Source organism: Ferribacterium limneticum (assembly GCF_020510625.1).
In the GTDB taxonomy this organism is placed as follows: domain Bacteria; phylum Pseudomonadota; class Gammaproteobacteria; order Burkholderiales; family Rhodocyclaceae; genus Azonexus; species Azonexus limneticus_A.
The window spans coordinates 2,204,933-2,254,210 of sequence record NZ_CP075191.1; the positions used below are offsets into that span (position 1 = coordinate 2,204,933).

Genomic DNA, 49,278 nt, shown 5'->3' on the forward strand with positions numbered 1-49,278 from the left:
CTTTGATTTGTTGGACATTCGCAGCAGCCTCTGGAATCACACCCTTCCAAGACAGTTTCGGCGGGTGAAAGCCGAAGTCTAGCTCAAGGAACTCGCCATAGGCTGTAGCAAACCGCTCGAACGGAGCAGCAAGTGTGCTCAGCGTAGTGAGCTCCTTCAGCTCAGCTTCAGCACTGACAGCCGCAGCCCAGAAACCAGTAGCTTGCACATTCATGGCGGCAACCGGCGCTACGAGCTGTGCCACTTCCGCCTCCAGGGCAAGGTTCTGCGCCTCGATCGCAGCTTTGTTCGCGAGCACCTGATGGCACGTCGGGCATTCAAGTGTCGTGATCACCCTGGAGCGCAGGACTCGAACCTGAGCCTGAATCTCAGCGACATGCTTCTCGATGGTCCGTGCCTCAGTCTCGTTCGCCTTGATGGTAGCGGCTAGGCGGGCAACCTCAGCATCGAGGCCAGCCTTCTCCCCTTCCCAGAACGCTGCCGGGTAGGTAGCGTTCAGCTTGGCCAGTGCAGCGTAGGCTGCCAGGCGTTGCTCCCGGGTACCGGCCTCGCGCAGTTCGCGCTTCAAGCCCTCGATCTCGTCCGGGTTCGGCTTATCTGCAGCCTTCTTCTCGGCGGCGGAAAGCTGGGCTTCATGCAGGGCCAAGGTCTCCTCGTGCTTTCGCAGGTTCGTCGAAAGCGTGGTGTGCATGCGGGCCGCGTTCTCGGCGTTCTCCCAAGCGGAGTAGGCAACCTTGGCCTCCCGTTCGGCCTCTGTTGCTGCCTCGGCTCGGCTGTTGGCACGCAGCTGAGCGACGTCTGCCTCTCCCTGCAGGATGGCAAGGTCAGGCTTCACCGGCTCCACCCAGCAGGCCAGCCGGTCATCGGCCTCGCGCAGCCGGGCCTCGAGCACGGAGGGCGAACCGATCGTCAGCTTCTCCTGCATGCGCTCGATGATCTGGTCAAAGACATCGAACGAGCAGAGGACTTCGATCTGGGTAGCCACCGCTTTCGGCCCCTCCTCCAAGGCACCGCGCAGGTTGCCCTGGTTGGCGAACATCAGGCGCTGGATGGATTTGCCATCGGCGCCCAGCAGGTTGGTCGCGAAGGCGCTGACTTCCGTCTGGCCAGTGACTAGCACCTTGCCATCGGACACAACCTCAGCGCCCGAGGTCGAACGCTTGAAGGTGTAGAGCCGATCTGCAATGATATCGAGTTCCACCTTGAGGGCGTTTGCCTTGTGGCCCCACGTGACGGTGTCGTCGAGGGACTCGCGCAGCAACTTGGAGCCGAACAAGGCGTAGAGGATGGCCTCATTCATCGTTGATTTGCCGGCCTCGTTGGCACCGCGCACCACGTTGAGGCCATTCGTAAAGTCAATGACCCGATCGACGTGCTTGCGGAAGCAGGTCAGGCGTAGTTGGTTAAGCATCGTGTTTCTCCTCAATCGGCATGCCAATGGTTGCTTCAACAAAGTAGGCAAGGGTGTCGAAATGTTCCTGAGCGTGCTCGTTGTAACAGCTACCCTTAACAAAACGAACAGCAGCTACAACCCTGTCATCCAAGATGGTCAGCGGCGGGTTCAGCTTTTTATCCACCGTCGCAATGATGTCATCGATCTCGAACTCACTACTGCTGCTGCAGCCGGCGAGATTGACGATACGGCGGAAGCCCTGCTCCCACCGATCCTTGCGGACGATGGCGCCGTCAGCACGGAACTCGTAGTCGTCCGGGTTCGCCTCCATGAACTCTGGCCGGCGAAAATCTTTTTCAGTTACTGGGCGCATCTTTAGCCTCCTCAGCTTCAATGAAGGCCACGACCTTCTCGGCCAGTTCAGGTGAGGCATGCAGCAGGCGCCACGCAGCAAGCGTGTGGCGCTCATCAGCTTTTTCAGCACTGAACTCACCTCTGTAACCCCGGGATGTCTTAATGCTGCATACGACCTGCACTTTGCCAGGAGCAGGGCTGCCCTTCGGCATCGTTACTTTCCACGAACTCATATCAGTTACCTCCGTTTGCCCAGAGCTTCAACGCCTTGCGGCGCTGAACTTCCCCGAACTTTCTTGCATGTTTGCTCCATCCGGCCTCGATCATTACCTTGGCTGCCTGCTGGCGGCAGGCCTCCCAGCGGCGAGGGTCCGAATCCCAGGGTGTTGAGTGGCCACAGCAGGGCATCAGTTACCTCCGTTTGCCCAAGGAAGCCACAACAGGAAGCGCTTCTTGCCGAGCTTGGTTTCGTTGGGCTGGCGCTGTTCAAAGAACGTGCCCATCTCGCCACAGTTGCCATCGACGTCAATTCGCTCGAGGTGTGCAGGCTTGCTGTACGGCTCCCCTGTAACAAGGTCACGGGGTCCAGGTCTCCGACACTTGTCAAAGATCACGTGCTGACCCGTCTTACGAAAGTGCCGACAGTCCACGCAGAACTTTTCAGTCATGCTTCGACTCCTTCAAGGAACTTAGCAACAGCCGGCGAAGGTGCCGGCCCGTCGTTCATCACCAGTTCAATGACCATCCGCTCTTCCGGGTTGAGTTCGCCGAGCAGGGCTTCGAGAACGTCAAACGATTTGAGGCCCTCGAAGGTGGCAGCCGCCGCATCTTCAACACCCTCCTGGCCTTCAACACGAACCGCGTTGGAGACCACGAAAGCGTCGGACTGGTTTCGGAAACGGGCGATTGCATCCACAGCTCGGCTGGATTCTTCAGCCAGCGCCGAGCCTTCGATCCGAACAAACTTGACGGTATCGACGATGGGTTGGTCCAACTCACGCCAATCAATGCGAGAGAACTCGTTGATCGCGTCCCACACTGGGTGTTTAACCACACCTTGATCGTTGATTTCATGGGCGTACTTAATGCCGTCGCTCTGCGCTGCGCCTTTCGCCATACAGTCGGCGACACTTGTCGGAATCTGGTTGCCGAGGCAATAAATACCTCGACCGATGTTGTGAAACTGATGTTGGTGTTCATGGGCATTCAGGATCGTGAAGTGCTTCGTGAGTTGAACAGCCCGATCCATGTCAATGTTCAGGCTGTGATCGCGCTGGCCGTGGCAGGCGGGCGGCAGGACGTTGCAGTGAGTCAGGAGGTAGAGGGGAACGCCAGCCTGCACCGAACTAGCCAGCTCAATCGCTTTGTCTAGCTCCATGTCGAACAGGTCTTGGTTCGGCATGTGAGGGATGATGAAGACCTGCTTGCTGATAAGCGTCATGCCCTCTCGGATAATGCTGACCTGCTCGTAGTACATGCGCTGCAGGCAGGAGGCCAGTAGATCAAAGGAGGAGAGTCGATCGGCCTTCGGAGACCAGTCGTGGTTACCTCGAACCAGTATCAGGCGACTTCCTGATGTGCTGAGCCAGCTGGCGAAGATGTCTAGGGTTTCCCACAGGTCGGCCAATTCGACGGTGAACTCGTCGAAGAGGTCGCCAAGGATCAGGACGTCCTTGGCTTCGTCGGCGCAGAAGGCGGCGTCCAGCAGTTCGCGCAGGCGGGTCAGGATAGATTGACGAAGGGCCACTTGGGTGGCCGGGGTCGTGCCGGCGCTACGCTTCACGCCGATGTGCAGATCATTCAAGATTAGGAGGGGTTTCATCTCAGTCCTTTAACTTGGGTTTGGCATTGTAACTCCGTTTCAGCCTCCACTCCGCATGCCTGTCGTAAATAAGGCAGCAGGCAAGGAAGAGGAGCACGGGGCCGGCAAGGAGGTACAGCAGCAGGGTGAGTAACCTGTCTTCAATCCACTTCTTCATAGTTGCTCCAAAGACCCGGCCCCGAAGGGCCGGGCGGTTCGCTTAGAGGCCGAAGCTACTCAGCGCTTTCTCGATCTTCTTGCGTGCCCAGAGCGCGGCCATGCCGCCGAGAGCTGCACAGACCAGACCCCAGAGGACGAGGTCGCCGATGTGAAGGAGCATCATGATTACTTGAACTTTTCGAGAGCGTTGATCTCGGTGTTGCAACGGCCATCTTCAGCGGCGTAATCCTTGCTCTTGAAGATGCCCGTGGGCAGGCAACCGTAGATACCCTTGCCGTTACCGTTGGTCTGGCACTTGATCTGATCAATCAACTGGCCAGTCTTGGCGTTGTAGATTTCACCGCTGGCCCAGCCGTCACCAAAGCGGCAATCCTTCTTGACGGAGGAGTCCGACTGCACAGCCACGCGGGTGTCCAGGTTCGGATAGACGTCAGCCGCAAAGCGCCGTGCATTGACCGTGGCGTTGTCGCGACTGATCGCCTGGTTCTGGTCGATGACATTGACGTCAGCGTAGGCCTTGGTTGCAGGCTGTTCAGAGTTGCCACAGGCTGCCAGAGAGACGGCGAGGACGGCGGCGAGAATCAAAGAGATGGTCTTCATTGTTATTTTTCCTTAGTAGAAGAGTGCCCGGGTTGGAGCACTGAGGTTGGGCAGGCCTCAGTGCTTTGCTGCAGTTAAACGAGCTTGCCTATTTCGTCATGATCCAGCGTGACTTCGTAGGCACCGCCCTCGGCGGCGGTGTTGATTCGGTTGAGGAGACCTTTAAGCTCTCTGAGTTCTGCCTTCGCATAGAGCAGGGTCCATTGGTCTTCACTCATGACCCTCCAGTCATCGCACGAAGGGTCAGTGGCGAACCAGCGCCGCCACCAGGGCAATGCCGCATAGGCTTCAGCGTCGTCATTGATGAGTTGCTGAACGTTGTCCCGAACCCCTTCCGCGGTGTCGATGACAAGGAGTAGGCGACGGCGCAGCTCGGCCAGTTCGTAGTTCCGCCACGTGGCCTTCATGACATGTCTTCCTTGGCACGGAAACCAAGCCAGACAGGGAAGCGCGGCTTGTCCTTGACGCCGATCTTGAAGGACTTGTACTTGCCGAAGCAGCCGATGAGCCGGCCTGACTCGTGCAGGCGCCAGATGACTTCACGCTCTGCAGCGGAGAAGCCGGTGCCAATGTTGAACTCGACGCCGCTCTTCACGTCCCGAACCTGCAATGCGCCCATGGTGCCCATGGGAACCAGGCCTTCGGCATCCGTCGCCCGCTTGGTGCGGCCCAGCTCATCCTTGGTGGCTGTGTTCTGGTTGCTCATCAGCTCTTCGACGCCGATGACCTCGCAATCGTCGTCACTGAAGCGCTTCAGCTTCAACAGGAAGCCTTCGCGATCCGTAGAACGCCCGAACTTGTAGGGCGACGTGACGCTGCGCACCATCAAGCCCTCGTAGCCCTGATCGAGCCACTCCTGCTCGCGGCGCAGCAGCTCAGCTTCCGAATAGACAATGTGCTGCTCGACAATCACCACACCATCAGGAAGACGGGCCGGCAACTTGCCAAGGCGGTCACCGAAGGCCTCACCCCAGAACTGGAAGTGATCGAAGACGTAGAACTTGACGTCGGGCGTGCCGTCCTTCTTCATAACGCCACGGAACGTCGTGTTGTAACAGTCCTTGTCCCAGGGGTCGCCGACGATCAACTCGCCGTCGTAGTACTTGAACTCGGGGCGTCCGAACATCGCCTGCACATGTAGGTTCGGGATCGGAAGGAGCTTGCGGGAGAGAAGCACGTCGCCGTTCGGGCTGACAGCGCGGATGCCATCCAGCTTCGGCGAGACGATGACTGGATAGAGCAGCTTGGCAGTGTCTTTGACCTTGCCAGCAAGCATGGGTGCGAAATTGATACCCATGTCAGTACCCTCTATCAGTCACAATGTCTGTGAAAAGCTCAGGTGCATCGTAGAGGATAGCTTTAAGGTCCTGAGTATTTACCTCTTCGAGGGCTCGACCTAGTGACTCTCCTACGTTGAGCATCACTATGTTGTGACAGACCTTTATGTCTCGCAAGGTGTCTGCTGAAGGGTATAGGTCACTCCTCAGTACGTCGATCCCTTCATCTTGATGTAGCACACTCATGTTGTGCTCACACAAGAGTGCGTGGATTGCACGAGCAAGCGTAGTTTTACCTGAGCCTGCTCTACCTGTGATGGTGATATAAACTTTGTCCATATTATTAACTCCTTATTGTTGGACGTTGGTACTACTGGGAATTGCTTAGGTATTGCATAAAGTCATAGCAGCAGGCTCTTTCAGCCTCTCTTACAAAATCACTCCAGCCGACGCTAGTTAGGTCCGCAGTACCCTCCTTAGCTCTAGTAAAGTGAAAACTATCTACTTCCAGCCATAAAGTTGGGCTGCCAACTTCAGATGGGACATGCCCACGTGATGACCCACACCTCCAACCCCTATCTAAGCACTCGAACCACCCCTGAGATTGGTACGGGCTACCTTCTACTAGAAGAAGACTAGCTGGCACGTAGGGGCAAAGCAGCCCATACCTCTGAGCAAATCTTGCCTTTCCTGCTGAGGCGATAAACCCTTCCGGTTTGACCTCTACAAACCACCAGCCACTAGGTAACTTGAGCAGAAAATCAGGAGTTATCCCCCCGCCATGTATAGGGTATGTCGCTGGTTCATACTGCCAATCTATGCCCAGCAGCTCAAAGAAGACTGCCCACTGCGCCTCAAGCTTTGAGCGAAAGCGATTCCCTTTAAATACAGTGGGCTTAGGTGCAATGTCATAGCTCATCCGAACCACCCTGTCGCCCTGAGCGCCTCCTCGGCAGTCGCATAGGTCGGAAACTCAGAGCAGTCCCACGAGGGCTGCACCGGGCCGGCGAAGTGCGAGGCGGGCACATAGCGCCACAGCTTCGTCTCCGTGTGAAGGATGATCACGCCGAAGTCGATGCCGGCCAGCTTGAACTTCTTGAGCAAAGGCAGCTGAGCAATCTTGTCCTTGGGCAGCCGGAAGTCGTGGGCCATCTCCTTGACTTCAAGGTGGTAGGCCTTCGGTGCCGAGGCGACAAGGTAGTCAGCAGGCTGCGCCTTCAGGGAGCCGCGGGCCGAACGTGCATCTGGGTAGCGGTGGTAGGCCACGCCGAGATACATCTCGTTGAAGCGCTTGAGCACCTCATCAACCTTCTTCTCGGCAAGCTTGCCACGTTGTCCGATGGTGCTCATGCTTCCACTTCCTTCGTCGGCCAGAGGATCGGGTTGATCTCACCCTTGGCCCAGCTGACCATGATGTCGAGGCAGGAGACGCCCTTCTCAAAGTAGGCGTAGTGCCAGCCGAGAACTTGGAAGGGGATGTCCTCGATCGGGCCAGCCGGCTCGACCTTGACTCGAACCTCTGTCCGGTCTGCGAGGAGGATGAAACGGAGCTCGCTGAATTGAATATGTGCGTTTGCCATTTCTTATTTTTCCTTATGAAGCAAAGCGTTGAAGAACCTTCTTAATGTATAACTTCTGATTATCGAGACCACTGTGAACCAGAGGACGATCTCGACGTTGCTACTGAGTGGCAACTTGACGTCATAGGCGTGGAAGATCACGAGCTGGCTGATCAGGCTGACCACCAACCCGATGGCGATATTGGCCAAGGTCTCAACCATGGACATGGCACGGCTCTGGGTCATGGCAGGACCTCCATGGCGGCGGCGATGAATCCTTCAGCAACCTCGCTCACGATGCCGTTCCCGTAACCACGTAGTCGGATGACGCGATTGCGTCGAGCCAGTGCTCCCAGAGAGGTCTTGCCTCGTCCCAGATGGGGGGCAGAGACATCAACCAGCGGGAATGTCCCGGATTCAACTGGCCGCGCTTTCCCGTCTCGGCAGGGGAGCCAGTCGGCGTCGGACCAGAAGCCGTTAGTTGGGCCTGGCGCGGGAGCTGATCCACCCTGCTCCGCTCGCTGCCGTCCGGGTTCGTCGCCGTCGATGCCATCCCCGCTGTGTCCTTCCAGTCCCTCGCTGAGGGTGTCACCCATGAGGAGAGCGCTGTCTTCGCCATCACCTGCAGGTCCGTGATGGCTGTCCGATTGGCACCAGTTCCGTCCCGAACGCCCATCCGTTGCTTCATGGCAAGGTGGGCTTCCGGCGACTTGTTGTCCGGTTGCGCTGTCGGCGTCGGCCAAGGGGCCAGCGCTGCAGCATGGTTCAACGTCATGTTCGGCGTCGGCGCGAAGTCCGGAGCCGGGAACCTGATCGCGTCGTTTTTGGTCGTCGTAGGCCACGAAGTACAGTCGCTGTCGGATGTGCGGCGCCCCGAAGCCGCAAGCCGGGAGACCTGCCGCCCCGAGGGCGTAACCGATGCCCTCCACGTCATTTTGAACAAGGTCGAGCCAAGAGTGGCGCAGCGCTGCTTCAACTTGCTCACCAAAGAAGACTGCAGGGCGGCACTGCTCGATAAGCCAGTAGGCTGCAGGCCAAAGGTGCCGCTCGTCAGAAGCCCCTTCTCCTTTGCCTGCCGTGGAGAAAGGTTGACAGGGACACGAGAGTGTCCACACTGGCCGGGAGTCACTCCAACCTGCTTGACGCAAGGAGTGGGACCAGCCTCCAACTCCAGCAAACAGGTGCACTTGGGTATAGCCTGCGAGATCGCTAGGCATGACATCTTCGATAGATCGTTCATCGACATCTCCGGGGGCTATAACCCCTCTTTGAATTAGGTTCCGCAGCCATTGGGCAGCGTCCGGGTCGAACTCGTTGTAATAAGCTTTGGGCATTTATTGCCTCTTGTTATGGTTGAGTTGGAGGGCCGAAGCCCTCCGGGTTTGCTACGCTTCCGGTTCCTTTACCAACTCCTTGATGAGGAAGTGATGAGAGAACTCCTTACCCCTCCCATTACGTTGTCCAAACTTGACGTGAGCCTGCCCTTTCCACATCCCGATAGCGTCAGGCCCGACAAGCGTCACTGTGCCAACTCTGTCCTTCAGCTTTTTCGCGAGCCATGACACGTACTGATCAGTATTGAGAACCCGAACCTTGTCTCCAACCTTGAGTGTCATGCTGGTACAGCCTCCTCGTAGGTTTCAACTTCCTTGGAGATTGCCTTTGCCGGCATCGGCGTGGTGAACAAGAGTTCGAGGGCACGCTTGATCTTCGCGGCATTGAACTCCTCGCCCACCTCGACCTGATCGGCAAAGTTCTTGCCAAGGGAGATCGAACCACCGAAAGGAACTGGGAACGTCGGCGTGTAGGGAAGGGACATGGCTTCGTGGATCACCTTGATCACCTCAACAGCGTGATCGCGGTGGCACGAGACCACGAGTTCGTCATGCACAATGGCGATGAACCGAACGTCGCAGCGGAACATCACACCAGAGTCCCACAGGACCGTCATCGCCCGCTTCAACATCTCCGCACCGGCAGACTGAATCACGAAGTTGGACGCCTGGCGGGAAGCTGCTTCGATTTCCCACTTGTTGTCCGAACGAATGACTTCCTGCAGGTGGCGGCGCCCGCCCATGGCCGTGCTGACGTAGCCATCGCGCTTCACCTGATCACCCACCTCGATCTTCCACTCCTCGTAGCGAGCGAACTTCGCGTACTTGGCTTCAAGGAAGGCCGTGGCCGTCGCCAAGTCACAGATCAGGAGTTCCTGAATCTTCGGCGCCGTACAACCGTAGGACGAACCGAAATTCACCGGCTTCGAATCACGTCGCAGGTCCTTGGCAAGCTGCTGGACAGCTTCGTCCTTGGCGTGCAGGAGTTCGCGGAAGGTGGCGTAGTCGTCAGGTGGCAGCCCGCCTTCGAAGTACGCCATGCACTTCTCGTACTCCTCCTGCGACCAGACCAGCTTCATAGCGCCGGATGCCGTGATCGAGTGGAAATCTTTCTTGTCTTCGCCAAGGTAGCAGGCGAGCAGGTTCGGGTCCAAGGAGTAGCCCGCCTGCAGGCGAATTTCCTGAGCCGGCGCATCGACGGAGATGATCACCGCGTCCTTGTGGTGAGGAACGAAACACGAACGGAATTGAACGCTCTCGCCTTCCTTCGGGAGCTGCTGCAGGTTCGGCTTCTTGTAGCTGTACCGACGAGTTACCGCGGCGCACTGGTTGGCCTGAGCGTGGATCAGCCCAGTCTTCCAGTGGCGCACGTGGCGATACGGACGGTAGAAGAGGCCACGCTTGGTGGTGACCTTCTTCATGTCCTGAATGCCCTCAAGTACTGGGCGCTGCTCCTCGGTGCAGTCCAGCAGGGCGAAGTCAATGGTGACATCGTCCGTGCGGGCCTTGGCCTTCAGCAGTTCGCACTGCTCAGGGGTCAGGGTCACGCTGCTGGAGCCGCTCACCAGCTTGCGGTGAAGGCCGACAGCCTCGTACAACGCCGGCTTCTTCTCACGCTCGGTAGGCGTGCAGGAATTCACCAGACGCAGCGGAAGCCCCATCTGGGTGAAGAGGAGCTCGCGCATTTTCTTCGGCGAATTGACGTCCAGCACAGGCTCACCGGAGAAGCGCGATTTGATCCAGTCGTTGATCTGACCAAGGTTGCCTTCGGTCATGAAGCGAGCCAGCAAAGGCGCGTCGTCGTGCTCCGCGACTTCGATCAGCTTGATGATCTTGGACGCGGTTCGCACCTGAGTGGCAAGTTCTTCGCCCGTGATCAGGTAGTAGGCCTGCTTCACCTGCTTGTAGTCGGACAGGTCGGTGAGCTTCGGGCAGATGGTGCCCTCGTAGCCGATCTTGACCAAGTACTCACGAACATTGGCCCAAGCTGCGTCGAACTTCTGATCGTCAGCGTCAGACAACTCCCGCATGCGCTGCATGGAGAACTTGGTCCCTTGCACGAACGCGAGTGCCGTCAGGTAAGCCGGCTTGATCTCGATGGCGTTGTAGAGGTCCCAGACGCCTTCGATTTCCATGATGGTGCGGAAGTGGTAGTAGGCGACGGACGTGCAGATCGTGTCGTCAGCGCCATAGGCAAGGACTTCACGGGCCGTCAGTTCGTTCATCTTGTACTGCCGGCGCTCCATCTTCTTGAGCACGATCGGCATGCCGTCCGGACCCTTGACATTGACTTCAACCTCGATCAGCTCACCAGTCTCCTCGCTGGGGATCGTAGTGGTCCGGGTCTGGTAGATGTTCCACTCTCGAACCACCCTGCCACCCTCGGGCAGGGTGCCGACTTCACCTTCCTTCGAGGTGACCTGCTCGTAGGTGACCTGCTCGTAGCCAGTGAGCCGCTTGGAAATCTGCTTCAGGCCCTGCGACTGGTTCTCGTCCACGTAGTTGGACATGATCCGGGTATCGACGATGTTCGGCAGGAAGCCGTGCCAGCCGTTGTCCGCCCACGCCTCGCCCCACTCCTGGAAGAGCACGGTGAGTTCGAAGCTGGAGTTATGGACCGGGCGCTGGATTTTCTTCGGGATCAGATCGACCATCTGACGCGCCTGCTCGACCGTGATGTTGTTCGTGTCACGGTGATCGACGCTGACGTAGATCGTATGCTGGTTGTTGGCGCCGAACGTGAGCGAGAAGCCGGTGAGCCGGCTGCCGAGCACATCCACACCCAGATCCTTTTTGCCATCCACATCCTCAGCCGCGGCGGCGAGCCACTCATCGGACTCAGGCGGCGTCGACGTTTCGATGTCCAGTGTCACGAAGGGAGACGCGGCAAATTGCTGAGGCAATCGGGCCATCATCGCCGGGTAGTTGTCCGCCGTCACCAGCGTCACCGTGCCGGCGTGCGGACGCAGACGCTCGTCGAAATGACCAACCTTGATCATGCCAACCTGCCACTGCAGAGGCATGCGCAGGGTGTTGATCTTCTCCGGATAGAGCTTCGCCACCATCCAGCACCGAACCACGGTGTCGATATTGTCCAGCACCTTCTGCAGGGGCTTGAACTCGGCAACGTCCTCAGCCAGTGTGCCAAGGTGCTTGCCGTTGATCTTCCCTTGGTTCCAGTAATATCGCTCCTCTAGGTTGAGAAGGTCAATGAAGGCGTCCAGACCCTCATCACCGAACTGAATGGCCATATTCAGGAAGGCCTTGTCGCCGAAGCCTTTGGCGCCCGGGTACGTGTCCGAGTCGTCGCCGACGAGTGCCTTGTAGAGGCGGGTGTATTTCGCCTCGAAGGGGCCAAACGGGTTCGAGTCCAGCAGCTTGCCACCCTTCCACTGCTTCACTCGCTCGCTGCACAGTACGGACATGTCGCCGTCGTTCGACAGGATCACGCCGGGCAGGAACTGGGTGAGGTAGGCAATGACGTCGTCCGCTTCCATGTTCGGGTGCGTGACAACACAGGCGCCGACGTCCATCAGAGCCTGCTTGATCATGGGCTTCAGCAGGTTGAACTGGGCGTAGGCTTCATCGGGCTTGTCGCCAGAGGTGTCCTTGTAGCAAGGGAGAATTCGCTGGCGAAAGCCTTTCGAGTTGCCAGTTTCTTCGATGATGATGAAGCGGCTCGGCGTGATGCCGTTCATGTTGGCGCCGCCCATGATCATGTTGATCGCGTTCTCGTAGCCGTGCTGGGCGGAATTCACCAGCACCTGCTTGCCCTTGTGCTCAACCTTGATGCCAAATTCTTCGTCCTTGCCGGCGAAGAGTGAAGTCCAGCAAACGCTGGACAAGTCAATGAACATTCTTTCCATTACCAGTTCTCCTTCACGAGTAACTGCACGAACCACCAAGCGTTCGCAAAAAGTTGTAGAAAAGCCCAACAGAGCTTCGTGAAAAGTCCTGCCCAACCTAGGAGCAGGATCAGTACAGGACCAATCACAAGGAGAGGTAGCACAACCAGCATGCGCAGCCATCTCCATTTAATTGGCAGACGGGAATTACTTTCTCGCATACCCTTTACCCACCTTCTCAGCGGTTGTTGCACAATCGATGCACGTGTTGTAGCCAAGCTCCAACCGGCCTGCGCCGATCGGTTCCCCGCACTCGACGCACTCTTCAGTCGGCCAAACCATGATCGGTTGGCCTTCAGGTGTGAATTGAGGGTCTCCGTTGTAGTCAATGAGTTGGACCTTCACTTGATCCGGCGCCGCCTTCCTCCGCTGGGCCGCGAGCAGTGAAGCCCGCTCACGCTCAGCAAGGGCACTACCTTGGTCGATTGGATCAGGCAGCTGTTCGTTGTCTTCGAGGATCACTTGGCACGCCCCTGCAGAATGGCAACAGCCCGGTCAGCCTGGCGAGCAAGGTCGTGGAGTGTTCCATTGTTCCAGATCACCACGTCGCCCGCCTGCTTGGTGACGCCCTGCTCCGTCTTGTGCGCAGCCTCTTTGCCCGATAGGCCAGCGCCATCGCGCTCAAGGTGCACAATCAAGCCTCCAAGGTCTCGGATGGTCTCTGCCTCGACATCCTTGCGGACATCAGAGACCACAACGTCGTCCGTGTTCGAGAATCCCGCGTAGTCAATCAGCCAGCGCCGAATCCAGAAGCCAGCGCCGTAGCGCTCACACATGAGCTCGCCAAAATCCTGCAGCAGGACCCGGTTCGTTTCCTTCCAGACTTCGTGGTACTGCTTCTTTCCTTCCTGCGAGTGGAAGTGCGCCAGATCAATGCCGTAAGCTGCCGCTGCCGCCTGCTTCAGCGGCACCGCGAACGCCATGGGGAGAAAGTTGTAGTTACGAAACAGGATTTCGGCAAATGTGTCTTTGCCGCTGAGGGCCTTGCCCGTGATACCGATCAACATTGGCATGTTATTTTTCCTTATGTGCCAGTTGTGAAGAGGGAGTCCATCGCCCACGTGTCGGGCGTGTTCCAGTAGCAGGCCTGCAGGATGTGCATAGCCTCCTTGTTGCCTTGCTTCCTCGCCTCCTTGAAGGCCCGAACCAGATTCCCGTTCCGGCAGGTGGAACCCCACCGAACGTTCCCCTGCAGGTAGTGCAGGTAGTTAAACAACGGGCCAATCTCCCCGGGGGCTGGGCTGTAAGCTCGTACTCCCCATGAGCTGCCGTCCTTCTCGACGACAAAACTATCCTTGGTCAGGATCTGGACCTGAGCGCCGGCTCGCACCGCTCCGTAGAGGCAGAAGGCAAGCAGGATGCTTGCGCCCTGTGCCGTCACAGCTTGGGGTAGCGGCAACAACCAGGCGCGTTGCTTGCGGTTGAGCTGTGCTCGACCTGCGATATCCGTCGTAATGGCACGGATATCGGTGGAAGAGGCGTAGAGGTAGTCCGCACAGATTTCGTTAAACCACTCTCGCCACGATTCCAGTGGCGTTTCAGCAAGGTTGGGAGGAGCGACGATGTCGTTCATCTCCAAGCCGGCGTAGCTTTCTTGCGAAAGCAGAGGGGGCCGTGGAACCTTGAATGCCTCGCCGCGGAGCCGAGCCGGCCCGGGTTTGAACACTTCAGGGTTGAGGACCTGCAAGGCCCTCACCGCCTTTAGCAGCGTCCGCATGACTACCCCGTGACGGAGTTCAGCGCGGCCTGCTCGGCAACCTTGTCCCGGTTCAGCGCGTTGTGGGCGCTGAACTTCTTGTCTGGGTAGCGAGCCGAGAGCTTGGCGACGTTGGCACTGAAGACTTCGCCCCAAGTTACGCCGAGGGAGCGGATGATCAGGTTGTAGTACCACATCGCATCGCCGATTTCTTCAATCAGGTGTGCGTGATCAAGGGGCTTGCCGTAGGCCCACGCCTTCTTGATGATATCGACCACTTCACCACCCTCGCCGGCCACGCCGAGGGCGCCGTGCAGCAGGTCCTCGATCTGGCTACCCTTGGGGTCGATGAAGGCGGCAGCGCGTTCGCTGTAGCCGTCAGCGGTCATCGCCTTGGCGAAGAAGGTAGAGAGCGTTGCCTTGACTTCCTCGTGGCTAAACGGGAATTTCAGGTCGGCAAGTTTCGAGGTCACACCCTTGCCTACTACGCAGCCCTCAAGTGGTTGGTGGATGGGTGAGAAAGCAACCTTGCCCACTGTGAGTGGAGTACTGCTTTGGTTCAGGTTCGTGTCCATATTATTAACTCCTTATAGTTGGACGATAGAAAACGTGAGACGGAAAAGATTGTCGTGCCCAAGCTTGATACTCTTGGGCACCTCCAGCTCAACGTAGGAAAGATCAGGCGTGGCACAGTCGCCGTTGCGCATCAAGCGAACGAAGCCGCCACACGCGCCGACGTAGAGGCCATCGCTGTAGCGATAAACCTTGGCCTGCTTATAGACGCCCTTCTTCGAGCGCGTGATGCAGAACGCATCCGGGATCACATGGAACATTTAGATGTCCTCTTGTTCTAGTTGGAAAAAGACCCCGCTCAAAGCGGGGCTGAAGCGGGGTGGAGTAATTCTTTAGAGGTTCTCCAAGGAGTAACGCAGGTCCTCGTCGAGGTCGGTACCAAGGAGCCAAACTCTGTAGCCGCGGGGGATGTCCTTCAGCAGCGAACCCTTGTGCTTGCCGTAGTACATGCGCGTCACGAGTAGCGGCTGCCGCGTGTAAAAGCACAATTCGTTCAGGCTGATGCCGTAGGACTGGCACATGAAGCGCAGCAGAGCCAAACCCGTCTCGCAGTCCTCCATCGCGCCGTGGGCGCCTTCGCCACCCACAAGCTTGTGCAGATAGCGAAGCGTTTGCAGCTTGTGATCAGGCGCATCCGGCCAGAAGTAACGAGCCAGGCGCAAGGTGCAGACCTCTTCCTTGATCGGCATGAAGCCATCAAGCTTGAGGAAACGCTGGTCGAACTGGGCATTGTGGGCAACGAGCACGATCTCGTCGTCCTTGGCGAAGTGGTTCGGGATCACCTGCTCGAACAGTTCCTGCCACGTCGGTGCATCAGCCACCATCTCGTTCGTGATGTGGTGCACGCCCATGGCCGAGGGGCCGATCGGCATCTGCGGGTCAATCAGGGAATAGACCCGGTTGAGTTCATTGAGCTGAGCATCAACTTCAATCCACGCCACCTCAACGGTGCGGTCGGATTCCTCAACGCCAGTAGTCTCGACGTCTCCTACGAGATATCTGATCATGTTCGCCTCTTCTTTGTTTTATTGGCTTTCAGAGAGGGTCAGTAACCCTCCGTGAAAGCCACCTCTTTCGAGGTGGCCTTGCTTTACAGCACCGCGTCGACGAACTCTCCACCGCCAGGCAGGGCGAAAATCAGGCTCTGGCCGCGCCGAAGCGGAGCTTGGATAACTGACTTCGGGGCGCCGTCCTTTGGAACGGAGAGCTTGATCGGCATAGGGAAACCGAACCAGGGATGCACCTTGTGCGGGATCAAGCCTTCCGTCGTCATGGTGCCATCACCCCGAGTCACAAGTGGCTCGGGCGCAGCCATTACAGCGTCGGCTCTTCGTACTGAACCGGGACAACTTCAGCAGCAGCCGGCGTATTGAAGCCGATCCAGGCAGCGATGGCTTTCTTGACGATGCCGCGGGAAGCGCCGCCCTTGACGCCGGGAGCCGGCTTCGGGTAATGGGCGTCGAGGAAAGCTTCGATCTGGGCAGCGTTGCGCAGGCCGGCGTCGTAGGAGCTCTGTTCAGCAAGGGTGTCGAACTCGGTACCGTCGATGTCAGATGCGAATTTGATAACTTGTGCCATGGTTTTTATCCTTGTTGTAGGCGGTTAAATGGGGCCGGAATGACCCGGCCCCGGGTTGGTGCGACTTACTTCAGGCCGAAGGTGCAGTAGCCGTAGCGGTTACCCTTGTGCTCGCCGCGTTGCGCCTTGATGACGACGACCGGCTGCGAGTCCTTGAGCATGCCACGGGCCTGCTTGAAGCCCAGTTCCGTCTGGAAAGCCTTGAACTTCTTCACGGATTCCGGAGACAGTTGGATTTGAACCAGCGGGCGGTCCTCTTCCTCGATCAGCTCACCCTTCTTGGAAACAAGGGAGGCCCACAGATCGACGTAGCACTTCATGTCAGCCTTTTCGTAGCCTTCTTCCTTGAAGGCGGCGATGGCTTGCTCACAGGTTTCTTCACCACCGATGACAGTCACGCCATCGTAGGAAACCTTGACCTTCTTCTTGGCTTCTTCATCGTTCGAGCCGGTGGTGACCATGTAGCGGAAGTTCCACGAGAGGAGCTCCGCCTTGATCTCGCCACCGATCTCTTCCTTGTCCAGCATGAAGCCGCCGAGATCGACGGTCACACGTGGGAAGGCACCGACGCCCATTGCCTCGACATCATCAAGGGCGATCACGTTCTGCAGGTCGGTGAAGGCACCGACGAGCTTGCGAGCGGCCACCACAGCAGTGCTCTTCGCCTTGGCGATTGCATTCTGGGCGACGGCTGCGGAAGCCTCGGTCAGTTCTTCCACTTGCACTTCAGGACGTTCGGTGACGGTAGCACCACCCTCTGCCGACGTGTAGTCCTGGACAAACTGCTCCGGGGCTTCGAAGGCGGGTTGGGCGGCGGGTTGAGCAGCTTCTGGCTGGGCAGCCGTGGTGGTAGCACACTGCTCGAATTGTTCAGTTGCGGCAACAGCGGCAGTAGCAGCGGCAGCTTGAGCTTCAGTAGGGTCAGCTTTACGAAGGGCCATTGTATTTCTCCTTGGCATTGGCGGTTTTGATCAGCATTAGCATTGGCGTTGTGGCGTAAGCCACGGACTGAATGTTAGTCCTCTAGCTTCGGGTTGTCTATTACTTTTTCATGTTTTCTCCAATCTTTCATGTCCGGTTTCCTTTGTTCATCAACTATTTAACAGGTTGCATAGAACACTGTGCTGCAAATTGTTTCCGCTGTCGCCTGTTCCAGCTTATTGGGCATTTCATGGATTAGGCGACAGTTTTGTCGTCTACTTCTAGTTGAACTAAACCGCTAACGCGGTGGCAGCGCGTTCGACGAGAGCGCTGTTTTCCAGAGGCGCGCCGACTCAAGCATTGGGCAATTCAACCCGATCCTTTTCCTTGGGAATGTTCCCAAGTCAGAAGAGGAGAAGGACATGAGCACACTTCGGCAGCGGATGACGGACGCGATGGTCTTGCGGGGCTTCGCCGAGCGGACCCAGGAAACCTACTTGGCCTGCGTCAGGCACTTGGCGAAACACACCGGGCGATCTCCGGACACCCTCGATACCGCAGCCATCCAGGCTTACCTGCTACACCTGATCACCGAGCGGAAACTCGCTTACGCCAGTGTCAACCAGGCGGCCTGCGCCATCCGCTTTCTCTTTTCAGTGGTCCTTGGCCAACGGGAAATCGCCTTCGACATCCCGATGGCCAAGGTCCCCAAACGCCTGCCGCAAATCCTCACTCGCGAGGAAGTCAGCCGTCTGCTCGCCCATGCCCGGGACATCCGTGCCAGGGCCTTGCTGACCACCACCTACGCGGCCGGTCTGCGTCTTTCCGAAGTCTGCCATCTGCAACTGAGCGATATCGAATCCTCACCCGAGCGCATGTGCCTCAAGGTTCGCCAGGGCAAAGGCGGCAAGGATCGCTACACCTTGCTATCACCGCGTCTTCTGGAAACGCTGCGCCTGTACTGGCGAGTCACTCGTCCCCGGCATTGGCTGTTCCCCAATGGTACCGGCAATGGCCCGTTCTACGACAAGACCGCCCAGCGCATTTACCATGCCGCGCGCCAAGCCGCAGGCATTCCCCTTGGTGGCGGCATTCATTCCTTGCGCCACGCCTTTGCCACCCACCTGCTGGAAGCCGGTGTCGATATTCACACTATCCAGCGTTTGCTTGGCCACGGTAATGTCAGTACGACCATGCGCTATTTCCATCTGGCCCAGTCACGTCTGACCGGCACGACTTCGCCGCTTGAGTTGCTGACGCCCACCTAAGCGCCTCGTGAGTCAGGCCGGTCTGGCCGAGGTGTTGGCCACCTTCGGTCCGGCCTATCTTGCCAGCCATGCCTTGCCGCGAGGTGCGGCCAGGGTCTGGCGGGCCATTCTCGCCTGCCGCACGGCGGCGCTCGGCGGGCATGTCGAATCCTGCGCCGATTGCGGGACGAGTCGGCACGTCTATCATTCCTGCCGCAACCGGCATTGCCCGCGCTGCCAGACACGGACCAAGGAGGCGTGGCTGGCCGCAAGGCGGCGCGAGGTGCTGCCGGTGCCGTATTTCCATCTGGTGTTCACGCTGCCACATGCGCTCAACGCGCTGATCGGCGCCGCGCCACGTCGGCTTTACGAGCATCTGTTTGCCGCCACCTCGGCAACGCTCACCGAGTTTGCCGTCAGCCCACGCCATCTGGGTGGAATGCCGGCTTTCTCGCTGGTGCTGCATACCTGGAAGCAGGATCTCGGGCGGCATGTCCATGTTCATGCCCTGGTGGCCGGTGGGGCGCTCTCCGATCGCGGGGAATGGATCTGTCCGAAGAAGGGGTTCCTGTTTCCGGTACGGGCACTCTCGAAAGTCTTTCGTGGCAAGTTCATCGCCGGTCTCGATGACTTGCGCCGGCAGGGGCATCTGCCCGACTTTCTCGAACCCTTAGTCTGGCAACATCTCAAGCAAGGCCTCTACGCTCACGACTGGGTGGTCTATGCCAAGCAACCGCTAGGCGGACCGCAAGCTGTGCTCGACTATCTCGGCCGTTACACGCATCGGGTGGCGATTTCCAACGAGCGCATCATCGGCATCGCCCATGACCACGTGGCTTTCCGGGTACGGGCCGATGCCGAGGGCAAGAAGCGCGTGCTGCGCCTGGCGGGAAGCGAGTTCATCGCCCGCTTTCTGCTACACGTCCTGCCCAGGGGTTTCAAGCGGATCCGGCACTATGGCTTGCTCTCGCCGGCAAGAAAGAAAGTCGGGCTGGCTGCCGCCCGCTCGGCGCTGGCCGTGCCGCCGCCGGAAGTAACGATCATTGAATCGGTGGCGGCATTCTTGCGCCGGGTAGCTCGCCTTGAGTCGATGTGCTGTCCGCATTGTGGAGGGGCGTTTCGGGTAACAGCAACACTGCTGCCGCAGCGCGGTGCAACGGCCCGAGGACCACCATGAAACAGGGTATCCAGCCGTTCTTGCACACTTCGCAGGCGGATGGCCAGGCCATTCTCGGACTGGCTCGTCCTGCAGTTCGCCAAGGCGCTTTATGGTGCCTACGCGACCCATCAGGGGTGGGGCTGCTCTCCTTGAATCAGCCCCCAACTGTACCCGAAGTGCATCAACTCGCCGGCTCAAATAATGCCATTCGATTGACTTCAGACAAGCTCTCCTTACAATCCCCATAACCATCGCCCGTCCGGCGGTACAGTCCAACGAGGTTTATCCGCCGATATGACTTCCTGCCTTCTTCAATCTCGTCCGCGTCGGCGGATAAACGCTATTCGTTAGGCGTCTCAACAACAATGGTTATCTTCACGGTCCTCGTGCATACAAGTGACTCGCTAAAGTCAATATCCTTTTCTCGTCTTGACTCTGATAGGTCTTCGCCATCTCGCATCCACCAGTCACCGCCTGCCAATGCCTGAATGTCGTAAATCTGATCGAGCGAGATTTTTTGACCCTCTTTAAAGCTATACGTCCTTTGCGTCCGTGCCATTTCTCAACCTCCCGCGCCTAACTCGGCGCTCAAATCGGACGCCCTGCGGGCGCCGTTTAGCTCTGCGTTAGAAGTCATGGCCTTGCACATGCGTTATCGGCCATCGCTCTGCACTCAACGGAGCGCGGCCCATCAAACCGACCACAATCAGGGTGGGTGCAATTCCTCAGGCCAAGAGGGTCAGGAAGTGCATTCGCCTGCACTCCGTTCGCGGCATCCGGGTTCGCCCCTGCTTGCAGGTTGCACTCGCCGGGTTTTAGCGAGCAGAACTCACCGCCAACAATCACATATCCGCACATTGCACGGCCTCCGCGCAAAGACCCTCGCACAGTGCATTTCAGTTTTTCGTTTTCCATCGTTTTCTCCAGTTGACCGTAGAACTTCTAACCCATCGCTCCAGGCGACACGCCGCAAGCGGCGTCCGCCTGAGCTAGTGCGTTACTCACTACCAAAGGTTTCGATGTCATCGCGCTCGTAAATGCGATGGAAGTCCAAGCGATACACGTCCGTGTTACCAAGCGGTGATGCGGCAAGCTTGGTCGCCCCTTGGTAGCTGCGGAGCGCTTGAACGAACGGCTCAGAGGACGCGAACAGCGGCTTGATCCGGTGGTTGCTGCAGTGGCGCTGATACTTCATGAATGCACGACGAGCGCTGATCTCGACGGCGTCTGGAAGAACCCCATAGTCGCGGCCAGCAACAAGACGCGCATCATCCGTCGCGTCATCGCACTTGGACAGGAAAGCCATTGTGCTGAGGACCTGAACAATCTCCGACTTGATCACTGGTGCGATGTCCGAGACCATCTCCGAACTTGGGTTTGTCAGACAGCTGATCAAGTCTTCCAGCTCCTTGTTGAACTCCTCGCCAAAGAAGGCGGCAAGTGCACGTTGCAGCAGGCGGATGCCCGTAGCGCAAGCAGCAAGGTTGAATACAGGTCTGTCGGACTGCGACGATGCCATGTAAGCCTTGATGAGCGTTTCGTTCTTTTCCAGCTCAGCGTAGAACACCTCTGGCGCGTACTTGAACAGCACGGTGTCGATCAATAGACGTCCAACTGAACCAAAGAACTGGGGGTCCTCTACCTGTGAGAAGTAGGCTGACCCTTCGTTCCGATCCTGCTCTGTCAGGCCGACGATGATACTTCGATCAACCAAGGCCTTCTGGGACTCCAAGGCTTCAGCGATGTAGCAGACTGGGGCTAGCTGGTAACCTGTCTTGGTCACCACTTGAGATTCACCACTATCCTTGGAGACCTTGCCGCGCTCAACCACAAGACCGTTGTAGGCTCCTCGCAGCATCTCTCGCAGCCGGTTCAGGGTTGTGTGAAGCATCTCCGTTGGCTTGTACTCGTCCAACCATACTGCCATGAATGAGGTGCCAGTTACGCGGCGCAGCAGCGGAGCCTGAGTAGAGCCGGCCGCGGAGAGCATAGCTGGTTCCGTTGCATGGAACTGGAAGTGAGCAAAGACCCTCGTAGTCGAGGACTTGCCGGCACTTGCCGAACCATAGACGTGAAGGAGTGGAAACTGGTTGTACCTATGCCTGAGTAGCGGAGTCAGGAACGTGGCCATGGTCCAGCCCAGCATCTTCGCGACGTTGATCGGCTTGTTGATACGAAACAGGTTGTGGAGATCAGCCTTGAGTTGTTCCATGTCCTGCGGCTTCAGGTACTTCTCACCCTCCCTCTTCTCCCCTGAAGGAGGCAGAAGGCGGGGTGCCTTCAGCAGGTCGGTACCGAATGGGTAATCCTCACTCCCGTAGATCGCGTCCATGAAGGTGTAGGAAATTCCCCGCTTGGACAGCACGCCGTCCGCCGAGACCCAGATCAGGTCGTACTCTCCCGGACTGTCCGCAACGGGTACCATGTCCAGGCCTTCGTGATTCACAACATAAACCATGCTTGAGTCCTCATTCGCTAAAGTGACGCGACGAATAACGTCAGTAAGTGCAGCAATCTGTGCATCCGACGCCTGGCAGGCTACGCCGGCACAGGACATTGTCAGCCCTTGAAACCTCGACTTGGACTGAAAGTAGTCCATTGACAACCTACGGTTGCGGATGAAGCGTCCGTCGATATAGGTGTCAGCCTGATAACCAATAGCTTCCCCTGTGTCCAGGTGCTGCAGGTACCGGAAGTTATCCATCCCCATGTCGCACACTTTGGAGCGGAAGCCATCCGGAGTCAGCTTGTAGATGCCACTCTGATCCACCGACATACCAAGGGTGATACCAAGGTTCGACTTGCCGTCTGCGCCAATGTCAGTCGCCTCGCCCACGATCAGATCGACGGCAGGGTGATCCACCAGGGCACGAATCGCTCCAGCGCTGAAGTCGTAGGTGGGGTTGCCGGCCATGTAATCGAACATGCGCCCCAGTTCCTTCTGCCTCAACCTGAAGGAACCGTACCGGGTACCGTCACCTTGGTGGTTGTCGCACAGGCCTTCGCAGGCTACAAGGAAGTCGGCGCGGGTTAGGCCAAGGCCATGGGCAGTGATCGCCAGTTGCGTGGCGATCTGCTGGAACCCTATACCTTCCTTGATCCCCTCACCTCGCATCAGCTGCTCGATGGTCGGAGGGGTTTTGCCTTCGTATTTCGTGAGCAGGTTCGTGTCACGCTTACGATTCACGTTCTTCTTCAACGCCCGCTCAACCTTGTCCTTCGCTTGCGCAAAGAGCAGCTCCAGCTTGTTGTTGATGACTGGAGGGGCAAGCTGAACGGGTGGTCGAGGAACAGAGGTGACCTTGTCATAGTACTCGACAGTCATCTCCAGCGCTTCCTTCGGCGTGATCGGCACCTTGTGCTTGCCGTTACTCCGCAGGAAGTTGGTTACGCGCCACATCCGGCCACGCTTCGCCGTATAGACCGAGAGGTCCATCGTGTCGAAGAACATGGAATAGGCCATCTCTTTGTAGATGGCCGGCAGCCCCATATAGCCACGTGCGCTTGGCTTGGAGAGGAACACACGCTCAGGGACGACGACGTGGAAGCCCTTGCCACCTGAAGCGTAGATATTGACCGTGTTCAGGTCCAGTTCGTACTTTTCAACGAGGTGACCAAGGAACTTCTGGACCTGCTCGATCGCTTCATCGATGTCCGCTGAGTCAAAGTCGAGGTAGAAGTCACCCTTGTAATGGAGCTTGTCCATCTCCACGTTCGGGTCAGTGAAATCACACTCGACGTCCAGGGCGGTAACGAACTCAGCCTTGCCTCCGGTTTCAAGCGCAGGCCTTTCGGAAGCGAGCGCAAGTTCCCATGAAGCCTCCTTTTTTGGAGACCAAAAGCAATAAAAAGCCATGCCGGCCTCCTAAGCAAGTCGCAGGTTGTAGTTCGGGTACAGTGCTCGAAACTTGTTCGGAGGTAGGCAGTAGGTGTTGCCTGCCGAGTAGAAGTCGCTGCGGTTCGCTGTCTTGATCAGGAGGCCGAACGAGAGCGAGCGCTTGATGGCGCCGTTACGATCCCGTACCGCATCCCACTTCAGCTGCAGGTACGGCGGCACCTGCATGAACACTTTGTAGTTGAAGAGGCGGTTCGGGATGTGCCCCACCCACTGCTCGTTGCCAGTCACGGTGTCGAAGATCAGCACCTCGGCACCGTACTCGGCTTCAGCATCGAACGCCAAAACCTTGAGCATGGTGAGCACTTCTGGATCACGGTGGGTGTTGTCGGGGTTCAGGCCTGTTGGCTGGAACACCACGAAAAGTCGATCCTTGAACGCTGCCTCGAACTGGCAGTGCCCAAAGGAGCTGAACAGGTCCCGGTCGTGGCCGGGGATCAGAGAGGCGAGGTGTTCAAGGTTCGCGCTCTCACTCAAGAAGTTTGTCATCTTCAAAGCCCCTGTATTTGTTTTTGTCTGGGGTGGTGCGAGGTTGCAAGGTTACGGGAAAGCCTCTGCCGAAGCAATAGGCGTGCCACCTACACCTCGAGTGAGGCACGAACGCCGTTCAGGAAGAATCGACCTCGGGTCTCATTTATGAATCGACGCTCGATCATGCTGATGCTGATGCTTTCTGGGCTGAGCCCTGTATCTACATAGAACTGCTCCAACCTGGTCCCGATCATCACCGTTAAGTCGCGTTCCAGTTGCAGCTTTTGACGCTTAACCTCTTCCATCATCTCAACTGCTTTCATCGTTTTCTCCCGTGGTCGATCACTGTAGCCTTTCTTCTCCATTACTTCGGCAACACAGGCCTCCTGATCGGACGTGCCGTCGAGAATGAACTCTCCACCACACCTCGTGCAAAGCGCAGGCGCCGTCTGTCCCATGTCGGTCTCGCCACAGAAACTCCACCACTGGCCCGGGGCCAACTTTCTTTTGCATGACATCCTCTTCTCCAAAGTCACAGACCCAGCGCCTCGCGCAGGTCCTGATAGTTTGTTTGAACCTTGTTCACCAGTTCATCCTTGTCCAGCAGCTGCTCAAGCTTGCGCACCTGCAGGGTCTTCTCGGCCACAGCTATACGCACCACGGTGGCGAGGCGCTGACCATCACGATAGACCCGGGCCACGGCCTGCGTGAAGTCCTTGGGGGTCACCGGAATTTCGAGGGCAAGGACGTTGTTGCAAACCTCCTGCAGGCCATCAATACCATAGCCCCCTGACGTCGGTTGAATCTGGATGACGCGGCATTTGTCACTGCCAAGGAAGGTATCGACCGCCCTCTCCTGCTGCTTGGCCGGCACGTCGCCATAGACGGCCACGCCACCATACTTCTTCAGGCGCTCGACCAGGCGCCGGTTCGTGAGCCGGTAGTTGGCCAGCACCACCAGCTTGCCCTTGTCGCCCAGTTCTTCCATCGTCTCTTCCAGCACCTCGTAACCTGCAGAGACGCAGGATTCATCCTGGGCAAAGTGATCCCAATTCAGGATGATCTGCTGCAGGTTGTGGTAGAGGGCCTGAACGGACGTGGCGTCGAGCTTTGACCCATCCTTGAACTGAAGGAGTTGCTCCTCCGCGAGCTTGCGGTAAAGGGCAAGGTGTTTCGGGTCCAAGTCATAGTAGATCGGCGAGAAGATCGGGGCTGGCAGGTTCGTCAGCACATCCTCCTTCAGGATGCGCTTCGAGTTGAGTTCGAAGTTTTCCTTCAGGAGATCGAGGTGTCGCCACTCCGTAATGTTGTCGTGGAAATCTCGATCGGCCACATGCACATTCTCGAAGTGGTGCAGGTTTCGATAGACCTTCGGGGCTGTGAATTTGCAGTAGCCATAGACGTCCTTCGGCGAGTTCAGCGGCGTGCCGGTGAGGAGCAGGATGTCCTGGTCTCGTGTGAATTCATACACCTTCTCGTGGTTGTCGCTGCTGATCCCCTTGACTGAGGTGGCTTCATCCACGATCAGTACCACTCTCGTATGGTTGAAGGTGGCACAGATGCGCTTGTAGTCCTTCTTGAAGATGGCAAGGGACATCAACACGAAGTCATGTCGCAGGTCCATCGCTTTGCGCTGCTTCGGTGTCCCTCGGTAGCGCAGGTAGTCAATGGGCTCGCCTGTGTCCTTGAATTTCACCTTGTTGAGCCAGCGGCTCCACGTGTTCAGAAGGATTGGCGGCATGACCACGATGACATGCTCGACGTCGGTCGTCAGGCCCTTGAACAGGGCGGCATGAGTTGAGGTGGCGGTCTTGCCCGTGCCCGGGTCCATGTAGTAGCCGGCAGCCGGCTTCGGGGCCAGTTCATTCATGACATCCTGCTGAAACTCGTAAAGCTCAAACGGGAAGTCGTAGTACTGGCGCACCAGTTCATAGGGTGACATGCAAACTCCGATATTGTTTTTATTTTGGTGGAGTTGCAGGAGCTTGGTGCAGTCCTGCAGCTGCTTGATGGCCTCGCGAAACGCGGGATCAATGACAGCTTCGTTGCATTGTATAGGGAGCGGACGCTCCCGAAAAGACTGGAGCGCCGCTACCTCGTGCTGCATGTTGGAGATAACGGCGCTCATGGTCAGGCTCGCTTCTTGAACTCGTAAATCTTCGCGGACTGGATGACCTTGGCGGCTTCAGCCTGAGCCTCCTGCGTCACACTCGCCAGATTCAGTTCCAATCGTTCTGCCGCCGCTCGGGCCTCTTTCCAGACCTCGGCGCCAGCAAGGGTGTAGATCATTGTCTGCTTGTAAGGACGCCGCAGCACCGCATTCATGAAGGCCACCGGGCTACAGGTCGTTGCCAATTCGCGAATACCGAAGGTGTTCGACTCGACATCCTCTTCGATGCCAGCCGAGACGTGACCATCCAGCGCGGTGTAGTGCGCAGTGATACCTTGCACTGTGCCGTCAAGTGCAGCGTAAGCGGCATAGTTGAACAGCCACTGCAGGTTCCACTCAGCGAGACTGGCAGGTGTGTTCGGCTTGAACTCCTTGCCTGTGAGCTCGCTCTTGAACTCGTAGAACTCAGGGGGTTTTGGTGACCAGATCATGCTCGTGCTTTTCTCCTTGCAAGGTTATAAAACATACCACGTCCAAGTACCATAACGTGTGCCGCATTTGTCATAGGCCGGTTAGTCTCCGCGCAGAAGAAGGCGGAGCGGTCTGTGAAGAAAGGAGTGGAGGCTTTACTCATGAAAACCTGACCAACTCCAAGTGCTCGAAGCATGGTGCGTGACGTGGTCACTTCATCGTTCAGAACGATGCCCCATGCGCTATTGATGCTGCCGATCAAGGTGTGATTCATGAAGTTCACATCCTCCAGCGTCAGGCCTTCAGCGTGAGCAACAACTTGCCCAGCAAAGGAACCCTCAATAGCGCGAACCTGCCACGTTTTTTCATCCTGCTTAAAGCTAATTTCGAATCGCATCTAATTCTTCTCCGTGTTACCTGCTGAGGTACGGCCCAGTTCCCGCTGGGCCGAGGGAACTGGGCTTACTCGCTTACGGCTGGTGCCCGTGCAGGCTCGTCGAATGGATCAGAATCTAGCTTTGTGTAGCTGAAGACCTTGCGAATTCGGTTGTGGAAGAAGCTGCCGACACTCTCGGCCTTCAGCATCTCGAGGAAAAGTTGGTATGGCACACTCACATATGAGTACGGCTGGCCGGAATTGAAGCCGATGTACAAGGTGGTGCCGTTGTAGCCAATGCGGTTGATGTTGGAACTGATCACGTGGTTCGTGCTGATCTTCATGCTGCTACTCCCCCTGCGGTGAGCAATTGAGCGAAGGTGTTGGGCTGAGCTTGGGCGTACTGCTTGTCGAGGCCGACCTTCTTGACGTACTCCATGGCAGCGCTATGGGACGCAAACGACATCGGGATTCGCGGCAACCTCGAAGTTGCCAGGCGATCTACGCTGACCTCTTCAGGTCCTCCTTGGTGGAAGGGAGGTACCCATGTCCCAGGTGGCGGCGGTGGCCATGCAGCCGGTGTCATCACCGTCTTCCAAGCGGAGGGCAGGAACCAAGCTACCGGCTCCTTGATCTGCAACTGCCACAGTGCGGTGTATGGGTCAAAGCGCGTTTTGAATAGCATTTTATTCTTCTCCTAAATTGCAGTTGTCAGTTACCGGCTAAAGATGCTGCCGTCTTCCAGAAACCGGACTTCATTCGCCGCATAGCTGTCACCGATTGCTTCTTCGCTGGTCTGGGCTTCATAGTCAGACTCAAGAGCTTTGTAGAGCCAGCGGGCCAGCGATCGAGCATGGCTGAGCATGGCTTCACCGTAGGTATTGACGATGGCGTGCTTGTCGAACTTGTCGTAGTCGTCGCCCAGCTGGTAGGCGATCTCGTCAAAGACCGGCTCCATGTCCACGTCCATCGTCATCTCGTGAGAGTAGCGAGGGCTGCCGGGACGAGTGATGCGGATCACGCAGGAACCAAGAGCTTCGGGCCAGCCAGCGCCAAGTGCTTCGAGGCAGGCCTGCGACGTGACCTGAATACTCTCGGCAATTCCATGCAGAACAGCATCCTCGCCGACGTGCGTCTTCAGCTGCTCGACAGCCTTCAGCGTTTCGCTGATGGTGAAGTAGCCCTCGAAGGAAGCGCCGTCGCCCTGGCTCCAGAAGCCGCTGAAGAAGATGTTCGGCTCCTCGTAGCTCTTGCCCTTCGTTGTATGCCGCGTGGTCGTGCTCGGCGTGAAGCCAAGCAGGTTCAGGATCGTGATGAAGTCCTCGTAGGTTGAGTCCCACCAGTTGTGGTCCATCCAGTTCTCGCGGTAGTAGGAAACTGCCTTGTCCTTGGCTTCGGTACCAAGCTCTTCAAACTTGTAAACGTCAATCGTGACTTGTTCCATTTAAAGCTCCTTAGCCAAGTCTGTTGGAAGGCCACATCGACTTGTGGCTACCGGGTCGTTGCACCTCGACCCAGATGTACTCGTGGCCGTAAATGTTTGTGGAGGTATGCTCGCCAACCCACGTGACGTTGCCTTGATAGGCTGAATCGCCGCGGTCAGTAGGGCAACCCACCTGCTGCCCGACTTGCAGCGCCTTTGCCTTATTGATGTTCATTCGTTCCCCCAGATAAAGGAGTAATCCGGCTGGGCTTTGGCGATCTCACAGATCACCCCGTCCAGCATGATTGACTGACCTGTGCAGCCTCGGCCCCAGATGGTCATGTTGCAGAACTCGAACACCAGCTCACCTCTTGCACTGAGTTCCCCGCCGAGCCACGACGATACTGCCCAGTGCTCGTAAATTTCACGCTCGTAGGGTTCGATGCTGTCCTGCTCGCACGCTTCCTGCCACGAGTCAGCCTCATCCTGCTGAGTGGCTACGTACTCGGCGATCAGTTCTTGCTTCTGCTCCTCGGAGAGGTGCGCCCAGATCGCCTCGTCGTCATCCGCTTCAGCATCAAAGTCAATACCAAGGTTGAAGCGCTCATCCACATCAAACGCTCCACCGGCCTCGTTGATCACGTCCCAGTTGTCGAAGTCGTTCGAATTCCCCCACTTGTGGGCTGGGTACCCCACCAGCTTGCCGGCCCGCTTCACAATCTGGCCGTCGACCTCGTCCCAGCCCTCCTCGCGAGCTGGCTCTTCCCAGTCCTTCGTCATGAACCAGTCAAACATGTCCTCGTAGCTGTAGTCGAACAGCTTGGCTGCCGCCTCAAGGTCCTTGCCGATGCTGTACATCAGCTGGGACAGGCTTTGCTCGACGTGCGCTTCCACCAACTTGCCACACGCTCGCTGGAACAGACATGAGTCAGCGATTATTTCGTCCTTGGTCATTTCCTTCTCCAAAGTTGCAGTTGTCATTTCAATATTCTCCCGTCAGCATGAGTGTCCAGTCCTGCCCATCGAAAACGAGATAGAGCTTGATTTCATCCAGAGGGAAGTCGGTGTAGCTGATCTCCTGCCGGGCAAACAGCACATCAGCCGGGTCGTCGTTGGCCAGCGTCAGCACGGCGGCGTTGCCCTTCTTCACCAGCTTGACGACAGCAAAGCCGTCCGTCACCTGGCCACGGTACGAGGCGATGGCATCCATCAGCCAGTAGGCGCCGCACTCTTCAGCAATGTATTTGGCGCCGTCCGTCAGGAGCACGTTCGGGAACAGCACCGGTGAGTAGCGGTGCCACAGTTCGGTACCGTAGAAGTTAGGTAGTCCAGCTTGGATTTCAGCAGCAGATTTCATGGTGGTCTCCTTAGACGACGGGTTCATGGTTCGGGCAGGCCTGCTCAAGAATGCTCTTGCCAAGGGCAAGGGCATCGGCCTTGCTGGTCTGAAACACAAACGCACCTACTTTGGGGAAGAGGTTCGGGTAGTCCTCCTCGATAGCACTGGCGAGGCCTCTGAGGAGGCGGGCGAATTCCGGCGCCTTCGTACTGGCGTTGTAGTCTTCGACGGTGACGTAGCCGGCCTCATCCACCTTGACCAACAGGACAGTCTTGCGCTCGGTGTTGCAAACTCGGTACGTCGTTTCTTTTTCCACAAGGGAAGTGTCAGTCATGGTTATGCCTTTCTGTTTCACAGTGAGTAGCGGGGCAGGAAGAAGTTTGTCAGCTTGCCCGTGCTCCGGTCGATGTACTTCTGGATGCCACTGATATCGTGACCGAAGTTGAAATCATCGGCTTCGAGCAAGCGTTGGAGGGCAAGCTGGCAGCCATTGGCGTGGCAAGCTACGATGTCCATCTCCAGTTCAAGGCGGTCCTGACCTGCGAAGCACTCCAGGGCCAACGCTCGCTCTACAAGCTTATTGATCAGTCCTGCGTCCTTATACGAGACCTCAAACTTAATCATGTCAATCTCCTAATATACGGTTGTCAAACTGCCGTCTGGCAGACGCTTCATGATGTCGGCAGCCATACCTTGCTGGTACTTGGCGAGCACGTGGTGCGCCTTGCGGAAGGTCAAGCCCTCCTCAACTACTTCCTCGTTGTGGTCACCGGGATGGATCACGATGACGTAGCTGCGATCAAGCAGCAGGCCATTAGCCATATCGCACCTCATCCAGAAGTTGTTTTGCTTCGACTGCCGCATCTCGTTCGAGACGACTGATCAGTTCCCGTGCTTCTTCCATCGCCTGCTTGGCGATCCCGACGAGCTGCCTCACTTGATGCAGTTCGCTGCTCTCGCCATCGAGCTTGGCCTGCTTTCGCAGGTCGTACCTGTAGTCAGGGTCAGGTTCTTCCTTGGCCGGCTCGTGCCGGGGGTCTGTGTGGTAATCCATGTTGTCCTCCATGGGCGCTAGGTTTGCGAGTGGGACGCCGAAAACCTTGGCGATCTTGGCAAGGTCAGACATTGTCCGGTACCTCAAAGTAAGTGCCACAGGTTATGCAGTAAAGGCGAACAGCCTGGTCATCGCCTGACGTGAAGACCTCCCTGCCAATCCACTTGCCGTCGAGGACTTTGCCCGCCTCATACTCAGTATGATCTCTGGCAACGACTAGGCAGGAGTCGCCACAGTCGCACTCGCCTGCTTCATTGAGCTTGGCAAGGTCACTCACGGGGCACCTCCCAGCTCAGACAGTTCTGGAACTGATCGTGGATGTAGTCCTTGATCTCGTTCCGGTTCGGGCCGGTGATCCGCAGATCGAAGTCCCATTGCAGGTTCGGCGTGACGACGACTTGGTGGTGTGTCCAGCCGTCGTAACCACCGTGCTCGTCCATGTGGTGAAAGCCCGTCGAAAAGATGAGCTTGTTCGGCTTGCTGGTATGGAGATCAAGCACGGTGCCGGCGTCGAACCCGCTGCCGGATGGCATCGTGTTCTTGACGAGCTTCTCAATTTCTTCCGTGTGGTTTGTCTGCCACGTCAGGTTGCCCTGCTTGATGCAGTTCTCGCGAGCGGCGAGCAGGTTCGAGATTTTCTGGTAGAGCTTCATTCCTGCTCCTCATCGTTGAATTCAAACTCACCAACACGATTGCCGTTGTAGTCCATAGTTCGGCCACTATCGTTCCCATGGTCGAGAGAGTCAGCAACCTAGCGCAGGATGCGAGCCACTTCCCCGTTCCGGGACTCCTCATCTTGACCAAACGCACCATTGTTACAGGTGATTTCCAGTGCAAATTTCATACTGTCCTCAGTGTGTGAATTCAGGCTTGATCAGGGCCAACAGCTTGGTGACCGTGAAGCCTGTGTGTTGTGGGAGGGTTCGTGTCTTCCAGCGCCCGGTGCCCGGCCAGAAGTCGATGTAGCCAAGGTGGCTTTCGACAACAAGGTGGGCACCCTCGTTATGCTCAGTGAAGAGAACGCCGGCTTGGTCAAGGAGGTCCGGTGTATTCTCGCGGCGTTGGGTGCGGGCGTCCTTTCGCGCTTGGTTCATCGCCTTCATGCACTCGATCGCTTCGCTCATGCTGCTTCCTTCAGGTCATAGTCCGAGAACGAGTACGGCAGGCCGCAGGGCGACTCACCGTTGTTGAATCCATCTCGTAGGTTGAGGATGTCAAGCTGAATGAAGATGTGGGCGCCGATCAGGTTCGGGTGCAGGTTCCGGATGGCGACGGCGATGTCTTCGTACTTGACCTTGCGATCGTTGGCGTCGGTGTAGAAGCTCACAGCACCTCATCCAGTAGTTCGTTACCTCGTTGGACAAGGATTTCTTCGAGGTTGCTGGCATCCGCATCTCCCACCTCGTCCGGGTAAAAAATCACGACAGCAAAGCCTGCCGCCCGAAGTTCTTTGATAGCCTGCCGCTGAGCTTCAGTCATTTCCGGTTCTTCCGACGTGAGGCCTGAGCCATCTTCTTCTTGGCTTTGGCCTTCGCCATGCTGGTGGCCGGCTTGCGGCTTTCGCAGCCCGGGGTGTAGGGTTGAGCACGACTCATGGCACCGGCTGCGGTGGAAGCGAGTGCAGCGGTGAGGAACAGGGTTTTAGTGTCCATTGCGTTTCTCCTTGACAATAGGGGGTCTGAAGCGGGGGTTGTTGAAGGGTGAAGACCTCAGTTTGGCCAACAGTTCCTGCAGAACTTTCGAGCCGTACTCCCTGCTGACGGGGCGGCTGAATTCGAATCGGGCGTTCATCACCAAACCCGCACAACGCCATACTCGACGCCGCGCTCTTCAGTAAGCTCGGCTGCTTTCGCGCTGGCCTCTTGTGTGGCGCTACCGTAGCTGACTGCGAAGACTGTGCCGGTAACAAGCTCCGCAGCACGCTCTGCCCTGTTCTCGCAATGAACAGGGGCCAGTTCATAGTTGAAAGTTTTCATCTCACTCTCCCAGTTGAGCAAAGCGGTGCCGGCTGCCGGCGTCATGGCTGCCACAGCAGCCACAGTGGTTCCAAGAGAACTCCTTGAAGCCCTCCTCGCGGCGGCGCAGCTCAGTGAAGGCGCAGTCTGGGCAGGAATGCACCAGGCCACCATCGCCGTCCGGATCAGGACGCAGCGGGCAGTCGATGAGCTTCGCTCGCTTGCCGCAGTCCAGGCACTCCCACTCTTCCTCGTCCAGATTGAAGTCAGGAACGAGGTGGGGCAGCTTGGCGAGGCCTGCGTCGATTTCCTTGACCCGGCGTGCTGCCTGCTCAGGCGTCAGGTAGTAGTCCAGCCCGGTGTAGTCACCATTGACGGCGACCATCAGGCAGTCCTGGCAAAGCCAGATATCCTCAGCAATTATTCGCATATGAGAATCTCCAAAGTTGTGGTTGTCAAACGTAGAGCAGGCCGTCGTCACCTTTGTAGATGTCGGTCTCGCCGAACACCTTGCTCAGTTCAGTCAGGGCTTTGCGGCTGTGCTCGTCGCCGAAGTCACGGTCCCAGAAGCCGGCGCCATGTCCGTTTCTCGTGAGCCAGAAGTCGTGGCCGAGCTGCTCCATCTCCCAGTCCTTGATGTGCCACTTGGCAAGCTTCAGGAAGGCTACGCACTCGAACTGAGCGTTATCAAAAGCTGCACTTGCGAACTCCTCGTCACCCCAGTCCTCCTCCTCGGGCTTGTCGAAGAAGACCGCAGCCTCGAGGTAGGCTTGGACCATTCTTGTTACCTGAGCTTGTGGCGAGATCGTGTGGGCTTTGCCGTCCCACGTAACCCACGTGAGCTGGGGTAGGCATGATTTCAGCATGTGAATCTCCCGCAAATGACCTTCTCGTCACCCTTCCAACGAAACAGGATGCCGCTGAAGTAGGAATCAGATGCAATACGATTCCACACAGCAAACGGGTGGTCAGCTTGCACTTGCATGTCCCAGCCCAGCTTGGATGGAGCACTGATCGTGATGCCCTGAGTGTCTTGCACGTCGTACCACTCGCCCCTGTATTGGACGAAGCGTAGCTCCTCCCACTGGGACAACTTGATGTAATCGAAGTCCTCTTGAACCTTGGGAGGCAGGTCTCGCCACGAGACAAGCTGCTTGGGTCTCCGGTTCGTTGTTATCTCAATCTTACTTTCTGCCATCTTCCTTCCCTTTCAGGTAACGGGTGATTGCACACTTGGCGCCCCGGAGAGAAGCCGCAGTCCGGGAGGGCAGACCCTGCTCGTGCCATTCAATAACCTCCTTGCAATTTTGGCGACCTCCGCCTCTAACCCGCTGAGTGTGGCCGTGAATCCAGCAGCCTTTCTTCTCAAGCCTCCGGTAGAAGGGGAGGTTCTTGGGTTCAGCCGTTGAGCAGAGGCTCATATCAATTTCGCAGGGCACCGGAGCATAAAGGGCAAGCTCCCGATCAAAGTCCTCTCGGGTGCTACCCTTCAGGACGCTCCGCAGATCAACGAGCTCTGCCCGTTGCCCTTGGATCGTGACCCTGTCCCAACGCTCTAGCTGGGCCAGCGCCGCCTCCTGGTAGGGTTGCAGGGCTGCTCGGATATCCATCTCCGCGGCAACGCTGCTTCCCTTCGAGTCGATGAAGATGTGAATCGAGTCATGCACCACATCAACCCTGTAGCCCTTGGCTCGCAGGGATTCGGCGATTTCTTCCGGGGTCACCAGCACTTCTTGTCCTCCTTGTCGTACAGGGCCACCTTCTCGGCCTCTTCCAGCGTGTCCGCACAGCCAAGGTAGGTAGTACACTCCACGCCTTCGAAGATTTCCCAAATCTCGGCCTCCGCATCCCACTTGGAGGCATAAGGCTTGAGCTTGAGGGCGACAACTTGGCCCTGGTTCGGGGTCACGATTCCACCACCTTGTGCCACTGGCACCACACAACACTTGAGTCCATCCAGAACATGCCATCCTCGATCTTCTGGTCAGAGACTTCGAACTCGAAGTATTTAGGGAATATCTCGCTTTCCGAGGTCAGCCACGAAGGGACAAGGAGGGTTTGCATCTGCTTCCTGCACTTGTCAAGACAGTCCTCTCTCGACTCGCCCAGCACAGCTTTAAAGGTGCCCCGGGGAGTCCAGTGCTTGAGCCAGTTCTCGGCTTGGCCATAAGCAAGGTGGCTGAGTTTGCGCCCGGCCTCTTGGGTTAGGCGCACGCCGACGACTTGCATGACGTGGGTTGGGAATGTCAATTTGTTTCCTTTCTCATATGAGACTCGAATCACGATTCCACCTCGAAATAAACGATCGGCACGATCTTGTCGTACTCCCAACAGTTAGGCTCCTTGAGCAGGCTGACCGGCTCACGGATGTCCTCTTCCTCTGGCAAGGAGTAGTCCCTTTCGGTGTGCAAATCCAGGCTCGTTTAGCTTTCACCGAGAGTCTCCAGAAGAAGTTGCGCACGATCCGCCTGGTTGCTTCGCATCTTGGTATCAAGGCCGTCGTGCATCAGTTCCTTGAGCAGGCGTATCGCATCGACCATGTGCCAGCCAAGTTCCCTGAGCAGGATCACGAGGTCCGCCTCTTCTTCATCCACGCGGCCGTCCGAGCCGGTGAAGTTGAGGAAGAACTTCTTGCAGGATGGGTGGCCACACTTGCAGGGTGTTTTGTGGAAGTTCGCTGGCAGGCGCTCCAGCAGGCGCTCAAGTTCTTCAATCTTGGTCATGCTGCAAACCTCCGTACTTGATGATGGACCGCCTTGTGGTGCGGGCCTTCCTTGACGAACAAGGTCTTCGACATGCCTCGCTCATGCTCGCGGAGCACGATGCGGGTGCCGTCCCTGTCCTTGTGCGTGACCGTGACCACGTTGCCGATATCTTTGAGGGCGGCTGCCCAGACTGCTTCTTCACGGGTGATCATTTGGGTTCAACTCCAACTTGAGGTTGAGCTTCTTCAGCACCTCGTCCAGTGAGTAGTCCTGGGCAAAGTCCCACCCATTCGGGTACTCGGCAACCAGATCGGGATGCACCTTGCGACACTGGCCATGGGCGTGGAAGCACATGCCTTCCTTGTCGAAGGTGACGCTCAGGTTCGGTGCATCGAGCTGCTTCTGCAGGTGCTCTCGAAGGTACTGGAGCAGGGTGTTGATCAGCTGGTTGAAGTTCATTGCAGCTCCTTCGGGATATCCACTTCATCGCCCAGCTTGCTGGCGACGTAGCAACGCATGGCCGCGATTAGTGGGGTTGAACTACCTACCCACTTACCACCCGGCACCTTAGCGAACCAATGCCCATAGCCGTTTTCTTTGAGTGCGATCTTTTCCCGCTCAATGATCGGGCCACCTTGGGACCAGTTGGTTGAGTAGTGCCACTCGGGGTTACGTTCAAAAGTGCGTGTTGATCCGTCCGCGTTTTTGAACACGAAGTATCCATTGTTTGACCAATGTATCCCGTTGGCAAGTTCTACCGCCCAATCAAGGGCAGGGCCAATCAGCTCTGCGGTTTTCATACGAACCTCGCATCAACATCGACCAGGCCAAGTGTGATCAGGTGGGCAAGGAGGCCCACCGTGTCCAGGTTGGACTTCATGAAGCCATCCTCAACGAGCTCACCATTCTCATATGAGAACAGCTCAGCGCCTCCCTCATCTTCCACATGGGCTTTGAACTCGCCGCGCTCGTCCAGATCGACGACGAGGATCAGGTACAGGGGCAAGGTGGGAACACACTCCTCCCGCAGGTTGAGGAGGTAGTTCAGTTCAGCCTTCGCGTGGCGCTGCGCGTCCTCGGCATAAGCAATTTCCCACTCAGCGTAAGGAGTGTCTTCACAGTAGGGATTACCAGTATCAATCCCGATCGGGCACTGTTCGCAGCTCAGTTTTTCAGTGCCAGCGAAGTTCGGGTTGAAGAGTAGGCAGAGCGGGCACGCACCCCTCACAGATTCGCCATCCGCACGATCTGCCCAATTCACGATCGAGGCGTCAAGTGCCTTGACAGTTGCGGGTCCAATTTTGATCATAGTTGTTCCTCCGGAACCATAAAACCATCCTCGTGGGCTTCTGGGTTCATGCTGAACCCAAGGTGCTGGCCGTACACGATATCGTCGAGTTCAAGCAGGGACTCTCTGAGTAGGTAGAGAGCGACAGGAGTGAGATTAACAACCTGAGGTTCTGGCCAGTTCGGGCTGTAAATTCGAACCTGGGTCAGGTTCGAGTCGAACTCGACGACCTCGACCTTGCGCCGGCCCGCCTGAAAGGTCACCGCCCTCAACCCGATGGATACGGCACACTGGTCATGGATACTTTCAATCATGACTGCACCTCTTGCCAAATTGTTTCAGAAGTCATGCACTCATCACCAAGTCTGACGCAGAGGGCCGCACGAGCTGAGTCAGCAGCTCCTTCACTCACCTGCTCAGCAGCACAACCCTGGCAACCAAAACCTTGCGCCGCCACCAATTCATACTTCTTTCCATCAACTTCACGTTTCATTTCCCATTTCCCATCCATGAATAGTTCCCTTGCACATACTCAAGGGCTTCTTCAGGGCTTTCGAAGTCACCCACTGAGCAGGTCTCAAGCTTGGCCACGCTGGCGACATGCCGGTAATGCGACGAGTCGTACAGGTAGACGCCCAGTTCAGAATGCAGGTCGTCATCGATCTTGTTTTCCGTTTCGAAGTCGAAGCACTCCAGCCAGTGCGAGGGCGGGATCTCGCAGCAATGGACGTACTCGCCTGGCTTGTACAGGTAGAAGCCCCAGTACTTGCCAACCTTGGCCTTGATCCCGTCGATGAAGGTGTCAGTCTCCTCGATACGAGCCATGCGGTAGGTCTGGGTAGCGTCGATCACATCAAGCATGGCTGTTCCTCCTTATCGCACCGGACAGCATAGTCAGCGACCAGCTTGTCCAGTATCTCGAGACGGAGAGCTTTGGATCGCTCGTCAATTGCCCGATGATGCCGCACGTAACTGAGGCCATCCCGCTTACGGATGAACTCCTCAACTATGTAAAGGCCTGAGATGTGGCTCAGGATTTCACGTCTGAGCTGCTGGACAAGGTTGGTTGCTCTGAGCTGCTTTGGCTCACGGCTCAGCTTCTCGTTGATTTCCCACCTGAGACTTGGGCACAGGTACTGCATCTGGTTCGTTCCAAGTTGGAACTGCGCTCGGACCTTAGTCAGAGCCAAGAGGCAAATCTGGTTGTCGGTGTAATCACTCACGGCTTCACTCCAAACATCTCGTCCATGATTTGAGTGACGGCAGCAATCTCAGCTTCCAGTTGCCGACGCTCGTACTCTTCACGAGCAATGCGCCACTTCGCTTTTCCCTCCAGTGAGGCGATCGCCTTCTTGTCGAACGGACGAATCGAACCCTTGAAGCAAGGTCCAGAGCTCATGCAGAAGCCATCGTCGGAGTTATGGCTGACGCTGAGCTTCACCTCGCCATCAGCAAGCAATTCACCGTAGAAGAAATACTCAGTGAAGCGAGATGAGTGCAGGTATGTTGCTTCCCTGAACTCGCTGTAAAGGTGCTGTTTGATCAGCGCCTCAGCATGGTTTGCTCCGAGTTGAATCGGGTAGATGTTAGGCATGCTTTCCCTCCGTACACAGGTCGTGGCCCCAAAGGTCCAGCGCGTCCTGCTTGTTGAATTTGTCCGTGTTCAACCACTCAGCGCAGGCTCGGCAGTAATACTTGCGGGTCGAGTGGTTGTACCAATTGGCGCCCGGTGCCAGGCAGGCACTGCGATTGCAGCTCCCACCGAACTCACCCTTGTCTGCCGGGAAGTTGATCGTGGTATTGACCGGGTTCGGGTAGCGCCGGCCCCAAGGTGATTTCCGGATTGAGACCAGCTTGCCGAAGCGGGTTTCAAAGGCCATCTGGTACCTCCACCTCGGGACCAAACAAGCTGATTACCCAGCACCGCATGGCAGCGATCAGGGAGTCTTCCCCATAGGTTTTCACATCCACCCCGTACTTGCTGGCCATCCAACAATTGTTGGATGCGGACCACCAGGGAGTTATCTTCTCTCGATCAAGGATCGGCCACGATTGCTCTGGCAAGGTCGAGGGGCTGTAGCCCCCACCAATCCGGTGATAGCGCCCACCTCGATCAATCCACCAACCAGCTTCAAGCCCAGACTGGAATCCAAATGGGTCTTTGACGATGTCGAAGCCCTCGCACTCCGCAACCAGATAGTCGAGCTGGACAGGCGTTGCTTCACTGACCTTGATCCTCATGACTGCACCACTGGATACTTGACCAGCAATTCGGCGAAAAGCTTGCGCCGCTCGTTGATTACGGCGGGATGATCGGCATCCACAACAAGGAGGAACTCGTTCAGCGCTTCGAGGTTCGCTTCGTCCATCTTGAGGATGACGTACTGCTCAGCCGAGAAACAATCCTCGATACGAGCCTTAATCCAATCGCAGGCCAGACGAACCTCGACCAGCAGGTGTCCGAACTGCTCGTCCAGGCCAAGGTGGGCTTGGTAGTGGAGGGTGTCGCAGATGTACACTGACCCGGTGTGGCCCTCACTCAAGCGCTTGCCGTGCTCCATCCGATATTCCCAGCCAGCCTGTGCTGCCAGGATCAAATCGTGCATAGTTTTCATGCTTCCTCCTTCGAGTACTTCTCGATCAGCGCCAACACCATGCCGATACGGAAGGCGTTGCCAACTACCCCACGAGGCTCGACCTCGTCGACAAAGACCTCATGCATGAGGTAGGTCTCCGCAGTGAAGTGCTCGCCAATGACGCTTTGAATCTCGAGGCGCAGCGCTTGAATTGCACCTTGGGCTTCCTCAGACACGCAAGCGTCAAGCATGTCTCTGAGCGCAATGCAAAGGAAGTAGTTCGTTTCAGCGTCCTGAAGGCATTCCAAGTGGGTCTTGAGTGCAGCAAGCTTGTAGCCGTTCATGATTCCACCTCAAGCTCAGCCAGCAACTTGGTCAAGAGAGCAATGCGGAACGCCCTTGCGGCCTCCTTCCCCGACTCAATCTGGTTATGCTCCAAGTAACCATCAACCGTTGTGCAGGGGTAGATTGCCAGTAGTATTTTGGTACGCAGAGGCCGCAGAACTTCCGCTTCAAGGGGAGTCCAGCCAGAGGGAGAGAAAGGCACATCCCCTGCATAGGCCCTACAAATCTGGTGACACAGGTAAATGTTGATAAAGAGGGGCGCACTGAGCAGGCGCTGAAGGGTAGTGTTGAGTACCTCAATTTGCTTGTCGCGGGTATTCATTGCAGCACCTCCGATGCTTCACAGATCACCACGTCGTTCAACAGCATGCCCTTGCGGGCAATAGCAATGAGGCGTTTCGCTAGGGGTTTGCTGTCGTCACGAATCTCAACCCAATCTCTGGAGTTCGACATGGTGGTAGCGACACGGATGGCCGCCTCGATGCTTCGATAGGTTCGGCCGACACGCCAGCACACCCCATCCTCAAGAGGTGCATAGGTGCGGAACATGGGCTTGGCGCCCTTCGTTATTGCATCTTGAATCTTGCTGATTGCTGATTTCATGCTTTGGTCTCCAAAGTTACGGTTGTCAAATTCTCATATGAGAACTAGACGGATTTAGAGCTTGTTTGCGAGTTCCTCGGGAGTCGGGCGTCGGCACTCAGTCCAGGCGAGTTTTGTGCTTGATGTGAAGGAAGTTTGACCATCAGACCAGGAGATAGGCGAGCCAGCCTCCGACACACCTGCAAAGTGACGGCGGCGCCAAGGATCACTTGCACTGTGACGCACCATGACCGGCTCGTCGATCACGAAGTCCTCATAGGGCGAGACCTCGATCAGGTCTCGCTGGTCGGTACCAACACTGTTGTAGCGCCCGTTCAGCGTGTAGAGGTTGGTCTCCTCGTGGCCCTTCGGGTAGGAGATAAGAGCGACAACTGGGAAGCAATCGCCAAGCTTGTCACAGCAAAGGATGCGAACCGGATGCCCATCGCGAGTCCGGTACTTCTTGTTGATATCAATTTGCATTTCAGTTCCCTTCGACTGAGGTTTCCAGAGCTTCGACCAAATCGAAAGCATCGCTCGGATAGTTGAAAATGCAGCCCGAAGGGTAAATACCCACCCCATCCTCATTGATGTGCTCAACGAGCAGTTCCTTACCCTGAAGGGCTTCAGCTGCATTGTCCATGCTATCGACCCAGATATCCTCCCAGCCTTCCTGAGTGGTGACCTTGCGGACAAGCTTGACTTTGTCGCCTACTTTGAATTGGTGTTGCATTCCAGTTCCTTTCAGTGAATTGAGGGTTGCTTTACTTCAGCGGCCCGCCACAGTTCGCGAGCCACGGACAAGGGCATCCAAATGTCGCCCATGCCTGTCCAGATCAGGACCAGGCGGCGGAATAGCGAGGAGCGCTGGGATTTCATTTCAGAACTCCTTTCCTCAGCGCTCACACTTGCCGCCGATACGGATAAAGCTCATGGGGAAGGGGTGATCGCACCACGTCTGCTTCCACCAGAGCTTCAGTTCAGGCAAGGGAAGTACTTGACCTGCCCGTAATGCACAGCAAGTATCCAAGCTTGGTAGAAGCCAATCTTGAACATTTCAGGCTTTGGCATCCCAAAAATCCAGAGACCCACGACGCTGCCGAGCCATACCCAGATGTAGCTCATTTGAATTCACCTGGAACTACGGCAAGGGCACCGGCAAGGTATCCTTCCCAAGCGCACTGCACTGTGTAGTTAGCGTAGTGTCCAGGCCATGCGTCATCCTCACCGTAGCGAAGGAAGCTGAACTCATAAGGGGGCTCAGCAAACTGGGACTCAAACGAGTCCCGAAGCTTTTCTTCGATGGTCATTTGAGAATGTCTCCCTGTACGGCGGCCGCAGTGGCCAGCAGGACGGCGACAAGGGCAAGGCCGAAGGCCTGCCCTTGGTTCGGTACCAGAACAGCACCAGCGAAGCACAGCACCATGCCCACGAGGTAGGCGACGAAGGTCATGGCACCACCCCGCAGGCGGCGAGGATCAAGGTGGCCAGCTCCGCAAGGATCAGGCCGGCGAAGATACCGAGGATGACGTGCTCAGTCGTGTCCCGGAAGAAGGACTTGACGTCGAGCGAGTGGAGCGGCTTACCCATGGTTGGCTTCCTTCATGTGGAATCGAGCCTGAAGGGAGAATGCAGCACGAGCCTCTTCAGCCTTGCGCTGCCGGTGCCGAGCCGCGGCTTGCTCCTTGATAGCCAGCACTTCTTGGAGCACAGCATGAATGGCTTCGTAGTCCGGGTTGGCAAGGAGGTTACGAAGCTCCTTGCGGTCGTACCGCCACACAATCGTGATGACGTCTCGCATTGCCGTCGCGGTTCGGGCCATGGCCAGTAGCTCAAGTTGAGAATCCGATTCAGGTTCGGGTTCGTCTGTGTAACGGTAATTCGCCCAGTACGTGCCGTAGAGGTCATCACTCAAGGTGCCAAGGGCGAGTGCAAGGGCGGTCAGGGTGGTATCAAGGTGCTTTTTCATTTCGATCTCCGAAGTTAAGGTTGTCAATTTCTTGACGTGAAAAAGGCCCATTTAGGGCCTGGTTGGGATTCTCATATGAGAATTTGATTACATTCGAAAACCCTGAGCGGAGTCAGAGAACCGAACACGAGGGAAGGTGCTGAACACCCAGTAGAAAGCAGTCTTATCTTTTGGATGAGACACAACATAGTCAGCGTCACACAGCTGGATCGCTTCAAGGAGTCCATCCTTGCGCATCCTGCCTACTACTTTACGAACCGCCTCGAAACCAAGGTCAGGTAACCTACGGATTACCTCCGCAATACAAAGCCCAGGATGCTCCATAAGCAGGTTGATTACTCGAACCTCCTCCTTAGTTCTAGGTTGCTGAGCTTGCTTGAACTGAACAGGGATAGAGCCTCGATCAACAACAGCCAGTTGAAGGTGAGCAAGCTTGCTGGACACATAGGCCTCAAGCGCCTCGATGCGCAGCCTATCTGCTTCGGCCAAGCGTTGTGAGGTCTCGATCTTGGTGTCAACGTGAGCTTGCTCCTCGTTCTGAAGCTGAAGCTGTATTGCCGCTCGGGTTCTGTCTGCCTCAAGCTGGCGCTGAATATAATTCAAATGCTGCTGTTCGATTAACTCCAGTACCGCAGCTCGAAACTTAACAGCAGCTGGAGTCGTAGCCAGCATGGCTAGAAGGTAGCAACCCTTTAAGCTGTACACCCGAGTACGCTGAGTACCCCCCGAGGTAGGCACATCGGCAAATGTGGAGAGCGCATCAGGGAACAGTTCAGTGTTCGAGTTGTAGATTGAGTGGACACTTTGGACATGAGAGTATCCAAGCTCCTTTGCAAGCTGCGCCGTAGTTAGCCAGCGCGAGCGGAAGGCCTCAAGGAAATCTAGGTCCGAGAGCTTACTGAGGTTCGAATTGACTAGTGAGTCGCCCTCTAGGCGAGAGAAGGGAACGGAGTCGAGGGAGAACATTGGTTTATCCTTATTGTTGTGAGCTTTAGATCTTTACCACCACTGGCTTAGCCTGTATGTTAAGCCTCTAGCTTGTATGTGTCAATGGGTTACAAGCGGTTAAAGAAATCAGGAACCCTTTAACGAGCTAGACGGAGCGAAACAGCCAGATGCGGGTTCCAGAGGAGAACTCGGACCAAAATCAGGTTCGGATTTCAGGTAGGCAAAAGCATGTAAGCCGCGTTTTCAGAGGGACGCAGAATCGTATGTAAGTGCTTGATCTGGTTCGGGTTCGTACAAGGCGAAAATAGGCGATTTGAGGCAGACGGCGAGAAAGCTCGGTATAGGTGGAGAGGACAAGGAGAAAATTGAGCAAATCGTGTTTTTGTTGGAAGGCGATTTTGCTGAGCGGAAACGTTGTGGAATGTAAATGCAAGCTAGATTAGAAGAAAAATGGTTACTTTATTTATTTATTAAACCTAATCTAATCATCTAGTTGCACCTGCTTTTACCACCTTGCCTTTCCTGAAAAACTCGGACTGGTTACATGGGAAATTTTTCCCTAAATTGCCTATTATTTAGGCAATTTTTGCCTATTTTTTAGGCAATTGCCTATTTTTTAGGCAACACTGCTCCTAACGTTAGGGTGAAACCCTACCAGTTTTGCCTATTTTTTAAGCAGAGTGTTAGGCTATTTTCCATAACGTTAGGGAAAAACCCTAACGAAACCCTAACAAAAACCCTAACGTTATGGCTCTGCTCGCCCTAACAGTTGCCATAACGTTAGGAATCTGGTATGATTCGTGCTTTACACAAGGAGAAGAAGATGGCTATCACATCTCAAAGCGTTGCCCAAGCTGTTGCTGACCTGGAAGCGAACCAGAAAAGGGTCTCGGTTCGGAGTGTTCAAGCTATAACCGGGGGTAGCACTGCAACAATTGCGAAATATCTCAAACCATTGCTCGTACCTGTAAGCCCGAACCCTACTTTGGACCTAGAGGCCTCTGTGGCAGAACTTACTGCTCAGCTAAATCAAGCCTTAGCTCAGCTTTCTATTATCAAAGGGCTGTTACCTCAGTGTAAGCCTGAAGCCAACCTTAAGTATTGAGAGATTGACATGGCTATTACAGTTCAAGATGTTGTTAATGCGGCTGCTGAGCTTCAGAGTCAAGGGCTGACTCCATCTGTGAGAAAAGTCCGTAAGTTACTCGGCAGTGGAGACCCTGCAACAATCTCAAAGTACCTCAAACCACTGCTCACTCCTAGAGCAGCTAACCCAAGCTCTGCGGTTGTAGAAGCTGCCGAACTTCTGACTGAGACCTTTGCTCAGGCTCGGAGCCAGCTGTCAGAGGTTAAGCAACTTCTCGCTCAGCTCACGGTCCAGGCCCCCACTCCAACTCAAAATCAGGTTTCAACTCCAGTTCAAGCTCAGTTCTCACTTACTGAGGAGGAAGCGAAGCAGTTTCAGGAATTGCTTTGGAAGCCAGAAGCCGAGTCCTTAGCCGAACTGTTCAGTGCGCTACTCGAAGAAGCCTGTAGCCTGAACCGAAAGCTGGTCGCGCAATACACCCTTGAGGATGCCTTGAAAGAGCAACTGCTCGAAGCTCAGCTTGTAAAGGCCTCTCAACCTGACGCCAGATCAAACAAACTTGAACTGGACCTGCTAGAGGCTCAGCAGCAGGTCAAGTCGCTACAACAGCGCTGCGAGAGTGCAGAAGAGAGCCGAGACAACCTAGCTCGCAAACTGTACGGTGAGTGATTCTCATATGAGAACGCTGATCACATCGCTTCCCTGTGCATTCGATCAGCGATCTCAGATTGACTCCGTTTTCGAACCCGAGCCTGGACTGCGATCGAGACCAGGCGGTTGGCCAGTTCCTGAACAGTGACTCCAAAGCCCATCACATCCTCAGCCTTCAAGTGAGCATAGACTTGCAAGCTGAGCTTGGGCCTGCTGTTGATTCGGCGGCGCATCAGGCCAACTGAGCTGCGCAGGTTGCTTTCCATAATTGCCATCGTTTCTTCTCCAAAGCTGAATTCTCATATGAGAACACGCACCAAGTTGGTGCAGAATTTCACGTGACAGCCCAGGCTGGGCGTTTTTTGACTGCTAGTTGACGTTAACGTCAACGTCAACGTTCATCCCGTTTCCGAACCAGATTCAAATTCAGAATCCGTTTTGGAAACGGGGGCCGCTCGGGTTGGTCTGCTCGATCTTCATGCGTCACCGATTTAACGGCTTCCGCTGCTTTTGCGTATCAACGCTTGTTCTCATATGAGAACGTCTTCAAATTACACAGACCAACCCCGGCCCGAACCGCGTCCCTCATAGCGTCCAAATTGGTCATACCAATCGCATGACTGCCGCCACACCTAATGTGGACCCCACAGAGTGCCGAGCGTCCTCCTTGCCTATTACGCCTTTTAGTGCGCTTTCGGAGTCAAGGGTCGAACGGCGACGGCCTCCAGGACGCCATACGGCGAGCTGTTATCCGTCCTCGTAGCCTTTCAGGTCTTCCCAGTGGTTAATCAAGGCACGTTCTCATATGAGAACGACTTCCGGTGGTTCAGAGCTTGTCCTCTCCGCTTGCCAGACCCGACCCAGCGTGGCGTCTATCGACGGGGCGCTGGGCGTGGTTCTGGTTCGGGTTCCTGAAGCCGAACGCGTTTGGCGGACCTGGATGGCGTCATCACGACGGGGTCCAGGCCGGCTACAACGTCCGGGGTCGGTTATACAAGTTGGGCCATTGCCGGTTTCCTCATGCTGTATCGCGATCGAGTGCAATGGATGCGCTTTGACACGATCCAAGTTCGGGGCTTCGTTGGCCTCACTATGCTGTCACTCGACGCGCTCAGGGTTCGGCTGGTTGGCCGCAGGCTTCTTACGCCTTTTACACGGCCATGCTTCTTCTAGGCTACGACTGCCAGTGCATCGCTGCGTGCTGGCTTTTCTTTCCGTTTGCTGCTTAAAGAGCGCGTTCTCATATGAGAACGGTTTGTTTCGTGTCGCCATTTTCAGGGCGTGAAAAAGCCCGCCGTTTTGCGTGGCGGGCTTTCTGGGGAATTCTCATATGAGAACGCCGATTAAGACATTCTCATATGAGAATCGAAAGATTCTCTGGGGGGGGGGGGTTAGAAAGCTGCATGCTTTAAATCAAGCAGCGCCCTTTTCAGCCTCCAGTCAAGTGAGTCTTCCATAAAGTCAACTGGACTACATGGGTTAAAAGTCTTTGTAGATTGTCACATTCGGCGGGGGTAAGACAAGGCTCGCTATCGTAAGCAGTATTGCTATTTAAGGCAGGGTTAAACATGTTAGCTCCATTCTCATATGAGAATTCCCGGCCGGACATATTCCCGGCCGGGAATATTTGACGTTAGGCGACCTTGGCACGCTTGGCAGGCTTGGCCGCGTCTGCTTGCTTGGCCGCTTGTTCGGCTTCAAGTTCGGCGAGGATGGCCGCGCGCATCTTTGCACGGGCGCTTTCAAGGCTTGCATTGTTGGCCGCCGTAACGGCCAGCTTTTCGGCTTCCTCTGCAGCGCAAACCCGAGCGATAAGGCTTTGGCCCTTGGCCGCTTGGAAAGCTACGGCGAAGGCCTTTACCCCCTCGTTGTCGCTATCGGTGCGCGTGGCTTTCTCTGCCATATTGAGAGAGAAGGTTTTTTTCTCGCCCACGGTCGCGCCTACGTCCTTGAAGGTAAGGCCCTGTTTTTCGCAGAACTCGGCGATGGTGGCAAAGCGCTTTGCCAGCTTATAGCCCGCTTGGATGTGTTTCGGCGCAGTCTTACCGCCTGCCGTTTCACGGGCAGCAGCAGCAGCATCGTGCACGGCTTGGTAGGTATTACCAGCATCTAGCACAGCATGAGCAGCAGTCAGGGCAGCGCCCTTGCGGCCGTCGGCTTCAATGCGGGCAGCAGCAGCAACAACGCAAGACTCAACGAGGAAGGCAGCAGCAACGATAACAGGGGAAACGGCGGAATTGTTCATGGTAATAACCTCTTCAAAGTTAGATGTCTGGTAATCCCTACCAGTAAGGTGCGCTTTGTTATGAGCACAACCACATCATAACACAAGTGTTATCCATAACAAGTGTTATGCGCCCTGGCAAACAAGATAAACGTTATGCGCCCATAAGCGGAATCTATCTATACAGTTTAAGAGAAGAGCAAGGCGGACCAGCGAGGCGGACCAGTGAGGCGGACCAGCGAGGCGGACCAGCGAGGCGGACCAGCAAGGCGGACCAGTGAGGCGGACCAGCTCGCCCTAGCAGGTAGGGTAAGGCATGCCCTGTGACGGCATAGCTTTTCGCCCCGTATGAGAACGCGGCCCGCACCTACTCCCTCAAAAACCGAACCGATAGTTTAAAACTCTGCCATTACAGTTGTAATGCACAAAGAAATTCCAGCCCGGAAACTCCAACAAACTTTGTATTGCTTTTGTTGTGCGTAGCAGATACACTACAGGCTCCATAACCTGAAGGAGACCGAGATGTTCAAAAATATTACGATAAGAGTGCCCCAGCTTAGTCCGAACGACCTAGCGAGTATTACAACCTGTAACAATGGGAAGGCGCCAAACATCTCGACAGTGGTTCGTGAAGTGATTCACGATTACATGCAACGACCCTTGCAGGCCATTCCGAACCTGATCCAGCGGCGCCTGCTGGACCCGAACCCGCTTGACCTCGAGGTCAAGCTCTCAACCATCTATGCAGACGCTGAAGAGACTGAGGCCTTCAAGGAAACTGCTCGCAAGCTTGGATACAAGGTAGAGAACCTGCTCAAGCTCATGATCGAGGATAGAATCCTGCACTAAGGTCATAGAACCCAAGTCATAGTTTAACTCAGGAGTAACTCTGCAGCTTACGTGTCACAAAACATTAACACACAAGCAGACACCCTGTAACACAACTTGTCATCCTCAACCTCAAGCACGTACAATAAAATGGTGAACCCTTTCCGCGACCTACTCTCAAGACCTCCTGCTACTAAGGCAGAGAAGATTCGTGTCAGCAAACTTGGTGCCAAGCTGGGCCTCTACGCTGATGCGTGGGATGCCCTGAGCGCGAACTTCGCGACGAGAGGCGAGCGGCGCAAGGTTCGGGATCACTACGCAGCCCTGCTCGAGGTCGAACCACGAACCCTGAACAACATCGCGAAGCCTGAGTTCAAGCGGCCCGAGCGCATCAAGGCGATTCAGTCGCACTATCTGGACGTGTCGAGCAAGAAGTTGAGCGTGGTCAAGGCAGCAATCAGTGTGATCGCCGGCTCTGAGACGCCGGAAGATGCCGCCCTGCAGGCTGAAACCACGGAACGGACGGTCTATCGCCGGGTCAATACGCTGCTGGCGCTGCACCAGATCGTGATTGGTGACTTGAAGCATATGACGAACCAGCAACGAACCACTTTGGCGCAGCAGTTGGAGCTCACGGTGGGCACTGCACTTGAGAAAAAGCAGCAGAAATTGAAGGAAAAGCTGAGCAATACGAGGGAAATACGCACGAAACGAGCGTAAATTCAACTAAATCACTGACAAAATAAGAAGAGGCTCATGAAAGCCCTAGATTTTGAAGACTTCAACGACGTGCCACGCGCCGTCGCGCCTGGTGAGGAGGTTGAGGAGCCGGTCGAGAGCATCGCCGAGCGCTACCTCCTTGACCCCCTGTCCAAGATCAGCCTGGCGGATCGGATCGACCTCTATGAGGCCGTGAAGGCGTCTTTGCCTGCCCATGCGCTGAGTGATATCGACCTCACGCAGGAGCTTGTGCTCCAATTCACTCGAGTCAAGGAGTTGCAGATTGCAACCCTTGCCTCCAGTCGCGTGCCGGCCAACCAGAAGGCGCAGGTGGCCAACTCGGTGGCGTCTATCCTAGGCCAGCTGACGAAGCTGCAGACGGAACTACATACCGCCGAGCGTTTCAAGGCCATGGAAACGCACCTGATCCGCGCCATGAAGAAGCTTCCGCTGGAAGAAGCCGAGGAGTTCCTTCGTGAATACGAACGCGCCTGATTACGTCAATTCCGAGGCGTTCCGGCGCCACATCTCACGTCTGCGGTCCTCTCTCGCAGCGCACGGCCACGACACGACATGTGAGTTCATCACCGAGCACACCTATATCCGGGGCCGGAAGTTCTCGTTCAAGGACCACGAGTACCAAGAAAAAATCCTGAGAGACAACTCGCAGGAGAAGGTGGTCAA

Annotated in this window: 88 protein-coding genes (2 of these 88 only partly in view); 8 read left to right on the forward strand and 80 right to left on the reverse strand. The window is 56.3% G+C overall.

What is annotated here, in order from left to right; all coding sequences use genetic code 11:
• The 25 genes from KI617_RS10305 to KI617_RS10420 all read right to left on the reverse strand — a co-directional run.
• Positions 1-1,411 carry the 5' portion of an AAA family ATPase gene (locus KI617_RS10305; RefSeq protein ID WP_226446031.1) on the reverse strand. 755 nt of this gene lie to the left of the window's left edge, so only the first 1,411 of its 2,166 coding nucleotides appear in the window; its start codon is at positions 1,409-1,411; its stop codon lies beyond the left edge, outside the window.
• Positions 1,404-1,766 (reverse strand): hypothetical protein, encoded by a 363-nt coding sequence (locus KI617_RS10310; protein WP_226446032.1) that lies wholly within the window; start codon positions 1,764-1,766, stop codon positions 1,404-1,406. The genes KI617_RS10305 and KI617_RS10310 overlap by 8 nt, the downstream gene beginning before the upstream one ends.
• The gene (locus KI617_RS10315; RefSeq protein WP_226446033.1) at positions 1,750-1,980 is read right to left on the reverse strand and encodes a hypothetical protein; all 231 of its coding nucleotides are present in this window, start codon (positions 1,978-1,980) and stop codon (positions 1,750-1,752) included. Before KI617_RS10315 ends, KI617_RS10310 begins: the two co-directional genes overlap by 17 nt.
• Positions 1,981-2,154: 174 nt before the next feature.
• Positions 2,155-2,415 (reverse strand): hypothetical protein, encoded by a 261-nt coding sequence (locus KI617_RS10320; RefSeq protein ID WP_226446034.1) that lies wholly within the window; start codon positions 2,413-2,415, stop codon positions 2,155-2,157.
• Entirely contained in the window at positions 2,412-3,551 is a 1,140-nt protein-coding gene (locus KI617_RS10325; RefSeq protein ID WP_264180002.1) for a metallophosphoesterase, read from the reverse strand. The genes KI617_RS10320 and KI617_RS10325 overlap by 4 nt, the downstream gene beginning before the upstream one ends.
• A gap of 19 nt (positions 3,552-3,570) precedes the next feature.
• Complete coding sequence (locus KI617_RS10330) at positions 3,571-3,726, reverse strand: hypothetical protein (protein WP_226446036.1); 156 nt, start codon at positions 3,724-3,726, stop codon at positions 3,571-3,573.
• A 42-nt stretch (positions 3,727-3,768) separates the two neighbouring features.
• Positions 3,769-3,891, reverse strand: coding sequence for a hypothetical protein (locus KI617_RS20350; RefSeq protein ID WP_264180003.1), 123 nt, complete (start codon positions 3,889-3,891; stop codon positions 3,769-3,771).
• A gap of 2 nt (positions 3,892-3,893) precedes the next feature.
• On the reverse strand, positions 3,894-4,328 hold the full coding sequence (locus tag KI617_RS10335) for a hypothetical protein (RefSeq protein ID WP_226446037.1): 435 nt from the start codon (positions 4,326-4,328) through the stop codon (positions 3,894-3,896).
• Positions 4,329-4,402: 74 nt separating this feature from the next.
• Positions 4,403-4,735 carry a hypothetical protein gene (locus tag KI617_RS10340; RefSeq protein WP_226446039.1) on the reverse strand — a complete coding sequence of 111 codons (333 nt, stop codon included), beginning with the start codon at positions 4,733-4,735 and terminating at the stop codon, positions 4,403-4,405.
• On the reverse strand, positions 4,732-5,625 hold the full coding sequence (locus KI617_RS10345; RefSeq protein ID WP_226446040.1) for an ATP-dependent DNA ligase: 894 nt from the start codon (positions 5,623-5,625) through the stop codon (positions 4,732-4,734). Before KI617_RS10345 ends, KI617_RS10340 begins: the two co-directional genes overlap by 4 nt.
• 895 nt (positions 5,626-6,520) lie before the next feature.
• Positions 6,521-6,955 carry a hypothetical protein gene (locus KI617_RS10350; RefSeq protein ID WP_226446041.1) on the reverse strand — a complete coding sequence of 145 codons (435 nt, stop codon included), beginning with the start codon at positions 6,953-6,955 and terminating at the stop codon, positions 6,521-6,523.
• A complete protein-coding gene (locus KI617_RS10355; RefSeq protein WP_226446042.1) occupies positions 6,952-7,185 on the reverse strand; it encodes a hypothetical protein in 234 nt (77 codons plus the stop codon). Before KI617_RS10355 ends, KI617_RS10350 begins: the two co-directional genes overlap by 4 nt.
• Positions 7,186-7,188: 3 nt before the next feature.
• A complete protein-coding gene (locus KI617_RS10360; RefSeq protein WP_226446043.1) occupies positions 7,189-7,410 on the reverse strand; it encodes a DUF7220 family protein in 222 nt (73 codons plus the stop codon).
• Positions 7,407-8,498 carry a DNA cytosine methyltransferase gene (locus KI617_RS20540; protein ID WP_404826701.1) on the reverse strand — a complete coding sequence of 364 codons (1,092 nt, stop codon included), beginning with the start codon at positions 8,496-8,498 and terminating at the stop codon, positions 7,407-7,409. The genes KI617_RS10360 and KI617_RS20540 overlap by 4 nt, the downstream gene beginning before the upstream one ends.
• Positions 8,499-8,549: 51 nt before the next feature.
• Entirely contained in the window at positions 8,550-8,780 is a 231-nt protein-coding gene (locus tag KI617_RS10370) for an SH3 domain-containing protein (RefSeq protein WP_226446044.1), read from the reverse strand.
• Entirely contained in the window at positions 8,777-12,364 is a 3,588-nt protein-coding gene (locus KI617_RS10375; protein ID WP_226446045.1) for a DNA polymerase, read from the reverse strand. Before KI617_RS10375 ends, KI617_RS10370 begins: the two co-directional genes overlap by 4 nt.
• Before the next feature lie 186 nt (positions 12,365-12,550).
• On the reverse strand, positions 12,551-12,865 hold the full coding sequence (locus KI617_RS10380; RefSeq protein ID WP_226446046.1) for a TraR/DksA C4-type zinc finger protein: 315 nt from the start codon (positions 12,863-12,865) through the stop codon (positions 12,551-12,553).
• On the reverse strand, positions 12,862-13,416 hold the full coding sequence (locus KI617_RS10385; RefSeq protein ID WP_226446048.1) for a deoxynucleotide monophosphate kinase family protein: 555 nt from the start codon (positions 13,414-13,416) through the stop codon (positions 12,862-12,864). The genes KI617_RS10380 and KI617_RS10385 overlap by 4 nt, the downstream gene beginning before the upstream one ends.
• Before the next feature lie 11 nt (positions 13,417-13,427).
• Complete coding sequence (locus KI617_RS10390; RefSeq protein WP_226446049.1) at positions 13,428-13,976, reverse strand: hypothetical protein; 549 nt, start codon at positions 13,974-13,976, stop codon at positions 13,428-13,430.
• Positions 13,977-14,122: 146 nt separating this feature from the next.
• Complete coding sequence (locus KI617_RS10395; RefSeq protein ID WP_226446050.1) at positions 14,123-14,572, reverse strand: nucleoside triphosphate pyrophosphohydrolase family protein; 450 nt, start codon at positions 14,570-14,572, stop codon at positions 14,123-14,125.
• A 114-nt stretch (positions 14,573-14,686) separates the two neighbouring features.
• On the reverse strand, positions 14,687-14,932 hold the full coding sequence (locus tag KI617_RS10400; RefSeq protein ID WP_226446051.1) for a hypothetical protein: 246 nt from the start codon (positions 14,930-14,932) through the stop codon (positions 14,687-14,689).
• A 72-nt stretch (positions 14,933-15,004) separates the two neighbouring features.
• A complete protein-coding gene (locus KI617_RS10405) occupies positions 15,005-15,679 on the reverse strand; it encodes a 3'-5' exonuclease (RefSeq protein WP_226446052.1) in 675 nt (224 codons plus the stop codon).
• Between the two features lie 83 nt (positions 15,680-15,762).
• The gene (locus KI617_RS10410) at positions 15,763-15,945 is read right to left on the reverse strand and encodes a hypothetical protein (RefSeq protein WP_226446053.1); all 183 of its coding nucleotides are present in this window, start codon (positions 15,943-15,945) and stop codon (positions 15,763-15,765) included.
• A 41-nt stretch (positions 15,946-15,986) separates the two neighbouring features.
• Entirely contained in the window at positions 15,987-16,250 is a 264-nt protein-coding gene (locus tag KI617_RS10415; RefSeq protein ID WP_226446054.1) for a hypothetical protein, read from the reverse strand.
• 65 nt (positions 16,251-16,315) lie between these two features.
• The gene (locus tag KI617_RS10420) at positions 16,316-17,191 is read right to left on the reverse strand and encodes a hypothetical protein (RefSeq protein ID WP_226446055.1); all 876 of its coding nucleotides are present in this window, start codon (positions 17,189-17,191) and stop codon (positions 16,316-16,318) included.
• Between the two features lie 402 nt (positions 17,192-17,593).
• On the opposite strand from KI617_RS10420, the gene KI617_RS10425 reads away from it, so the two are divergent.
• Both KI617_RS10425 and KI617_RS10430 read left to right on the forward strand, forming a co-directional pair.
• The gene (locus KI617_RS10425; RefSeq protein ID WP_226446056.1) at positions 17,594-18,439 is read left to right on the forward strand and encodes a tyrosine-type recombinase/integrase; all 846 of its coding nucleotides are present in this window, start codon (positions 17,594-17,596) and stop codon (positions 18,437-18,439) included.
• A gap of 7 nt (positions 18,440-18,446) precedes the next feature.
• A complete protein-coding gene (locus KI617_RS10430) occupies positions 18,447-19,595 on the forward strand; it encodes an IS91 family transposase (protein ID WP_226446057.1) in 1,149 nt (382 codons plus the stop codon).
• Between the two features lie 979 nt (positions 19,596-20,574).
• On the opposite strand, the gene KI617_RS10435 is transcribed toward KI617_RS10430, so the two are convergent.
• The 53 genes from KI617_RS10435 to KI617_RS10680 form a co-directional block, all read right to left on the reverse strand.
• Entirely contained in the window at positions 20,575-23,433 is a 2,859-nt protein-coding gene (locus tag KI617_RS10435) for a hypothetical protein (RefSeq protein ID WP_226446059.1), read from the reverse strand.
• Between the two features lie 9 nt (positions 23,434-23,442).
• Positions 23,443-23,961, reverse strand: a complete 519-nt coding sequence (locus tag KI617_RS10440; protein ID WP_226446061.1) for a hypothetical protein — start codon at positions 23,959-23,961, stop codon at positions 23,443-23,445.
• A gap of 89 nt (positions 23,962-24,050) precedes the next feature.
• Positions 24,051-24,401 carry a hypothetical protein gene (locus KI617_RS10445; RefSeq protein ID WP_226446062.1) on the reverse strand — a complete coding sequence of 117 codons (351 nt, stop codon included), beginning with the start codon at positions 24,399-24,401 and terminating at the stop codon, positions 24,051-24,053.
• A gap of 74 nt (positions 24,402-24,475) precedes the next feature.
• Positions 24,476-25,885, reverse strand: a complete 1,410-nt coding sequence (locus tag KI617_RS10450; RefSeq protein WP_226446063.1) for an SNF2-related protein — start codon at positions 25,883-25,885, stop codon at positions 24,476-24,478.
• Between the two features lie 188 nt (positions 25,886-26,073).
• A complete protein-coding gene (locus KI617_RS10455) occupies positions 26,074-26,544 on the reverse strand; it encodes a hypothetical protein (RefSeq protein WP_226446064.1) in 471 nt (156 codons plus the stop codon).
• Positions 26,541-26,921, reverse strand: a complete 381-nt coding sequence (locus KI617_RS10460; RefSeq protein WP_226446065.1) for a hypothetical protein — start codon at positions 26,919-26,921, stop codon at positions 26,541-26,543. Before KI617_RS10460 ends, KI617_RS10455 begins: the two co-directional genes overlap by 4 nt.
• 65 nt (positions 26,922-26,986) lie before the next feature.
• A complete protein-coding gene (locus KI617_RS10465) occupies positions 26,987-27,244 on the reverse strand; it encodes a KTSC domain-containing protein (RefSeq protein WP_226446066.1) in 258 nt (85 codons plus the stop codon).
• Positions 27,241-27,366: a hypothetical protein gene (locus KI617_RS20355; protein WP_264180004.1), complete on the reverse strand. Its 126-nt coding sequence runs from the start codon at positions 27,364-27,366 to the stop codon at positions 27,241-27,243. The genes KI617_RS10465 and KI617_RS20355 overlap by 4 nt, the downstream gene beginning before the upstream one ends.
• 249 nt (positions 27,367-27,615) lie before the next feature.
• Positions 27,616-28,344 (reverse strand): hypothetical protein, encoded by a 729-nt coding sequence (locus KI617_RS10470; RefSeq protein ID WP_226446067.1) that lies wholly within the window; start codon positions 28,342-28,344, stop codon positions 27,616-27,618.
• Between the two features lie 10 nt (positions 28,345-28,354).
• Positions 28,355-28,558, reverse strand: a complete 204-nt coding sequence (locus KI617_RS10475) for a hypothetical protein (protein WP_226446068.1) — start codon at positions 28,556-28,558, stop codon at positions 28,355-28,357.
• Positions 28,555-29,277 carry a hypothetical protein gene (locus tag KI617_RS10480; protein ID WP_226446069.1) on the reverse strand — a complete coding sequence of 241 codons (723 nt, stop codon included), beginning with the start codon at positions 29,275-29,277 and terminating at the stop codon, positions 28,555-28,557. The genes KI617_RS10475 and KI617_RS10480 overlap by 4 nt, the downstream gene beginning before the upstream one ends.
• A 28-nt stretch (positions 29,278-29,305) precedes the next feature.
• Positions 29,306-29,680, reverse strand: coding sequence for a DUF6876 family protein (locus KI617_RS10485; protein WP_226446070.1), 375 nt, complete (start codon positions 29,678-29,680; stop codon positions 29,306-29,308).
• A 10-nt stretch (positions 29,681-29,690) separates the two neighbouring features.
• Positions 29,691-29,996, reverse strand: a complete 306-nt coding sequence (locus tag KI617_RS10490; RefSeq protein ID WP_226446071.1) for a hypothetical protein — start codon at positions 29,994-29,996, stop codon at positions 29,691-29,693.
• Positions 29,997-30,013: 17 nt separating this feature from the next.
• On the reverse strand, positions 30,014-30,286 hold the full coding sequence (locus tag KI617_RS10495; RefSeq protein ID WP_226446073.1) for a DUF6874 family protein: 273 nt from the start codon (positions 30,284-30,286) through the stop codon (positions 30,014-30,016).
• A gap of 9 nt (positions 30,287-30,295) precedes the next feature.
• A complete protein-coding gene (locus KI617_RS10500) occupies positions 30,296-30,484 on the reverse strand; it encodes a hypothetical protein (RefSeq protein WP_226446075.1) in 189 nt (62 codons plus the stop codon).
• A complete protein-coding gene (locus KI617_RS10505) occupies positions 30,477-30,716 on the reverse strand; it encodes a hypothetical protein (protein ID WP_226446076.1) in 240 nt (79 codons plus the stop codon). Before KI617_RS10505 ends, KI617_RS10500 begins: the two co-directional genes overlap by 8 nt.
• Before the next feature lie 269 nt (positions 30,717-30,985).
• Positions 30,986-31,369: a hypothetical protein gene (locus KI617_RS10510; RefSeq protein ID WP_226446077.1), complete on the reverse strand. Its 384-nt coding sequence runs from the start codon at positions 31,367-31,369 to the stop codon at positions 30,986-30,988.
• Positions 31,370-31,567: 198 nt separating this feature from the next.
• On the reverse strand, positions 31,568-31,840 hold the full coding sequence (locus KI617_RS10515; protein WP_226446078.1) for a hypothetical protein: 273 nt from the start codon (positions 31,838-31,840) through the stop codon (positions 31,568-31,570).
• A complete protein-coding gene (locus KI617_RS10520) occupies positions 31,837-32,043 on the reverse strand; it encodes a hypothetical protein (protein WP_226446079.1) in 207 nt (68 codons plus the stop codon). Before KI617_RS10520 ends, KI617_RS10515 begins: the two co-directional genes overlap by 4 nt.
• Positions 32,040-32,195, reverse strand: a complete 156-nt coding sequence (locus KI617_RS10525; protein ID WP_226446080.1) for a hypothetical protein — start codon at positions 32,193-32,195, stop codon at positions 32,040-32,042. Before KI617_RS10525 ends, KI617_RS10520 begins: the two co-directional genes overlap by 4 nt.
• The gene (locus tag KI617_RS10530; protein WP_226446081.1) at positions 32,192-32,368 is read right to left on the reverse strand and encodes a hypothetical protein; all 177 of its coding nucleotides are present in this window, start codon (positions 32,366-32,368) and stop codon (positions 32,192-32,194) included. Before KI617_RS10530 ends, KI617_RS10525 begins: the two co-directional genes overlap by 4 nt.
• A 138-nt stretch (positions 32,369-32,506) precedes the next feature.
• Entirely contained in the window at positions 32,507-32,692 is a 186-nt protein-coding gene (locus KI617_RS10535; RefSeq protein WP_226446082.1) for a hypothetical protein, read from the reverse strand.
• Between the two features lies 1 nt (position 32,693).
• Positions 32,694-33,101, reverse strand: coding sequence for a hypothetical protein (locus KI617_RS10540; RefSeq protein WP_226446083.1), 408 nt, complete (start codon positions 33,099-33,101; stop codon positions 32,694-32,696).
• Between the two features lie 25 nt (positions 33,102-33,126).
• Positions 33,127-33,450 (reverse strand): hypothetical protein, encoded by a 324-nt coding sequence (locus KI617_RS10545; RefSeq protein ID WP_226446085.1) that lies wholly within the window; start codon positions 33,448-33,450, stop codon positions 33,127-33,129.
• A 405-nt stretch (positions 33,451-33,855) separates the two neighbouring features.
• Positions 33,856-34,395, reverse strand: coding sequence for a hypothetical protein (locus tag KI617_RS10550; protein ID WP_226446087.1), 540 nt, complete (start codon positions 34,393-34,395; stop codon positions 33,856-33,858).
• Positions 34,392-34,580, reverse strand: coding sequence for a hypothetical protein (locus tag KI617_RS10555; protein WP_226446089.1), 189 nt, complete (start codon positions 34,578-34,580; stop codon positions 34,392-34,394). The genes KI617_RS10550 and KI617_RS10555 overlap by 4 nt, the downstream gene beginning before the upstream one ends.
• A complete protein-coding gene (locus KI617_RS10560; protein ID WP_226446091.1) occupies positions 34,577-34,921 on the reverse strand; it encodes a hypothetical protein in 345 nt (114 codons plus the stop codon). The genes KI617_RS10555 and KI617_RS10560 overlap by 4 nt, the downstream gene beginning before the upstream one ends.
• A 29-nt stretch (positions 34,922-34,950) precedes the next feature.
• Positions 34,951-35,082, reverse strand: coding sequence for a hypothetical protein (locus KI617_RS20360; RefSeq protein ID WP_264180005.1), 132 nt, complete (start codon positions 35,080-35,082; stop codon positions 34,951-34,953).
• A 12-nt stretch (positions 35,083-35,094) separates the two neighbouring features.
• Entirely contained in the window at positions 35,095-35,394 is a 300-nt protein-coding gene (locus KI617_RS10565) for a hypothetical protein (RefSeq protein ID WP_226446093.1), read from the reverse strand.
• Positions 35,391-35,588: a hypothetical protein gene (locus tag KI617_RS10570; protein WP_226446094.1), complete on the reverse strand. Its 198-nt coding sequence runs from the start codon at positions 35,586-35,588 to the stop codon at positions 35,391-35,393. The genes KI617_RS10565 and KI617_RS10570 overlap by 4 nt, the downstream gene beginning before the upstream one ends.
• Complete coding sequence (locus tag KI617_RS10575; protein WP_226446095.1) at positions 35,575-35,835, reverse strand: hypothetical protein; 261 nt, start codon at positions 35,833-35,835, stop codon at positions 35,575-35,577. The genes KI617_RS10570 and KI617_RS10575 overlap by 14 nt, the downstream gene beginning before the upstream one ends.
• On the reverse strand, positions 35,832-36,176 hold the full coding sequence (locus KI617_RS10580; protein WP_226446096.1) for a phage protein NinX family protein: 345 nt from the start codon (positions 36,174-36,176) through the stop codon (positions 35,832-35,834). The genes KI617_RS10575 and KI617_RS10580 overlap by 4 nt, the downstream gene beginning before the upstream one ends.
• A complete protein-coding gene (locus KI617_RS10585; RefSeq protein ID WP_226446097.1) occupies positions 36,173-36,685 on the reverse strand; it encodes a hypothetical protein in 513 nt (170 codons plus the stop codon). Before KI617_RS10585 ends, KI617_RS10580 begins: the two co-directional genes overlap by 4 nt.
• On the reverse strand, positions 36,682-36,978 hold the full coding sequence (locus tag KI617_RS10590; RefSeq protein WP_226446098.1) for a hypothetical protein: 297 nt from the start codon (positions 36,976-36,978) through the stop codon (positions 36,682-36,684). Before KI617_RS10590 ends, KI617_RS10585 begins: the two co-directional genes overlap by 4 nt.
• Positions 36,975-37,157 carry a hypothetical protein gene (locus tag KI617_RS10595; protein WP_226446099.1) on the reverse strand — a complete coding sequence of 61 codons (183 nt, stop codon included), beginning with the start codon at positions 37,155-37,157 and terminating at the stop codon, positions 36,975-36,977. Before KI617_RS10595 ends, KI617_RS10590 begins: the two co-directional genes overlap by 4 nt.
• On the reverse strand, positions 37,154-37,525 hold the full coding sequence (locus KI617_RS10600; protein WP_226446100.1) for a hypothetical protein: 372 nt from the start codon (positions 37,523-37,525) through the stop codon (positions 37,154-37,156). Before KI617_RS10600 ends, KI617_RS10595 begins: the two co-directional genes overlap by 4 nt.
• Positions 37,513-37,887, reverse strand: a complete 375-nt coding sequence (locus KI617_RS10605) for a hypothetical protein (protein ID WP_226446101.1) — start codon at positions 37,885-37,887, stop codon at positions 37,513-37,515. The genes KI617_RS10600 and KI617_RS10605 overlap by 13 nt, the downstream gene beginning before the upstream one ends.
• Complete coding sequence (locus KI617_RS10610) at positions 37,884-38,258, reverse strand: hypothetical protein (protein WP_226446102.1); 375 nt, start codon at positions 38,256-38,258, stop codon at positions 37,884-37,886. Before KI617_RS10610 ends, KI617_RS10605 begins: the two co-directional genes overlap by 4 nt.
• The gene (locus tag KI617_RS10615) at positions 38,251-38,544 is read right to left on the reverse strand and encodes a hypothetical protein (protein ID WP_226446104.1); all 294 of its coding nucleotides are present in this window, start codon (positions 38,542-38,544) and stop codon (positions 38,251-38,253) included. The genes KI617_RS10610 and KI617_RS10615 overlap by 8 nt, the downstream gene beginning before the upstream one ends.
• Entirely contained in the window at positions 38,534-38,905 is a 372-nt protein-coding gene (locus KI617_RS10620; RefSeq protein ID WP_226446105.1) for a phage protein NinX family protein, read from the reverse strand. The genes KI617_RS10615 and KI617_RS10620 overlap by 11 nt, the downstream gene beginning before the upstream one ends.
• The gene (locus KI617_RS10625) at positions 38,902-39,279 is read right to left on the reverse strand and encodes a hypothetical protein (RefSeq protein ID WP_226446106.1); all 378 of its coding nucleotides are present in this window, start codon (positions 39,277-39,279) and stop codon (positions 38,902-38,904) included. Before KI617_RS10625 ends, KI617_RS10620 begins: the two co-directional genes overlap by 4 nt.
• Entirely contained in the window at positions 39,276-39,584 is a 309-nt protein-coding gene (locus tag KI617_RS10630; RefSeq protein ID WP_226446107.1) for a hypothetical protein, read from the reverse strand. The genes KI617_RS10625 and KI617_RS10630 overlap by 4 nt, the downstream gene beginning before the upstream one ends.
• Positions 39,581-39,907 (reverse strand): hypothetical protein, encoded by a 327-nt coding sequence (locus KI617_RS10635; RefSeq protein WP_226446108.1) that lies wholly within the window; start codon positions 39,905-39,907, stop codon positions 39,581-39,583. Before KI617_RS10635 ends, KI617_RS10630 begins: the two co-directional genes overlap by 4 nt.
• The gene (locus tag KI617_RS10640) at positions 39,904-40,188 is read right to left on the reverse strand and encodes a hypothetical protein (RefSeq protein WP_226446109.1); all 285 of its coding nucleotides are present in this window, start codon (positions 40,186-40,188) and stop codon (positions 39,904-39,906) included. The genes KI617_RS10635 and KI617_RS10640 overlap by 4 nt, the downstream gene beginning before the upstream one ends.
• A 54-nt stretch (positions 40,189-40,242) precedes the next feature.
• Positions 40,243-40,650 carry a hypothetical protein gene (locus tag KI617_RS10645; RefSeq protein WP_226446110.1) on the reverse strand — a complete coding sequence of 136 codons (408 nt, stop codon included), beginning with the start codon at positions 40,648-40,650 and terminating at the stop codon, positions 40,243-40,245.
• 1 nt (position 40,651) lies between these two features.
• On the reverse strand, positions 40,652-40,900 hold the full coding sequence (locus KI617_RS10650) for a hypothetical protein (protein WP_226446111.1): 249 nt from the start codon (positions 40,898-40,900) through the stop codon (positions 40,652-40,654).
• Positions 40,901-40,911: 11 nt separating this feature from the next.
• A complete protein-coding gene (locus KI617_RS20365) occupies positions 40,912-41,046 on the reverse strand; it encodes a hypothetical protein (RefSeq protein ID WP_264180006.1) in 135 nt (44 codons plus the stop codon).
• Between the two features lie 96 nt (positions 41,047-41,142).
• The gene (locus KI617_RS10655) at positions 41,143-41,292 is read right to left on the reverse strand and encodes a hypothetical protein (protein WP_226446112.1); all 150 of its coding nucleotides are present in this window, start codon (positions 41,290-41,292) and stop codon (positions 41,143-41,145) included.
• Positions 41,289-41,477, reverse strand: coding sequence for a hypothetical protein (locus KI617_RS10660; protein WP_226446113.1), 189 nt, complete (start codon positions 41,475-41,477; stop codon positions 41,289-41,291). Before KI617_RS10660 ends, KI617_RS10655 begins: the two co-directional genes overlap by 4 nt.
• Complete coding sequence (locus KI617_RS10665) at positions 41,474-41,620, reverse strand: hypothetical protein (protein WP_226446114.1); 147 nt, start codon at positions 41,618-41,620, stop codon at positions 41,474-41,476. The genes KI617_RS10660 and KI617_RS10665 overlap by 4 nt, the downstream gene beginning before the upstream one ends.
• Positions 41,617-41,757, reverse strand: a complete 141-nt coding sequence (locus tag KI617_RS10670; RefSeq protein WP_226446115.1) for a hypothetical protein — start codon at positions 41,755-41,757, stop codon at positions 41,617-41,619. Before KI617_RS10670 ends, KI617_RS10665 begins: the two co-directional genes overlap by 4 nt.
• Positions 41,750-42,136: a hypothetical protein gene (locus tag KI617_RS10675; protein ID WP_226446116.1), complete on the reverse strand. Its 387-nt coding sequence runs from the start codon at positions 42,134-42,136 to the stop codon at positions 41,750-41,752. Before KI617_RS10675 ends, KI617_RS10670 begins: the two co-directional genes overlap by 8 nt.
• A gap of 87 nt (positions 42,137-42,223) precedes the next feature.
• Entirely contained in the window at positions 42,224-43,102 is an 879-nt protein-coding gene (locus KI617_RS10680; RefSeq protein ID WP_226446117.1) for a BRO-N domain-containing protein, read from the reverse strand.
• 805 nt (positions 43,103-43,907) lie between these two features.
• On the opposite strand from KI617_RS10680, the gene KI617_RS10685 reads away from it, so the two are divergent.
• Positions 43,908-44,189, forward strand: coding sequence for a hypothetical protein (locus KI617_RS10685; protein WP_226446118.1), 282 nt, complete (start codon positions 43,908-43,910; stop codon positions 44,187-44,189).
• Between the two features lie 9 nt (positions 44,190-44,198).
• A complete protein-coding gene (locus tag KI617_RS10690; protein ID WP_226446119.1) occupies positions 44,199-44,840 on the forward strand; it encodes a DNA-binding protein in 642 nt (213 codons plus the stop codon).
• Between the two features lie 20 nt (positions 44,841-44,860).
• On the opposite strand, the gene KI617_RS10695 is transcribed toward KI617_RS10690, so the two are convergent.
• Positions 44,861-45,097, reverse strand: a complete 237-nt coding sequence (locus KI617_RS10695; RefSeq protein ID WP_226446120.1) for a hypothetical protein — start codon at positions 45,095-45,097, stop codon at positions 44,861-44,863.
• Between the two features lie 1,358 nt (positions 45,098-46,455).
• Positions 46,456-47,067, reverse strand: a complete 612-nt coding sequence (locus KI617_RS10700; RefSeq protein WP_226446122.1) for a hypothetical protein — start codon at positions 47,065-47,067, stop codon at positions 46,456-46,458.
• Between the two features lie 627 nt (positions 47,068-47,694).
• On the opposite strand from KI617_RS10700, the gene KI617_RS10705 reads away from it, so the two are divergent.
• From KI617_RS10705 to KI617_RS10720, 4 genes are all read left to right on the forward strand, one after another.
• The gene (locus KI617_RS10705; protein WP_226446123.1) at positions 47,695-47,895 is read left to right on the forward strand and encodes a hypothetical protein; all 201 of its coding nucleotides are present in this window, start codon (positions 47,695-47,697) and stop codon (positions 47,893-47,895) included.
• A gap of 129 nt (positions 47,896-48,024) precedes the next feature.
• Positions 48,025-48,594 carry a hypothetical protein gene (locus tag KI617_RS10710; protein ID WP_226446124.1) on the forward strand — a complete coding sequence of 190 codons (570 nt, stop codon included), beginning with the start codon at positions 48,025-48,027 and terminating at the stop codon, positions 48,592-48,594.
• Between the two features lie 36 nt (positions 48,595-48,630).
• Entirely contained in the window at positions 48,631-49,089 is a 459-nt protein-coding gene (locus tag KI617_RS10715; RefSeq protein ID WP_226446125.1) for a hypothetical protein, read from the forward strand.
• On the forward strand, positions 49,070-49,278 hold the start of the coding sequence (locus KI617_RS10720; protein WP_226446126.1) for a phage terminase large subunit family protein. It continues 1,486 nt past the right edge of the window; 209 of the gene's 1,695 nt are visible here — the first part of the coding sequence; it begins with the start codon at positions 49,070-49,072; the stop codon falls past the right edge of the window. Before KI617_RS10715 ends, KI617_RS10720 begins: the two co-directional genes overlap by 20 nt.

Coding starts and splice junctions, on each gene's coding strand:
- KI617_RS10310 (WP_226446032.1), bottom strand. CDS start 1,766: ATGCGCCCAGTAACTGAAAAAGATTTTCGCCGGCCAGAGTTCATGGAG.
- KI617_RS10315 (WP_226446033.1), bottom strand. CDS start 1,980: ATGAGTTCGTGGAAAGTAACGATGCCGAAGGGCAGCCCTGCTCCTGGC.
- KI617_RS10320 (WP_226446034.1), bottom strand. CDS start 2,415: ATGACTGAAAAGTTCTGCGTGGACTGTCGGCACTTTCGTAAGACGGGT.
- KI617_RS10330 (WP_226446036.1), bottom strand. CDS start 3,726: ATGAAGAAGTGGATTGAAGACAGGTTACTCACCCTGCTGCTGTACCTC.
- KI617_RS20350 (WP_264180003.1), bottom strand. CDS start 3,891: ATGATGCTCCTTCACATCGGCGACCTCGTCCTCTGGGGTCTGGTCTGT.
- KI617_RS10335 (WP_226446037.1), bottom strand. CDS start 4,328: ATGAAGACCATCTCTTTGATTCTCGCCGCCGTCCTCGCCGTCTCTCTG.
- KI617_RS10340 (WP_226446039.1), bottom strand. CDS start 4,735: ATGAAGGCCACGTGGCGGAACTACGAACTGGCCGAGCTGCGCCGTCGC.
- KI617_RS10345 (WP_226446040.1), bottom strand. CDS start 5,625: ATGGGTATCAATTTCGCACCCATGCTTGCTGGCAAGGTCAAAGACACT.
- KI617_RS10350 (WP_226446041.1), bottom strand. CDS start 6,955: ATGAGCACCATCGGACAACGTGGCAAGCTTGCCGAGAAGAAGGTTGAT.
- KI617_RS10355 (WP_226446042.1), bottom strand. CDS start 7,185: ATGGCAAACGCACATATTCAATTCAGCGAGCTCCGTTTCATCCTCCTC.
- KI617_RS10360 (WP_226446043.1), bottom strand. CDS start 7,410: ATGACCCAGAGCCGTGCCATGTCCATGGTTGAGACCTTGGCCAATATC.
- KI617_RS20540 (WP_404826701.1), bottom strand. CDS start 8,498: ATGCCCAAAGCTTATTACAACGAGTTCGACCCGGACGCTGCCCAATGG.
- KI617_RS10370 (WP_226446044.1), bottom strand. CDS start 8,780: ATGACACTCAAGGTTGGAGACAAGGTTCGGGTTCTCAATACTGATCAG.
- KI617_RS10375 (WP_226446045.1), bottom strand. CDS start 12,364: ATGGAAAGAATGTTCATTGACTTGTCCAGCGTTTGCTGGACTTCACTC.
- KI617_RS10385 (WP_226446048.1), bottom strand. CDS start 13,416: ATGCCAATGTTGATCGGTATCACGGGCAAGGCCCTCAGCGGCAAAGAC.
- KI617_RS10390 (WP_226446049.1), bottom strand. CDS start 13,976: ATGAACGACATCGTCGCTCCTCCCAACCTTGCTGAAACGCCACTGGAA.
- KI617_RS10400 (WP_226446051.1), bottom strand. CDS start 14,932: ATGTTCCATGTGATCCCGGATGCGTTCTGCATCACGCGCTCGAAGAAG.
- KI617_RS10405 (WP_226446052.1), bottom strand. CDS start 15,679: ATGATCAGATATCTCGTAGGAGACGTCGAGACTACTGGCGTTGAGGAA.
- KI617_RS10410 (WP_226446053.1), bottom strand. CDS start 15,945: ATGACGACGGAAGGCTTGATCCCGCACAAGGTGCATCCCTGGTTCGGT.
- KI617_RS10415 (WP_226446054.1), bottom strand. CDS start 16,250: ATGGCACAAGTTATCAAATTCGCATCTGACATCGACGGTACCGAGTTC.
- KI617_RS10420 (WP_226446055.1), bottom strand. CDS start 17,191: ATGGCCCTTCGTAAAGCTGACCCTACTGAAGCTCAAGCTGCCGCTGCT.
- KI617_RS10425 (WP_226446056.1), top strand. CDS start 17,594: ATGAGCACACTTCGGCAGCGGATGACGGACGCGATGGTCTTGCGGGGC.
- KI617_RS10435 (WP_226446059.1), bottom strand. CDS start 23,433: ATGGCTTTTTATTGCTTTTGGTCTCCAAAAAAGGAGGCTTCATGGGAA.
- KI617_RS10440 (WP_226446061.1), bottom strand. CDS start 23,961: ATGACAAACTTCTTGAGTGAGAGCGCGAACCTTGAACACCTCGCCTCT.
- KI617_RS10445 (WP_226446062.1), bottom strand. CDS start 24,401: ATGGGACAGACGGCGCCTGCGCTTTGCACGAGGTGTGGTGGAGAGTTC.
- KI617_RS10450 (WP_226446063.1), bottom strand. CDS start 25,885: ATGTCACCCTATGAACTGGTGCGCCAGTACTACGACTTCCCGTTTGAG.
- KI617_RS10455 (WP_226446064.1), bottom strand. CDS start 26,544: ATGATCTGGTCACCAAAACCCCCTGAGTTCTACGAGTTCAAGAGCGAG.
- KI617_RS10460 (WP_226446065.1), bottom strand. CDS start 26,921: ATGCGATTCGAAATTAGCTTTAAGCAGGATGAAAAAACGTGGCAGGTT.
- KI617_RS10465 (WP_226446066.1), bottom strand. CDS start 27,244: ATGAAGATCAGCACGAACCACGTGATCAGTTCCAACATCAACCGCATT.
- KI617_RS20355 (WP_264180004.1), bottom strand. CDS start 27,366: ATGTCGTTTGCGTCCCATAGCGCTGCCATGGAGTACGTCAAGAAGGTC.
- KI617_RS10470 (WP_226446067.1), bottom strand. CDS start 28,344: ATGGAACAAGTCACGATTGACGTTTACAAGTTTGAAGAGCTTGGTACC.
- KI617_RS10475 (WP_226446068.1), bottom strand. CDS start 28,558: ATGAACATCAATAAGGCAAAGGCGCTGCAAGTCGGGCAGCAGGTGGGT.
- KI617_RS10480 (WP_226446069.1), bottom strand. CDS start 29,277: ATGACCAAGGACGAAATAATCGCTGACTCATGTCTGTTCCAGCGAGCG.
- KI617_RS10485 (WP_226446070.1), bottom strand. CDS start 29,680: ATGAAATCTGCTGCTGAAATCCAAGCTGGACTACCTAACTTCTACGGT.
- KI617_RS10490 (WP_226446071.1), bottom strand. CDS start 29,996: ATGACTGACACTTCCCTTGTGGAAAAAGAAACGACGTACCGAGTTTGC.
- KI617_RS10495 (WP_226446073.1), bottom strand. CDS start 30,286: ATGATTAAGTTTGAGGTCTCGTATAAGGACGCAGGACTGATCAATAAG.
- KI617_RS10500 (WP_226446075.1), bottom strand. CDS start 30,484: ATGGCTAATGGCCTGCTGCTTGATCGCAGCTACGTCATCGTGATCCAT.
- KI617_RS10505 (WP_226446076.1), bottom strand. CDS start 30,716: ATGGATTACCACACAGACCCCCGGCACGAGCCGGCCAAGGAAGAACCT.
- KI617_RS10510 (WP_226446077.1), bottom strand. CDS start 31,369: ATGAAGCTCTACCAGAAAATCTCGAACCTGCTCGCCGCTCGCGAGAAC.
- KI617_RS10515 (WP_226446078.1), bottom strand. CDS start 31,840: ATGAGCGAAGCGATCGAGTGCATGAAGGCGATGAACCAAGCGCGAAAG.
- KI617_RS10525 (WP_226446080.1), bottom strand. CDS start 32,195: ATGACTGAAGCTCAGCGGCAGGCTATCAAAGAACTTCGGGCGGCAGGC.
- KI617_RS10530 (WP_226446081.1), bottom strand. CDS start 32,368: ATGGACACTAAAACCCTGTTCCTCACCGCTGCACTCGCTTCCACCGCA.
- KI617_RS10535 (WP_226446082.1), bottom strand. CDS start 32,692: ATGAAAACTTTCAACTATGAACTGGCCCCTGTTCATTGCGAGAACAGG.
- KI617_RS10540 (WP_226446083.1), bottom strand. CDS start 33,101: ATGCGAATAATTGCTGAGGATATCTGGCTTTGCCAGGACTGCCTGATG.
- KI617_RS10545 (WP_226446085.1), bottom strand. CDS start 33,450: ATGGTCCAAGCCTACCTCGAGGCTGCGGTCTTCTTCGACAAGCCCGAG.
- KI617_RS10565 (WP_226446093.1), bottom strand. CDS start 35,394: ATGACCAAGATTGAAGAACTTGAGCGCCTGCTGGAGCGCCTGCCAGCG.
- KI617_RS10570 (WP_226446094.1), bottom strand. CDS start 35,588: ATGATCACCCGTGAAGAAGCAGTCTGGGCAGCCGCCCTCAAAGATATC.
- KI617_RS10575 (WP_226446095.1), bottom strand. CDS start 35,835: ATGAACTTCAACCAGCTGATCAACACCCTGCTCCAGTACCTTCGAGAG.
- KI617_RS10580 (WP_226446096.1), bottom strand. CDS start 36,176: ATGAAAACCGCAGAGCTGATTGGCCCTGCCCTTGATTGGGCGGTAGAA.
- KI617_RS10585 (WP_226446097.1), bottom strand. CDS start 36,685: ATGATCAAAATTGGACCCGCAACTGTCAAGGCACTTGACGCCTCGATC.
- KI617_RS10590 (WP_226446098.1), bottom strand. CDS start 36,978: ATGATTGAAAGTATCCATGACCAGTGTGCCGTATCCATCGGGTTGAGG.
- KI617_RS10595 (WP_226446099.1), bottom strand. CDS start 37,157: ATGAAACGTGAAGTTGATGGAAAGAAGTATGAATTGGTGGCGGCGCAA.
- KI617_RS10600 (WP_226446100.1), bottom strand. CDS start 37,525: ATGCTTGATGTGATCGACGCTACCCAGACCTACCGCATGGCTCGTATC.
- KI617_RS10610 (WP_226446102.1), bottom strand. CDS start 38,258: ATGCCTAACATCTACCCGATTCAACTCGGAGCAAACCATGCTGAGGCG.
- KI617_RS10615 (WP_226446104.1), bottom strand. CDS start 38,544: ATGGCCTTTGAAACCCGCTTCGGCAAGCTGGTCTCAATCCGGAAATCA.
- KI617_RS10620 (WP_226446105.1), bottom strand. CDS start 38,905: ATGAGGATCAAGGTCAGTGAAGCAACGCCTGTCCAGCTCGACTATCTG.
- KI617_RS10625 (WP_226446106.1), bottom strand. CDS start 39,279: ATGAAAACTATGCACGATTTGATCCTGGCAGCACAGGCTGGCTGGGAA.
- KI617_RS10630 (WP_226446107.1), bottom strand. CDS start 39,584: ATGAACGGCTACAAGCTTGCTGCACTCAAGACCCACTTGGAATGCCTT.
- KI617_RS10635 (WP_226446108.1), bottom strand. CDS start 39,907: ATGAATACCCGCGACAAGCAAATTGAGGTACTCAACACTACCCTTCAG.
- KI617_RS10640 (WP_226446109.1), bottom strand. CDS start 40,188: ATGAAATCAGCAATCAGCAAGATTCAAGATGCAATAACGAAGGGCGCC.
- KI617_RS10645 (WP_226446110.1), bottom strand. CDS start 40,650: ATGCAAATTGATATCAACAAGAAGTACCGGACTCGCGATGGGCATCCG.
- KI617_RS10650 (WP_226446111.1), bottom strand. CDS start 40,900: ATGCAACACCAATTCAAAGTAGGCGACAAAGTCAAGCTTGTCCGCAAG.
- KI617_RS20365 (WP_264180006.1), bottom strand. CDS start 41,046: ATGAAATCCCAGCGCTCCTCGCTATTCCGCCGCCTGGTCCTGATCTGG.
- KI617_RS10655 (WP_226446112.1), bottom strand. CDS start 41,292: ATGAGCTACATCTGGGTATGGCTCGGCAGCGTCGTGGGTCTCTGGATT.
- KI617_RS10660 (WP_226446113.1), bottom strand. CDS start 41,477: ATGACCATCGAAGAAAAGCTTCGGGACTCGTTTGAGTCCCAGTTTGCT.
- KI617_RS10665 (WP_226446114.1), bottom strand. CDS start 41,620: ATGACCTTCGTCGCCTACCTCGTGGGCATGGTGCTGTGCTTCGCTGGT.
- KI617_RS10670 (WP_226446115.1), bottom strand. CDS start 41,757: ATGGGTAAGCCGCTCCACTCGCTCGACGTCAAGTCCTTCTTCCGGGAC.
- KI617_RS10675 (WP_226446116.1), bottom strand. CDS start 42,136: ATGAAAAAGCACCTTGATACCACCCTGACCGCCCTTGCACTCGCCCTT.
- KI617_RS10680 (WP_226446117.1), bottom strand. CDS start 43,102: ATGTTCTCCCTCGACTCCGTTCCCTTCTCTCGCCTAGAGGGCGACTCA.
- KI617_RS10685 (WP_226446118.1), top strand. CDS start 43,908: ATGGCTATCACATCTCAAAGCGTTGCCCAAGCTGTTGCTGACCTGGAA.
- KI617_RS10690 (WP_226446119.1), top strand. CDS start 44,199: ATGGCTATTACAGTTCAAGATGTTGTTAATGCGGCTGCTGAGCTTCAG.
- KI617_RS10695 (WP_226446120.1), bottom strand. CDS start 45,097: ATGGCAATTATGGAAAGCAACCTGCGCAGCTCAGTTGGCCTGATGCGC.
- KI617_RS10700 (WP_226446122.1), bottom strand. CDS start 47,067: ATGAACAATTCCGCCGTTTCCCCTGTTATCGTTGCTGCTGCCTTCCTC.
- KI617_RS10705 (WP_226446123.1), top strand. CDS start 47,695: ATGCAACGACCCTTGCAGGCCATTCCGAACCTGATCCAGCGGCGCCTG.
- KI617_RS10710 (WP_226446124.1), top strand. CDS start 48,025: ATGGTGAACCCTTTCCGCGACCTACTCTCAAGACCTCCTGCTACTAAG.
- KI617_RS10715 (WP_226446125.1), top strand. CDS start 48,631: ATGAAAGCCCTAGATTTTGAAGACTTCAACGACGTGCCACGCGCCGTC.